The 57671-nt window shown below is 45.1% G+C and carries 52 protein-coding genes and 1 other RNA gene (2 of these 53 running past the window's edge); 14 read left to right on the plus strand and 39 right to left on the minus strand.

Annotated features, from left to right (window positions below; translation table 11 throughout):
* The 16 genes from lpxC to rsmI form a co-directional block, all read right to left on the minus strand.
* Window positions 1–195, minus strand: the 5' end (the start) of a protein-coding gene (lpxC, locus tag ACED59_RS09680) for a UDP-3-O-acyl-N-acetylglucosamine deacetylase (RefSeq protein ID WP_009848388.1). 723 nt of this gene lie to the left of the window's left edge; the window shows 195 of its 918 coding nt (coding positions 1–195); its start codon is at window positions 193–195; its stop codon lies beyond the left edge, outside the window.
* 96 nt (window positions 196–291) lie between these two features.
* A complete protein-coding gene (gene ftsZ / locus ACED59_RS09685; protein WP_012603216.1) occupies window positions 292–1521 on the minus strand; it encodes a cell division protein FtsZ in 1230 nt (409 codons plus the stop codon).
* Window positions 1522–1552: 31 nt separating this feature from the next.
* Complete coding sequence (gene ftsA, locus ACED59_RS09690; RefSeq protein WP_004729844.1) at window positions 1553–2821, minus strand: cell division protein FtsA; 1269 nt, start codon at window positions 2819–2821, stop codon at window positions 1553–1555.
* A complete protein-coding gene (locus ACED59_RS09695; RefSeq protein WP_009848959.1) occupies window positions 2814–3593 on the minus strand; it encodes a cell division protein FtsQ/DivIB in 780 nt (259 codons plus the stop codon). Before ACED59_RS09695 ends, ftsA begins: the two co-directional genes overlap by 8 nt.
* 191 nt (window positions 3594–3784) lie before the next feature.
* Window positions 3785–5245, minus strand: coding sequence for a UDP-N-acetylmuramate--L-alanine ligase (murC, locus tag ACED59_RS09700; protein ID WP_017098308.1), 1461 nt, complete (start codon window positions 5243–5245; stop codon window positions 3785–3787).
* Between the two features lie 13 nt (window positions 5246–5258).
* Complete coding sequence (murG, locus tag ACED59_RS09705; protein ID WP_017098307.1) at window positions 5259–6320, minus strand: undecaprenyldiphospho-muramoylpentapeptide beta-N-acetylglucosaminyltransferase; 1062 nt, start codon at window positions 6318–6320, stop codon at window positions 5259–5261.
* 12 nt (window positions 6321–6332) lie between these two features.
* The gene (gene ftsW, locus ACED59_RS09710; protein WP_009848956.1) at window positions 6333–7529 is read right to left on the minus strand and encodes a cell division protein FtsW; all 1197 of its coding nucleotides are present in this window, start codon (window positions 7527–7529) and stop codon (window positions 6333–6335) included.
* A gap of 22 nt (window positions 7530–7551) precedes the next feature.
* The gene (gene murD, locus ACED59_RS09715; RefSeq protein ID WP_017098306.1) at window positions 7552–8868 is read right to left on the minus strand and encodes a UDP-N-acetylmuramoyl-L-alanine--D-glutamate ligase; all 1317 of its coding nucleotides are present in this window, start codon (window positions 8866–8868) and stop codon (window positions 7552–7554) included.
* A gap of 58 nt (window positions 8869–8926) precedes the next feature.
* On the minus strand, window positions 8927–10009 hold the full coding sequence (mraY, locus tag ACED59_RS09720; RefSeq protein ID WP_371704903.1) for a phospho-N-acetylmuramoyl-pentapeptide-transferase: 1083 nt from the start codon (window positions 10007–10009) through the stop codon (window positions 8927–8929).
* Window positions 10006–11379, minus strand: a complete 1374-nt coding sequence (gene murF / locus ACED59_RS09725; RefSeq protein ID WP_017098305.1) for a UDP-N-acetylmuramoyl-tripeptide--D-alanyl-D-alanine ligase — start codon at window positions 11377–11379, stop codon at window positions 10006–10008. The genes mraY and murF overlap by 4 nt, the downstream gene beginning before the upstream one ends.
* Complete coding sequence (murE, locus tag ACED59_RS09730) at window positions 11379–12863, minus strand: UDP-N-acetylmuramoyl-L-alanyl-D-glutamate--2,6-diaminopimelate ligase (RefSeq protein WP_017098304.1); 1485 nt, start codon at window positions 12861–12863, stop codon at window positions 11379–11381. Before murE ends, murF begins: the two co-directional genes overlap by 1 nt.
* A gap of 18 nt (window positions 12864–12881) precedes the next feature.
* Entirely contained in the window at window positions 12882–14639 is a 1758-nt protein-coding gene (locus tag ACED59_RS09735; RefSeq protein WP_371704904.1) for a penicillin-binding transpeptidase domain-containing protein, read from the minus strand.
* Complete coding sequence (ftsL, locus tag ACED59_RS09740) at window positions 14636–14953, minus strand: cell division protein FtsL (protein ID WP_017098303.1); 318 nt, start codon at window positions 14951–14953, stop codon at window positions 14636–14638. The genes ACED59_RS09735 and ftsL overlap by 4 nt, the downstream gene beginning before the upstream one ends.
* Before the next feature lie 3 nt (window positions 14954–14956).
* Complete coding sequence (rsmH, locus tag ACED59_RS09745; RefSeq protein WP_009848949.1) at window positions 14957–15907, minus strand: 16S rRNA (cytosine(1402)-N(4))-methyltransferase RsmH; 951 nt, start codon at window positions 15905–15907, stop codon at window positions 14957–14959.
* 228 nt (window positions 15908–16135) lie between these two features.
* An RNA gene (rnpB, locus tag ACED59_RS09750) (RNase P RNA component class A) lies at window positions 16136–16575 on the minus strand.
* A gap of 176 nt (window positions 16576–16751) precedes the next feature.
* Window positions 16752–17618, minus strand: a complete 867-nt coding sequence (rsmI, locus tag ACED59_RS09755; protein WP_009848948.1) for a 16S rRNA (cytidine(1402)-2'-O)-methyltransferase — start codon at window positions 17616–17618, stop codon at window positions 16752–16754.
* Window positions 17619–17679: 61 nt separating this feature from the next.
* Here rsmI and ACED59_RS09760 point away from each other — a divergent pair, with 61 nt between their 5' ends.
* The 4 genes from ACED59_RS09760 to ACED59_RS09775 are packed head-to-tail and all read left to right on the plus strand — an operon-like array spanning window position 17680 to window position 21097.
* On the plus strand, window positions 17680–19497 hold the full coding sequence (locus ACED59_RS09760) for a penicillin-binding protein activator (RefSeq protein WP_017098302.1): 1818 nt from the start codon (window positions 17680–17682) through the stop codon (window positions 19495–19497).
* Window positions 19484–19882 (plus strand): YraN family protein, encoded by a 399-nt coding sequence (locus ACED59_RS09765; RefSeq protein ID WP_017098301.1) that lies wholly within the window; start codon window positions 19484–19486, stop codon window positions 19880–19882. The genes ACED59_RS09760 and ACED59_RS09765 overlap by 14 nt, the downstream gene beginning before the upstream one ends.
* A 2-nt stretch (window positions 19883–19884) precedes the next feature.
* Complete coding sequence (locus tag ACED59_RS09770; RefSeq protein WP_004729817.1) at window positions 19885–20475, plus strand: phosphoheptose isomerase; 591 nt, start codon at window positions 19885–19887, stop codon at window positions 20473–20475.
* Window positions 20476–20491: 16 nt separating this feature from the next.
* Window positions 20492–21097 carry a BON domain-containing protein gene (locus tag ACED59_RS09775; protein WP_017098300.1) on the plus strand — a complete coding sequence of 202 codons (606 nt, stop codon included), beginning with the start codon at window positions 20492–20494 and terminating at the stop codon, window positions 21095–21097.
* A 168-nt stretch (window positions 21098–21265) separates the two neighbouring features.
* Here ACED59_RS09775 and sspB read toward each other — a convergent pair whose 3' ends face one another.
* The 8 genes from sspB to zapE form a co-directional block, all read right to left on the minus strand.
* Window positions 21266–21760: a ClpXP protease specificity-enhancing factor gene (gene sspB, locus ACED59_RS09780; RefSeq protein WP_012603204.1), complete on the minus strand. Its 495-nt coding sequence runs from the start codon at window positions 21758–21760 to the stop codon at window positions 21266–21268.
* Between the two features lie 6 nt (window positions 21761–21766).
* Window positions 21767–22402 (minus strand): stringent starvation protein SspA, encoded by a 636-nt coding sequence (gene sspA, locus ACED59_RS09785; RefSeq protein WP_009848943.1) that lies wholly within the window; start codon window positions 22400–22402, stop codon window positions 21767–21769.
* A gap of 97 nt (window positions 22403–22499) precedes the next feature.
* The gene (locus ACED59_RS09790; RefSeq protein WP_371704905.1) at window positions 22500–23237 is read right to left on the minus strand and encodes a cytochrome c1; all 738 of its coding nucleotides are present in this window, start codon (window positions 23235–23237) and stop codon (window positions 22500–22502) included.
* Window positions 23234–24499 (minus strand): cytochrome bc complex cytochrome b subunit, encoded by a 1266-nt coding sequence (locus ACED59_RS09795; protein ID WP_017098299.1) that lies wholly within the window; start codon window positions 24497–24499, stop codon window positions 23234–23236. The genes ACED59_RS09790 and ACED59_RS09795 overlap by 4 nt, the downstream gene beginning before the upstream one ends.
* A complete protein-coding gene (gene petA, locus ACED59_RS09800; RefSeq protein WP_010434692.1) occupies window positions 24499–25089 on the minus strand; it encodes a ubiquinol-cytochrome c reductase iron-sulfur subunit in 591 nt (196 codons plus the stop codon). The genes ACED59_RS09795 and petA overlap by 1 nt, the downstream gene beginning before the upstream one ends.
* 330 nt (window positions 25090–25419) lie before the next feature.
* Window positions 25420–25812: a 30S ribosomal protein S9 gene (gene rpsI, locus ACED59_RS09805; protein WP_004740758.1), complete on the minus strand. Its 393-nt coding sequence runs from the start codon at window positions 25810–25812 to the stop codon at window positions 25420–25422.
* Window positions 25813–25825: 13 nt separating this feature from the next.
* On the minus strand, window positions 25826–26254 hold the full coding sequence (gene rplM / locus ACED59_RS09810; protein WP_010434689.1) for a 50S ribosomal protein L13: 429 nt from the start codon (window positions 26252–26254) through the stop codon (window positions 25826–25828).
* 247 nt (window positions 26255–26501) lie between these two features.
* The gene (zapE, locus tag ACED59_RS09815; protein WP_017098298.1) at window positions 26502–27605 is read right to left on the minus strand and encodes a cell division protein ZapE; all 1104 of its coding nucleotides are present in this window, start codon (window positions 27603–27605) and stop codon (window positions 26502–26504) included.
* Window positions 27606–27824: 219 nt separating this feature from the next.
* Between zapE and zapG the strand changes: the two genes are divergently transcribed.
* From zapG to degS, 3 genes are all read left to right on the plus strand, one after another.
* Window positions 27825–28280 carry a Z-ring associated protein ZapG gene (gene zapG / locus ACED59_RS09820; RefSeq protein WP_009848969.1) on the plus strand — a complete coding sequence of 152 codons (456 nt, stop codon included), beginning with the start codon at window positions 27825–27827 and terminating at the stop codon, window positions 28278–28280.
* Between the two features lie 126 nt (window positions 28281–28406).
* A complete protein-coding gene (locus ACED59_RS09825; RefSeq protein ID WP_029223986.1) occupies window positions 28407–29762 on the plus strand; it encodes a DegQ family serine endoprotease in 1356 nt (451 codons plus the stop codon).
* 158 nt (window positions 29763–29920) lie between these two features.
* Entirely contained in the window at window positions 29921–30985 is a 1065-nt protein-coding gene (degS, locus tag ACED59_RS09830) for an outer membrane-stress sensor serine endopeptidase DegS (protein ID WP_029223985.1), read from the plus strand.
* Window positions 30986–31122: 137 nt separating this feature from the next.
* On the opposite strand, the gene parC is transcribed toward degS, so the two are convergent.
* The 6 genes from parC to nudF all read right to left on the minus strand — a co-directional run bounded on the left by parC (window position 31123) and on the right by nudF (window position 38068).
* Window positions 31123–33381 (minus strand): DNA topoisomerase IV subunit A, encoded by a 2259-nt coding sequence (gene parC, locus ACED59_RS09835; protein ID WP_012603199.1) that lies wholly within the window; start codon window positions 33379–33381, stop codon window positions 31123–31125.
* Between the two features lie 3 nt (window positions 33382–33384).
* On the minus strand, window positions 33385–35265 hold the full coding sequence (parE, locus tag ACED59_RS09840; protein ID WP_012603198.1) for a DNA topoisomerase IV subunit B: 1881 nt from the start codon (window positions 35263–35265) through the stop codon (window positions 33385–33387).
* A gap of 239 nt (window positions 35266–35504) precedes the next feature.
* The gene (gene yqiA, locus ACED59_RS09845; RefSeq protein WP_017098295.1) at window positions 35505–36110 is read right to left on the minus strand and encodes an esterase YqiA; all 606 of its coding nucleotides are present in this window, start codon (window positions 36108–36110) and stop codon (window positions 35505–35507) included.
* Window positions 36110–36934 (minus strand): 3',5'-cyclic-AMP phosphodiesterase, encoded by an 825-nt coding sequence (gene cpdA, locus ACED59_RS09850; protein WP_009848963.1) that lies wholly within the window; start codon window positions 36932–36934, stop codon window positions 36110–36112. The genes yqiA and cpdA overlap by 1 nt, the downstream gene beginning before the upstream one ends.
* Before the next feature lie 59 nt (window positions 36935–36993).
* Window positions 36994–37434: a DUF1249 family protein gene (locus tag ACED59_RS09855; RefSeq protein ID WP_009848962.1), complete on the minus strand. Its 441-nt coding sequence runs from the start codon at window positions 37432–37434 to the stop codon at window positions 36994–36996.
* A gap of 4 nt (window positions 37435–37438) precedes the next feature.
* Window positions 37439–38068, minus strand: a complete 630-nt coding sequence (nudF, locus tag ACED59_RS09860) for an ADP-ribose diphosphatase (RefSeq protein ID WP_017098294.1) — start codon at window positions 38066–38068, stop codon at window positions 37439–37441.
* 226 nt (window positions 38069–38294) lie between these two features.
* On the opposite strand from nudF, the gene tolC reads away from it, so the two are divergent.
* A complete protein-coding gene (tolC, locus tag ACED59_RS09865) occupies window positions 38295–39605 on the plus strand; it encodes an outer membrane channel protein TolC (RefSeq protein WP_017098293.1) in 1311 nt (436 codons plus the stop codon).
* Between the two features lie 167 nt (window positions 39606–39772).
* Here tolC and hldE read toward each other — a convergent pair whose 3' ends face one another.
* The 3 genes from hldE to ACED59_RS09880 all read right to left on the minus strand — a co-directional run bounded on the left by hldE (window position 39773) and on the right by ACED59_RS09880 (window position 45739).
* Window positions 39773–41203 (minus strand): bifunctional D-glycero-beta-D-manno-heptose-7-phosphate kinase/D-glycero-beta-D-manno-heptose 1-phosphate adenylyltransferase HldE, encoded by a 1431-nt coding sequence (gene hldE, locus ACED59_RS09870; protein ID WP_009848977.1) that lies wholly within the window; start codon window positions 41201–41203, stop codon window positions 39773–39775.
* Window positions 41204–41379: 176 nt separating this feature from the next.
* The gene (gene glnE / locus ACED59_RS09875; RefSeq protein ID WP_017098292.1) at window positions 41380–44229 is read right to left on the minus strand and encodes a bifunctional [glutamate--ammonia ligase]-adenylyl-L-tyrosine phosphorylase/[glutamate--ammonia-ligase] adenylyltransferase; all 2850 of its coding nucleotides are present in this window, start codon (window positions 44227–44229) and stop codon (window positions 41380–41382) included.
* 253 nt (window positions 44230–44482) lie between these two features.
* Complete coding sequence (locus tag ACED59_RS09880; RefSeq protein ID WP_017098291.1) at window positions 44483–45739, minus strand: methyl-accepting chemotaxis protein; 1257 nt, start codon at window positions 45737–45739, stop codon at window positions 44483–44485.
* A gap of 97 nt (window positions 45740–45836) precedes the next feature.
* Here ACED59_RS09880 and ACED59_RS09885 point away from each other — a divergent pair, with 97 nt between their 5' ends.
* Entirely contained in the window at window positions 45837–46586 is a 750-nt protein-coding gene (locus tag ACED59_RS09885; RefSeq protein ID WP_017098290.1) for a potassium channel family protein, read from the plus strand.
* Between the two features lie 39 nt (window positions 46587–46625).
* Here ACED59_RS09885 and ACED59_RS09890 read toward each other — a convergent pair whose 3' ends face one another.
* On the minus strand, window positions 46626–48143 hold the full coding sequence (locus tag ACED59_RS09890) for an inorganic triphosphatase (protein ID WP_009848973.1): 1518 nt from the start codon (window positions 48141–48143) through the stop codon (window positions 46626–46628).
* Between the two features lie 207 nt (window positions 48144–48350).
* On the opposite strand from ACED59_RS09890, the gene ACED59_RS09895 reads away from it, so the two are divergent.
* The 3 genes from ACED59_RS09895 (at window position 48351) to ACED59_RS09905 (ending at window position 51239) form a co-directional block, all read left to right on the plus strand.
* A complete protein-coding gene (locus ACED59_RS09895) occupies window positions 48351–49031 on the plus strand; it encodes a TIGR00153 family protein (protein ID WP_029223984.1) in 681 nt (226 codons plus the stop codon).
* Between the two features lie 128 nt (window positions 49032–49159).
* Window positions 49160–50422, plus strand: a complete 1263-nt coding sequence (locus ACED59_RS09900) for an inorganic phosphate transporter (RefSeq protein ID WP_012603189.1) — start codon at window positions 49160–49162, stop codon at window positions 50420–50422.
* Window positions 50423–50627: 205 nt separating this feature from the next.
* On the plus strand, window positions 50628–51239 hold the full coding sequence (locus ACED59_RS09905) for a TIGR04211 family SH3 domain-containing protein (protein ID WP_017098289.1): 612 nt from the start codon (window positions 50628–50630) through the stop codon (window positions 51237–51239).
* 132 nt (window positions 51240–51371) lie between these two features.
* Here the strand turns inward: ACED59_RS09905 and ACED59_RS09910 are convergent, their stop codons facing one another.
* Window positions 51372–52313 carry a general secretion pathway protein GspB gene (locus tag ACED59_RS09910; protein ID WP_371704906.1) on the minus strand — a complete coding sequence of 314 codons (942 nt, stop codon included), beginning with the start codon at window positions 52311–52313 and terminating at the stop codon, window positions 51372–51374.
* On the minus strand, window positions 52313–54001 hold the full coding sequence (locus tag ACED59_RS09915; protein ID WP_017098287.1) for an ExeA family protein: 1689 nt from the start codon (window positions 53999–54001) through the stop codon (window positions 52313–52315). Before ACED59_RS09915 ends, ACED59_RS09910 begins: the two co-directional genes overlap by 1 nt.
* Before the next feature lie 36 nt (window positions 54002–54037).
* Here ACED59_RS09915 and ACED59_RS09920 point away from each other — a divergent pair, with 36 nt between their 5' ends.
* Window positions 54038–55354 carry a multifunctional CCA addition/repair protein gene (locus ACED59_RS09920; RefSeq protein WP_371704907.1) on the plus strand — a complete coding sequence of 439 codons (1317 nt, stop codon included), beginning with the start codon at window positions 54038–54040 and terminating at the stop codon, window positions 55352–55354.
* Window positions 55355–55454: 100 nt separating this feature from the next.
* Here ACED59_RS09920 and ACED59_RS09925 read toward each other — a convergent pair whose 3' ends face one another.
* From ACED59_RS09925 to folB, 3 genes are read right to left on the minus strand one after another with little or no spacing between them, the layout of a single operon-like run.
* Entirely contained in the window at window positions 55455–56258 is an 804-nt protein-coding gene (locus ACED59_RS09925) for an undecaprenyl-diphosphate phosphatase (protein ID WP_004735967.1), read from the minus strand.
* Window positions 56259–56273: 15 nt separating this feature from the next.
* Window positions 56274–56756, minus strand: coding sequence for a 2-amino-4-hydroxy-6-hydroxymethyldihydropteridine diphosphokinase (folK, locus tag ACED59_RS09930; RefSeq protein ID WP_012603184.1), 483 nt, complete (start codon window positions 56754–56756; stop codon window positions 56274–56276).
* Complete coding sequence (gene folB / locus ACED59_RS09935) at window positions 56753–57112, minus strand: dihydroneopterin aldolase (protein WP_004735969.1); 360 nt, start codon at window positions 57110–57112, stop codon at window positions 56753–56755. The genes folK and folB overlap by 4 nt, the downstream gene beginning before the upstream one ends.
* Before the next feature lie 138 nt (window positions 57113–57250).
* Here folB and plsY point away from each other — a divergent pair, with 138 nt between their 5' ends.
* Window positions 57251–57671: the 5' portion of a glycerol-3-phosphate 1-O-acyltransferase PlsY gene (gene plsY / locus ACED59_RS09940; RefSeq protein WP_009847793.1), read on the plus strand. Its footprint extends 176 nt past the window's final position; the window shows 421 of its 597 coding nt (coding positions 1–421); it begins with the start codon at window positions 57251–57253; its stop codon lies off the right edge, out of view.

The raw sequence follows: 57671 nt of genomic DNA on the forward strand, positions 1-57671 counted from the left end.
AGCAGTACATAACATAGTGTCACGAACTGACGCTGGATCAGCTGGGAAATCTACAGGTGGATTTACATCTGTACGACGATAAACAATACCTGTATTTGCAGCTGCCGGGCGAAGAGTAAGTGTGACTTTACGACCAGAGTGGAGACCCACACCAGTTGTTTTCACAATTTCTTTCAGAGTACGTTGTCTGATCATCTGCTTGCCTCGTTATCAGTGCTACAAATCACGGTCAGTATTTACCGACCGCGAATTTTACCATTAATTCGACGATAGTCAAACTTTGGGTATTTGTTAATCAGCCTGACGTCGTAAGAATGCCGGAATATCTAAGTATCCACTCTCTTTCTCAGCTTTAGGTGCTGCACTTTGGCTAGCGCCTGTACCTGAAGAAACAGGTGACGTTGTTGGCTGCGGCTTAACTTGAGGTTTTACCTCAGTTTTTTCTTGCAATGGTTGTGCCACTTTATCTTCCACTTTTGGTGCAGTTTGAGCCGCGACCTGTGGTTGAGGAGTTGGTGCAACCTTAGCTTTACCACCAGCAACTAGTGTAATGTCTGGTTTTTTCTCTGTGCCGATACCTGTTGCTACAACAGTTACACGGATTTCATCCGTCATATCAGGGTCTAGAGATGTACCAATCACAACTGTTGCGTTATCAGATGCGAATGCCTTAACTGTATTACCTACTGTTTCGAATTCATCTAAGCGCATATCTAGGCCCGCTGTGATGTTCACAAGAACGCCACGAGCGCCAGCTAGGTCGATATCTTCTAGTAGTGGGCTAGAAATTGCCGTTTCAGCAGCTTCTTCAGCACGGTCTTCACCTTTTGCGATACCGCTACCCATCATTGCATGACCCATCTCTGACATCACGGTGCGAACATCCGCGAAATCGACGTTAATCATACCAGGGCGAGTAATTAGCTCGGCGATACCTTGTACAGCATTTTTAAGTACATCATTTGCACTTGCGAAAGCTTCTAGCAGAGTGACGCCGCGGCCAAGTACCTTAAGTAGCTTTTCATTTGGAATCGTAATTAAAGAATCCACATGCTTAGAAAGCTCTTCGATGCCTTGCTCAGCAAACGCTAAACGCTTTTTGCCTTCGAAGCTAAATGGCTTAGTTACAACAGCAACCGTTAGCACACCCAGCTCTTTCGCAACTTCAGCAATAACTGGAGCAGCACCTGTACCCGTACCACCGCCCATACCAGCTGCGATAAATACCATATCGGCGCCAGTTAGAACTTCTTTAATTCTTTCTCGATCTTCGAGAGCTGCATCACGGCCTACTTGTGGGTTTGCACCAGCGCCCAAACCTTTAGTGATATCACCACCAATTTGGATCACGCTGCTAACGCTTGTTTTACGAAGTGCTTGTGCATCAGTGTTAACACTGATGAATTCTACACCTTCGATTGATTCACGCACCATGTGCTCAACAGCGTTACCGCCACCGCCACCAACTCCAACGACTTTAATTACTGCATCGTCAGACATTTCCATCATCGGTTCAAACATGTGTTATCTCCGTTTTTTCCTGCAACTCAGGTTAAAACTCTTTTTGTATCCAATTTCGCAATTTACCAAATAAACCAGACATAGAAGGTGCTGAACGCTTAGGTTCGCTGTAATCACCTTCATCGCTGATCTGACAATCTCTTGCGTAATGAAGTAAACCAACCGCCGTAGAATGATACGGCTCTTTAACATAGTCGGTTAAACCACTAACTTCTAACGGCTTACCAACTCGAACTTGATTGCGGAAAACACGTTCCGCACACTCTACCAATCCGTCAATTTGTGCCGCTCCACCAGTGAGAACGACGCCAGCTGCAAGGTGGTGTTTAATACCTTCATCTCGTAGCTGTAATTGAACCGTATCAATAGTTTGGTTAACGAGCCCCATAAGTTCAGTGTAACGTGGTTCAATCACTTCCGACAAAGTTTGTCTTTGCAAACTTCTCGATGGACGGCCACCTACACTAGGGACGTTAACAGAATCATCCTTGCTTACGAGTTCACTCAGAGCGCAACCATGGTTTACTTTTATCTCTTCAGCATCGCTCACTGGCGTGCCGAAAGCGAAGGCAATATCACTGGTTACTGCATTTCCTGCGTAGGAAAAGACTTCTGTGTGTCGCAGTGCGCCGCCAGTCCAAATGGAAATATCCATCGTACCAGCACCAATATCAACAACACAGACTCCAAGCTCTCTCTCGTCGTCAGTAATTACCGCATTACTTGAGGCAAGTCCTGAAAACACGATTTGTTCTACAGTGAGACCACATCGTTCAACAGCTTTAATAATATTTCTCGCCATGTCGCTATGGCAAGAAATTAGGTGAACACTGACTTCCATTCGAACACCAGATAAACCAAGTGGGTTCTTAATCCCTTCTTGATAATCAATGGTAAATTCCTGTGGGATCACGTGCAGAATTCTCTGCTCATCACCTATTTTAATTGATTTAGCGGTATGGATCGCTCGATCCATATCGTCTTGAGACACTTCTTCATCAGAGATAGTGCCCATGCCTTTTTCAATTCGGCTTGCGATATGTTTACCCGATAGCGAGATAAATACATTGCTGATTTGGCATTCCGCCATCAACTCTGCTTGATCAATAGCTCGCTGAACCGACTTAACTACCGACTCTAGGTCGTTTACACCACCTTTATCCATACCTCTGGATGGGCTTTGCCCAGAACCAATGATATTGATTTGACCATCAGGCAATATTTCACCAACTAGAGCTGATATGGTCGCAGTGCCTATATCAAGACCAACGATTATGTTGTCATCTGCGGTCTTAGTCATCTGTACTCTCTTCTAACTCTTGCTCTGGAAACCAGCCTACAGCGGCTCCCGTATCGTACCTGAGGTCGATGTAGCTCACTTGATTCGCCTTACTACCTAATTCGTTGTAAAGCGAAATAAAGCGCTCAACACGCTCATCTAAAAAATCTTTACCTAATTCTAAACGAATACCGTTGTCTAGAATGATTTGCCAGGCGCGACGCTCATTGAGAACGAGCGAGGTAACGGTTAACCCTAGGCTGTTAATTAAAGGCGTTATCTGTCGCCACTTTTCAATCACTTGTTGGCTAGTGCCATCTGGACCGTAAAGTTTAACTCTATCACCCTTCAAAAGGCCAATATCACCATTAAACACCTGACCATCTTCATTCAACAACATATTGCCATTCCAGATAGCTGTCGCATGATACTCAGTCAAAAATACTTTTATTGTGTCTGGCCACTGCTTACGAATCGAGACAACAGAAACCCAAGGCAACGCTTCTAAACTGTGTTGCAACACGCCAATATCTTGAGACATGAATGTTCCAATATGCTCTAGCTCGCTAAAGGCATGTTGAACATCACCAGCGGTTACATAAGTTAAGTCGCCTTGCAGTACTATTTTAGAGAGAGGCAATCGCTGATCGTCCCACATCCAAGTCAGTGTGGTATAGAAAAGAAATCCAATGAATAGCAATACCATGACAAAAAAAGACCCGCCTAAGGCGTGTTTCTTAAGCGACGGTAAACTGAATAGGTGGCGGTTTTCGCTAAAAGTACTTTCTACCAAAGCCCGCATTCCCTGTCGTTGGTTCGCAATTCTATTCCCTATCTTCGTAATAGAGGTAAAAGCACTTACTTTAACCTATGAATTATACTGAGCAAAACTAAACTATCAAACGTTGATAATAAGATTTTTGGTCAATTTTAGGTCAATCGCAAGAAGTGAGCGATTGACCACAGTCTGTAGACAGTATTCTGTTACGCGTTCTGCATCTTATTAATGTCTAATTGCAATGATTCCAACTGCTTCGCTACACGGCCAACGTCGCCCGCACCCTGCGTTAAAACAAGGTCACCGCCTTGAATTACGTTAGCTAAAGCCGATGGCAGTGCGTTGATATCGGCAACAAAGATTGGATCTATCCTACCACGCCCGCGAATAGTTCGACTTAATGAACGCCCGTCAGCCCCTGCAATAGGTTTCTCACCTGCAGAATAAACATCTAACAGAATTAGGACATCAACTTGTTCAAGAACGTTCGCAAAATCATCATACAGATCGCGAGTACGGCTATAACGGTGCGGTTGAAAGATCATAACAAGACGTTTATCAGTCCAGCCACTTCGTGCAGCTTGAATCGTCACGTCAACTTCGGTTGGGTGATGACCGTAATCATCAACCAGCATTGCAACGCCTTTGCCTGTTTCATACTCACCTAGGTGATCGAACCGACGACCCGTGCCTTCGGTTCCCGCCATCGCTTTTAGAATCGCTTCATCGCTGATGTCATCTTCTGTTGCAACAGCAATCGCAGCGGATGCATTCAATGCATTGTGACGACCCGGAATGTTTAGCGTGATATCAAGGTTAGCTTTACCTTCACGTACCACCGTGAATTTGCCTTGCTGACCTTCTTGTACGTAGTTTTCAATACGGATATCAGCATCTTCTGAGAAGCCGTAAGTAATCACTTGGCGGCTAACCTGAGGAATAAGCTCACGCACTACAGGATCATCAACACACATCACAGCCTGACCGTAGAATGGTAGGTTGTGTAAGAAATCAATAAACGTCTGCTTCAGCGTTTCAAAATCGCCGCCGTAAGTGTCCATATGATCCGCTTCAATGTTAGTGACGATACTAACCATTGGTTGCAGATGTAAGAATGACGCATCACTTTCATCAGCTTCAGCGATAAGAATACGGCTTGAACCTAAACGTGCGTTAGTACCTGCACTTTTCACCAAACCACCGTTTACGAAGGTTGGATCTAGGCCTGCTTCCGAGTAAATCTGTGTCACTAGCGCAGTCGTGGTTGTTTTACCGTGCGTACCTGCCACAGCAATACCGTGACGAAAACGCATTAGCTCAGCCAGCATTTCAGCACGACGAACGATCGGTGTGCGCGCTTCACGAGCTGCAATAATTTCTGGGTTTTCTTCGTTGATAGCGGTTGAAACCACCACCACACTTGCGTCGGCAACGTTACTCGCTTGGTGACCAACGTAAACAGTAGCCCCCTTGCTAACTAAGCGTTCTGTCACTGGGTTTTGAGCAATATCAGAACCTGTGATCTGGTAGCCTTCATTAAGCAAGACTTCAGCAATCCCGCTCATTCCGGCACCACCAATACCAATGAAGTGGATAGATTTAACACGGCGCATCTCTGGCACCATTGCACGGATTTGCGCTAAGTCTTGGGTATGTTCAATCGTCATCAATTCAATCTCATTATTTTGCTAAAGCTTTAATCGCTTCAGCGACAGTCACATCAGCATCAAGCTTGGCGGCTTGACGAGCTTTTGTTGCCATCATTTTTAATTCATTTCTATCAAGCTGCGCGATAGTGTTCGCGAGCTTATCAGCCGTCAGTTGAGGCTGTTCAATCATTAACGCTGCGCCACATTCGACTAAATGATCGGCATTCAACGCTTGTTGTCTGTCTTTGTGCATAAACGGAACGAAAATAGAACCTACACCAGCAGCAGACACTTCAGATACGGTTAATGCACCAGAGCGACACACTAATAGATCTGCCCACTCATAAGCTTGCGCCACATCATCAATAAATTCAGTCACTTGAACATTATCTACAGAATGTGATTTGTATTGTTCAATAACTTGCTGTTGATTGTTCTTACCCGCTTGATGCACCACAGTGAAGCCTTCACCAAGCTGCGCCATCGTTACTGGCAAGGTATCGTTCAGGATTTTTGCGCCCTGGCTACCGCCCATAACCAAGATGCGGATGTCACCATCACGCTCAGCCATGCGTTGCTCGGGGTCAGCTAAGGCAACAACATCTTCGCGTACCGGGTTACCCACCACTTCTGCGGTAGGAAACGCACCAGGAAAAGCTTGGAAAACCTTTTTAGCAATCTTAGACAGCCATTGGTTGGTTAAACCTGCCACTGCATTTTGTTCATGCAGAACCACTGGAATACCAGATAACCAAGCCGCGATACCACCCGGGCCACTGACGTAACCACCCATGCCAAGCACCACATCAGGCTGCCATGCTTTAATATGTCGTCTGGCTTGAAGTATGGCATTAATGATCTGGAACGGCGCTTTAATTAATTTACTAACGCCTTGACCACGCAAGCCTTTCACTTTGATGAAGTCGATCTCAATGCCATGCTTTGGCACTAAATCTGCTTCCATTCTGTCTGCGGTTCCTAACCAGCGAATTTCCCAACCTTGTTGTTGAAGCTTTTTCGCCACCGCTAACCCAGGGAAAACGTGACCGCCAGTACCACCAGCCATCACTAAAAGTTTTTTGTTTTTTTTCATAACGTTAGATTCTTATTCTACTAATTCGTTTTGATTGTCGGCTTGTTCTTTTTGTTGCACTCGGCATTCATGATCGATACGCAGCAGCATAGAAACCGCTACTGACATCACGATAAGGCTTGAACCACCGTAACTGATCAGCGGTAAGGTTAGCCCCTTGGTCGGAACAATACCTGAAGCGGCACCTACATTAACAAGCGTCTGAAAAGCAAACCAAATACCAATGCCAAACGCCAGATAACCGCTGAACACTTGGTCGTTTTCGAAAGCTTTTTTGCCAATAAAAATAGCTTTAAAAACCAAACTAAAGATCAACATCAATACCAAGGTTACGCCAACAAAACCCAACTCTTCTGCCAGTACAGCAAAAACAAAATCGGTGTGTGCTTCAGGTAGGTACTCGAGTTTTTGAATTGAATTACCAAGCCCTTGTCCCATCCAATCACCACGACCGAACGCCATCAATGATTGAGTTAGCTGATAACCACTACCAAACGGGTCACTCCAAGGTTCCCAGAATGACGTAACACGTCGAACACGATAAGGCTCAATAACAATCAATCCCACAACGGCAGCAATACCTGCCACCATTAAGGCTATAAATTGTGACAGCTTAGCACCTGCGATAAATAACATGCCAAACAAGGTAACCAACATTACGACAACGGTACCCAAATCGGGTTGGCCAAGTAGCAACACCGCAAAGGCACCGAACACCATGATCGGTTTACCAAAACCACCGAAGAAGGTTTTTCTCACTTCATCCTGTTTACGAACCAAGTAGCCCGCCATAAAGATAAACAGAGATAACTTAGCGACTTCAGCAGGTTGTAAGTTAAACAGCCCGAGAGGAATCCAACGTGAGGCACCGTTAACCGACTTACCGACGGCTAACACCACCACTAGCAAAAAGAAGGATAAGCCCAATAGGTACATACTGTATTGAAACCAGCGTTTCATCGGGATTTGTAATATTACGCTGGATACACCTAACGCTAACACCAGGAAAATGGCGTGGCGGAACATGAAGTGAAACGGCTGATCGGTTAAACGAGCACTGATTGGGAACGAAGCCGACGTTACCATTACCAAGCCCGTCAGCATCAGTCCAAGAGCAATCCATACCAACTGACGATCGTAGAGCGCCTCTGGTGTGGCACGGTTAAGCCATTGCCAAATAGATTGATTAATCTCTTTCACTCTTTGCACTGAATGTTAGTCCTTCAACACGTTAGGCATACTCATGAGCAAGTTCAGTGAACGCATCACCTCTCGCCATGAAGTTATTAAATTGATCGAAGCTTGCACATGCAGGAGACAACATCACCATGTCTCCAGCCACCAGCTGTGGTGAGATGGATTCGATTATCTGCTGCATGGTATCGAACTTTTGTGCCGATGGGTGTAGAGACGTGAATTGATCTGCATCCTCACCGAAACAACACAGTTGAACTCGGTCTAGTTGCGCCAACACGGATTTAAGCTCGCTAAAGTCAGCACCTTTGCCCACACCTCCGACTAAGAGATACAAAGTACCTTGGTATTCTAATCCCGACAGAGCCGCCAATGTACTGGCTACGTTGGTCGCTTTCGAGTCGTTAACCCATTTGATTTCGCGTTTGTCAGCCACTACTTGGCAGCGATGCGTTAAACCGTTGTAGGCTTTCAGAGCTTCAAGGCTTTTGCTGTAATCAATACCAACTTGCTTAAGCAGTGCTAAAGAGACTAACGCATTCGCCACGTTATGACGTCCAACCAATGTTAAATCTTGGGTAGCAAGTACTGGCTTACCGTTATCCACTAGCCATTCGGTACCATCGACCATTGATACACCAAACTCTTGGTCATCAAGTCCAAATGTCACCAATGACATCGTTTGATCAGGATAAGTCTCTTTGTCTTCGCGGTTTACGATCGCACACTGAGCGTTATTAAAAATTCTCAATTTAGCGTCACGGTAATCGGCCATGCCTTGATAGCGATCCATATGATCTTCTGACAGGTTCAAAAAGGCCGCTGCTGCAAGGTTTAGACTGAACGTTGTCTCTAGCTGAAAGCTTGAAAGCTCAAGGACATATAAATCGGCATCAAGCTCAAGAAGATCCAAGGCAGGAATACCGATGTTGCCACCAACGCCAACGTTAAGACCAGCAGCTTTAGCAAGCACACCCGTTAGATCGGTCACCGTACTCTTGCCATTGGAGCCTGTTATTGCCACGACGGGTTTGTCTACCGCCCAACCAAAAAGTTCAATATCGCCAACAACCGGAATACCCGCTTGAATAACATCTTGTATTTCAGGGGTCGCTAAGGCGATACCTGGGTTAGCAACCACTAAATCAGCTTCCGCTAACCATTGGCTATTCCAACTTCCAGAATGCAGCTCTACCGATTCAGGCAAAGATTCTTTTCCTGGTGGTAGCTCTCGCGTATCAATTACCTTCACATGCGTATGAGGTTGATATTTTACGAGATGTTTAACGACAGAGAGCCCGGTAATACCGAGCCCCACAACCACTACATTTTGAATATTTTGCCAATGTTCCATTTAAACAAGATGCTCTTAATAGTTTTAAAGAGCCTCTCATTAAGAGGCTCAGATAGGATTAACGAACTTTCAGCGTTGCTAAACCAACCAGTACTAATACCATCGAGATGATCCAAAAACGCACGATGACACGTGGCTCCGGCCAACCTTTCAGTTCATAGTGGTGGTGAATTGGTGCCATGCGGAAAATACGCTGACCGCGCAATTTGTAAGAGCCAACTTGCAGTATCACTGACAAAGTCTCCATTACAAACACACCGCCCATGATAACCAATACCAACTCTTGGCGAACTAACACAGCGATCACACCCAGAGCACCACCAAGCGCTAGCGAGCCAACATCGCCCATGAATACTTGTGCAGGATAAGTGTTGAACCATAGAAAACCAAGTCCAGCACCTACGATAGCAGTACATACCACAACCAGCTCGGAGGTGTATGGGATGTATGGAATGTGTAAGTATGACGCAAAGTTAACGTTACCGGTCGCCCAAGCAATTACAGCAAAACCAGCCGCAACCATAACCGTTGGCATAATGGCCAAGCCGTCTAGGCCGTCTGTTAGGTTTACCGCGTTACTGGTTCCCACAATAACAAAGTAAGTTGGTACGATATACAGTAAACCAAGTTGTGGCATCACATCTTTAAAGAAAGGAACAACCAATTGAGTTGCTGCAGTATCGTGCCCGTGAGCATACAGAGCAAACGCCACGACTAACGCAATTGCTGATTGCCAGAAGTACTTCCAGCGAGCGATCAAACCATCGGTGTTCTTACGAACGACTTTACGGTAGTCATCAACAAAGCCAACCGCGCCATAACCAGCAAGTACAACTAATACAGCCCAAACATAAGGATTCGAGAGATCAGCCCACATCAATACCGTAATAATGATCGCAGCAAGGATCATCACACCGCCCATGGTTGGCGTGCCACGTTTGCTGAAATGAGATTCAGGGCCGTCATTACGAACAACTTGGCCAATTTGTAGCATTTGCAGACGCTCAATTAAACGAGGTCCCATCCACAGTGACAGACATAACGCCGTCAAAATACTCGCGATTGCACGAAACGATAAGTATTCGAACAAACGGAAAAAAGAAAAGTGTGGCTGTAGTAGCTCTGCAAGCCAAATTATCATGAAAAGTTCTCCTTTAAAGCAGCGGCTATTTTACTCATTCCTGCACTATTCGCGCCTTTTACCAATAAGGTATGTGACACGCTTTCTGGCAAGCTTAGGTGCTGCTCTATGTGCGCGATCATCGCTTGATGCGTTGTAAAGTGGGTACCATTACAGACCTCACTAATCACCTTGGTATCATCACCGTAAGTAAGTACATGCTCAAAAGCGAATGGGGCAGCATATTCACCGACTTGACGGTGAAGTGCAAGGCTTTCATCGCCTAATTCAGCCATATTACCTAAAATTAACCAACGCTGACCTTTGAAGCTCGAGAGTAGCTTCGCTGCCGCCTTCATTGCTGGCACGCTGGCGTTGTAACTGTCATCTATGAGTTTGATATTCTGACTTAATTGTTGAACCTCAACTCGCCCTTTGACAGAGATCAGATTCGCTAAACCATTTTTCACCTCATCAAGCGAGGCTCCAAATTGGATGCTCAACGCTGCAGCAGCTAATGCATTCGCTACGTTATGTTGACCGATGATACCAAGCTCAACAAATATGGACCCTTGCGGTGTCTGCATATCAAAGCACGCTTCACCTTGCTCATTAATGAGAATATTCTTAGCAAAATAATCCGCCTTGCTGTCGCTTTCTGAAAATGTCAGCACGCTTTTATCTGCAAGCACGTCATTCCAAAAGTCACCACCGTTGCTCTCTAGATTAACAATAGCAGTATCATCAGCAGCAAGCCCCTGAAAGATTTCACCTTTCGCTTGTTTCACACCATTGATAGACCCAAAGCCTTCTAAGTGCGCTGCAGCTACGTTATTAACTAACGCCACCTGTGGTTTCACAAGCTGCGTGGTATAGGCAATTTCACCAATGTGGTTCGCGCCCAGTTCTATCACGGCATAGTCGTCATTTGCTTCACTGCGCAGCAAGGTTAATGGCACTCCAATATCATTATTGAAGTTACCTGCGGTAAACAACACCTTGCCACGTTGCTGCAGAATGCTTGCCACCATCTCTTTAACCGTCGTTTTACCACAACTGCCTGTAATCGCCATGGTTGGCACGTCACACTGTTTGTGGATCCAAGCACTTAGCTGACCTAAAGCAAGTTTAGTGTCTTCAACAACCACCTGAGTAATATTTAGGTCAAGTTTTCGTTCGACTAACAACGCGCTCGCATTAGCTTCTACCGCTTGATGACAAAAGTCATGCGCATCAAAACGCTCGCCAACAAGAGCAACAAACAGTGCGCCCTCTTCAACGGTTCGAGTGTCAGTAGAAACCGCATTAATAACACTATTGCTCGACTTGCCAGCCTCAATCAGCTGACCGCTCACCGCTGAACAAATCTGCTCGAGTGATACATCAATCATTATGAAATACCTAAAAGTTGTAGCGCAGACTCTCGATCTGAGTAATGGATCGTTTCGTCTTTCAATACTTGGTAATCCTCATGGCCTTTACCAGCCAAAAGAATAATGTCATTACTGCCAGCCTGTTCTAGGGCAAACTTAACCGCTTGATAGCGGTCGTGCTCGACGAATGCAGATTCAGGTTCGCTTAAACCAGCTAGCATGTCTTTAACAATCAGTGCAGGCTCTTCGCTGCGAGGGTTGTCATCTGAAATAATAATTTTGTCGGCAAACTGCTCTGCTGTAACTGCCATCATTGGGCGCTTACCAGTGTCGCGATCGCCACCACAACCGAAGATAGCCCACAGCTTTCCAGAGCAGTGTACACGCAATGCTGCCAATGCTTTTTCTAGCGCATCGGGCGTATGCGCGTAATCGACAACGACTTTTGCTTTGCTCGGAACTTGAAACAGTTCCATACGACCAATAACAGGTTGAAGCTGAGACGCGGTGTCGACCAAGGTTTGCTTGTCGATACCCAATGAAAGCAAAGTCGCGAAAGCAACCAGTACGTTTGATGCGTTGAACTGACCAATCAATGGAACCGAAAGATCACCTTGCCCCCAGCTACCATCGAAAGAGAGCTTAATCCCAGTTTCTGCATAGGCGACATCAGATGCCCACACCGACTGTTGGTAATCAGACAACGGAAGCAATGAAACAGCTATTGCATTGGACAAATCTGCCATCCACGCTTTGCCGACTTCATCATCCACATTGATCACTGCATGTTTGCATTTGTGTTGAGTAAACAGGCTTTTCTTAGCCAATGCGTACTCTTCCATCGTGCCGTGGTAATCAAGGTGATCACGACTCAGGTTAGTGAACACACCAACCTCAAAATCCAACGCTTTTACTCGGCCTTGGACCAAACCATGAGAAGAGATTTCCATCGCGGTATAAACTGCACTTTCCTCAGCCAACTCGCTCAGTGTGCGTTGTATTTCAATCGCGCTGCCTGTGGTATTAGCCGCTGTTTTTAGGTTATCTAAGAAGCCATTACCCGTGGTGCCCATTACCGCCGAACGCTGGCCGACCAAATCAAGCCACTGAGCAATCAATTGGGTGATGGTGGTTTTGCCATTGGTGCCGGTCACACCAATCAACTTAGTCGCTTGAGAAGAATAAACTCGGCCAGCCAGTTCAGAGAGAATTGAATTTAGCTCAGATACATAAACAACAGGAACAGCATTTAACCACTCAACCAAGCCATGAGCTTTGTCATCACTCGCTTGTGCAACGACAGCTTTCGCACCTTGAGCGACGGCTTTGTCGATAAAGCGACGACCATCAATGGCATGTCCAACAATGGCAACAAAAATATCGCCTTCCTTGATTGCACGGCTATCCAACTCCAATTGCTCAACAGCAATCGCATCTAGCTCAAGTGAACTAAAGTCCCCCCAAGGAGAAAGTAAAGATGACAGCGTGAGGCTATTACTCATATTGAATCCTGATTGGCTCTATTCTTGAAACTTGTTTTCATCAGCAGGGACATTGAGTATTTGCAGTGCACCCTTCATGATTTCAGAAAAAACGGGGGCAGCAACTGAACCACCATAGTAAAGGTCACCTTGCGGCTCATTGACTACGACAACCAGAGCTACTCTTGGATCGCTGACTGGAGCAAAACCCGACGTTATAGCAATATACTCATCACTATAGCCACCCGCAGCAGCTTTACGAGATGTACCCGTTTTTGCCGCAACTCGATAACCCGGAACAGCGGCTCTGGTTGCAGTTCCGCCCTTTTGAGTCACGCCTTCTAACATTTGCAATACCATCTCTGCATTTTCACGTTTGATGATCTGCTTTGAGAAACCTTGGTCGTTGCTTTTAATGATATGAATCGGTTCATACATGCCTTTGTTGGCTAACGTTGCGTAAGCATGAGCCAACTGAAGCGGGGTCACAGATAAGCCATAACCAAAGGATAGCGTCGCGATTTCGAACTTGGACCAACGGCGACGGTTAGGAAAAATACCACTCGTTTCACCCACGAGATTTAGCCCAGACATTTCGCCTAAACCAACCGAACTGTACATACCAAGTAACGCTTCAAGCGGCATATCAAGCGCTAATTTCGCAACGCCGATGTTACTTGATTTTTTAAGGATCAAGGCTAAATCAGCCTTGCCCACTTTAGAGGTATCACGTACTCGGCTACCTCCAATTTGCATGATGCCATTACCCGTATCAATAATAGATTTCGCATCAGCTGTACCATTTTCTAATGCGGCGAGCACCACAAAAGGTTTCACTGTTGAGCCGGGCTCCATAGCATCGGTCAGCACGCGGTTTCGCATTTTAAAGCTTTGTAAATCAGAGCGGTTGTTCGGGTTGTAAGACGGTGCATTGACCATGGCTAACACAGCGCCCGTTTTCACATCGAGTAATACTGCAGAGCCTGAGGTCGCTTTATGATCGGCCACCGCTTGCTTAATCGCTCGATAGGCTATCGCCTGCAATCGTTGATCGATGGTGAGTTCTAGTGGTTTGCCTTCTTCGCGTTCTTCTAACGCAATGTTTTCGACAACGCGTCCGTAGCGGTCTTTACGAATCGTTCGCTTGCCTGCTTCGCCCGTAAGCCATTTATCGTAACTGCGTTCAACCCCTTCCAGGCCGTGCCCATCAATTCCGGTCACACCGATAAGGTGTGCACTGACTTCACCTGCAGGGTAGTAACGTCGAGATTCCGCTTTTAGGCCCACACCCACCAGCTTAAGTTCACGGATATACTTAGCCATCGCAGGGCTAACTTGTCTTTGTAGATAAATAAATCGACGGGATTTATTGCTAGAGATCTTATCGATCATCGATTGTCGCTGTAGGCCAAGTACATCGGCTAACGCATACCAACGATCAATCTGGGCCATACCATTTTTATCGAAAATCGTTTTTGGGTCGGCCCATACAGCCTCAACGGGAACACTCACAGCAAGCGGCTCGCCATTGCGGTCAGAGATAATACCGCGAGCAGAAGGAATAGCCTTAACACGCACTGAGCGAAGATCGCCCTGACGAATTAAGTTATCGGGTTCAATGATTTGGATGTAAGCCACACGGCCAACGAGTGCAGCAAAGGCTAGAAACACGAAAGCAATAACAACGTTGAAACGCCATTTAATAAGAATTGGATCCGAATCCTTTTCGCTCTTCACTCGCTCTTTCGTTGATTCATTAACGGTTTTTGCGGGTGTTTTTTCCTTTTTACCGGTCATTTCAGTGTGATCACAACTTCTTTGTCGGAGTCTGGACGTTTCATGTCTAGCTCTCTTTTTGCCGATGCTTGAACGCGGCTGTGTTCTGCTAGCGCCGTCTCTTCAAGCATTAAATTTCGCCACTCATCATCAAGTTGTTCCCGCTCCACCAATGCCATGTCTTTTTGCGTAATCGCCTGACGTGATACATGTGTCGTAAGAACGACCCCCATCGCACTCGCAAAGATGCAGATAAGAAGCCCCAATGGGACTTTACCCACGGAGAGCAAATCAAAAAAGATTATCTTGGCTAAGTTGGGTTTGGAGGTCTTCATTGACTATAGCTTTTCTGCGATTCGTAGTACTGAACTACGCGAACGAGTATTCTCATCCACTTCATCTTTAGAAGGCTTGATTGCTTTACCAATTGGTTTCAGATCGGCACTGCCTAGCGCTTTGATCTGCTCTTCAGTTAGTGGCAGGCCATGTGGTACTTGCGGTCCTTGGCTCTCTTTACGTATAAAGCGCTTCACCATACGGTCTTCAAGCGAGTGGAAACTGATAACAGAGATACGACCTTGAGGAGCAAGGATGCTTGCCGCGCCTTTCAGTGCGGTATCGATCTCTTCTAGTTCACTGTTAATGTAGATACGGAATGCTTGGAAAGCACGTGTTGCTGGGTGTTTTTTCTCTTTGAAGCTTTTTGGAGCGACATCAGAGATAAGCTTAGCCAGTTGACCAGTGCGCGTTAGCGGTTCGTTCTCTTCATTCTCTTGATAAGCAATGATGCCTTTCGCGATACGACGAGCGTGTTTGTCTTCACCGAACTCACGAATAACCCATGTGATGTCATCAAGATCAGCTTCAACCAACCACTGAGAAACAGGAATGCCGGTTGTTGGATCCATACGCATATCAAGCGGGCCATCTTTCATAAAGCTAAAGCCACGTTCAGCATCATCCAGCTGTGGTGAAGAGACACCTAAATCCAGCAATACGCCATCCACTTGACCGACTAAGTCATAACGCTCTGCATATTCAGCCATACCTGAGAACGGGCCGTGAATAATCGTAAAACGAGGGTCATCAATCTTTTGTGCTTCGGCAATCGCTTGTGGATCGCGGTCGATACTAAAGAGTCTTCCATTCTCGCCCAGTTTAGACAGGATTGTACGGCTGTGACCACCACGGCCAAAAGTACCATCGATATAGGTACCGTCAGGTTTGATCGCAAGTCCGTCAATAGATTCGTTAAGCAATACTGAAATATGTTTGAATGCTTCTGTCATAGTCTTCTCAGTGAATGGATTGAGCCATTAGTTCGGCAATAATATGTTCTATTAACGTTTTAGTTTACTGATTTCACGCCGTATCTCCACCATATTGTGTATAGGCTTTGGGAATTTTTGACCCAAGCTCATATCAAGATGATGGATTCTAAGGAAATCTAAATAATTAACGTCAATATAAAGCAAAAAACCCATCACTACCGTTAAGTAATGATGGGTTCTTTATATAGGTGGAGTTGACACATACGCCGGGTTCTGTTCCGCTTGCGCGGCGGTAACCATTCGTCTAGGCCTGCAATCGCTCACAGGCTCAAGCAATCTACCCGCCCCCATACGCGAGCAGCGCAATGCGAGGGCCTATTTGATCTTGCTCCGGGTGGAGTTTACCTTGCTACGAACTGTTACCAGTCGCACGGTGCGCTCTTACCGCACCCTTTCAGCCTTACCTGTGCCTCTTCCGAAGAAATGAGGCCATCGGCGGTCTTCTCTCTGCTGCACTTGTCGTGGGCTCGCGCCCCCCAGACGTTATCTGGCACCCTGCTCTATGGAGCCCGGACGTTCCTCCCCTCTACCAGTCTCCCGAAGGACTTCAACGTCAGTTTCCCGAAGGACCTCAACGTCAGTCTCCCGAAGGACATCAGCAAAGCAGCGATTACCCGTTCAACTCCGAGGGCGGATTGTATAGAGATTAGTGTGCAGTGTCTAGCGAGATCACAAATATGCTGCAAACCATTAAGCAAGTGCACGAATTTCACACAATCCAAGCGCAAAAAAAGGAGCGACGGTATTACCATCACTCCTCACAAGCTTTTCAATACAGGTTAGCTACTCTATTAAAAGGTATCTAGTTGTCTAGATGCTCTAGGCCCCATTTGTATAAAGCGTTCTTTTTCAGATTGTAGATTTCTGCCGTCATCGCTGCTGCTTTTTTAAGTGGCAGTTCTTTGGTTAGAATACCCAGCGTGCGAGTCGCTTCGTCTGGCAACTCTGTGCTCGCTTCTTCACGGTGACCGTGAATTAGCAATACCATCTCACCGCGTTTACGGTTTGCGTCTTCTTCAATCCACTCAATAAGTTCACCAAGTGGCAGACCTTGGATGGTTTCGAAGGTTTTGGTTAGCTCACGCGCCAACACAACCTCACGGTCAGGGCCTAAGATCTCTAGCATGTCTTGTAGAGAATCAGTAATACGGTGCGGAGATTCGTAGAAGATACACGTGCGTTCTGCTTTTGCTATCTCTAAGAACTTGTCTTTACGACCTTTGCTCTTTGGCGGTAAGAAACCTTCAAAGCTGAAACGATCAGACGGCAAACCAGACGCACTTAGTGCGGTAATCACAGCACAAGCACCAGGAAGTGGCACAACTCTCACACCCGCTTGACGACATTGTGAGACAAGATGGTAACCTGGATCACTGATTAAAGGAGTACCCGCATCAGAGACTAATGCGATAGACTGACCTTCTAATAACCTTTCGACTAGAACTTGTGCTTTAGTTTGTTCATTATGATCATGTAAAGCGAACGTTCTGGTTGATATATTGAAGTGAGCAAGCAGCTTACCCGTGTGGCGTGTGTCTTCGGCTGCAATAACATCGACACTTGATAAAATTTCAATTGCTCTTTGAGTGATATCTCCCAAATTTCCGATTGGGGTTGGCACAATATAGAGAGTTGGGCTCTCTGTGAGCAAGGTTTTGTTATCTGTCATTTGTTTACCATCACTTCAACGATTAATATAGATACAAATTTATACGGAATTTAAAGAACTCATGGCAACGATGAACCATAAGAGACTCAGTGTACCACGCTTACTCACTCCAATTGCATTAGCAATTACATTGGCGGCTTGTTCTTCAGGTCCTCAAGCACCAACGCGTGTTGATATTACACTAGATCCAGCGCAATCAACTGAAAGTTACATGATGCAGGCGGATAGTAGCAAAGGAAGTCTACAAAACGACTGGTTAATCATGGCGCTTAAGGCTTCTGTGCAAGCTGGAAAAACCGATCAAGCGACTCTGCTGATCAAACGCTTAGCCAAACAAGAGCTGAGTGAAGTTCAACAAGCAGAATGGCAACTAGCTCGCGCTCAACTGCTGGTGAATAACTCGCAACCACAGCAAGCGTACAGCCAACTGAACTTTCAACCTTGGTGGAAGCTTCCGAACGAGCAATGGAAAGATTATCACGAGCTACGCGCCAACATTTCTGAAATACAGAATGAGTATTTCGAAGCGAGCCGTGAGTTAGTCCTTTATTCTGAATATCTGGACGCTAGCGACGAAAGCCAACAGCAAACGGCCGACCGTATTTGGCAGAACCTGAATAGCTACTCTCAATACGAGATTCTAGAACTGAAAACATCGCCGACAGAAGATGTGCTTTCAGGTTGGTTGCAACTGGCTATCTACATGAAGACGCTGAATTCGAACCTTCCAAACCTACAGGAAACCCTGACTGATTGGTTGGCAGAGAATCCTCAGCACCCTGCGGCTACTTACACACCTCAAGCGATCACCGACATATTAGCGTTAGAAATCAGCAAACCAACCAGCACTGCGCTACTGCTGCCGCTAACAGGTAAGTACGGTAAGCAAGCACAACTTGTGCGTGATGGTTTCATCTTTGCGATGATGAATGACAAAGAGCGTGAAGAAGATGCAACGTTGACCGTAATGGATACCAACGTACAAAGTGCCGCTGAAATTAAAGCGAAACTGGAAGAGAATAACGTTGATTTCATCGTTGGCCCTCTGATTAAGAGCAATATCACTAAGCTTCAACAAGCGCAGAAAAACCACGAAAACTCGATTCCAGCATTAGCTCTTAATATTCCAACTCAGCTAGAACCAGATACTAATATTTGTTATCTCGCTTTATCGCCAGAACAAGAAGTCGCTCAGGCTGCGAAACACCTTTTTGCACAAGGCTATAAGTACCCACTTATTCTTGCACCCAAAGGACGCTTAGGTGACCGCGTTAAGCAAGCATTTAACGAAGAGTGGCAGAAATACAGCAACAACGACGTTGCAATCAGCTTCTTCTCTGACAAACGCCAACTGCAGCGTAATGTGAATCAGATTTTCGGTTTACAAGAGAGCCAACAACGTATCGCTCAAATGGATGGGCTACTTAACTTAGACCTAGAAACAGAGCCACGCAGTCGTCGTGATATCGATTCTGTCTACATTGTCGCTAAGAACTCAGAGCTAACACTCATCAAACCCTTCATTGAAGTTGCAATTAACCCTGATGCTAGCCAACCTGCACTGTTTTCAAATTCACGCAGCAACAGCGGTGACAAGCAATATGAAGACCTAACGGGTGTCTTCTACAGCGATATCCCGCTATTGGTCGAGAACAAAAACGAGCTTAACAAAGCGCTTAATGACCTATGGCCTTCACACTCGAACAGCCAAAAGCGTCTACAAGCTCTAGGAATGGATGCATACTATCTAATGGATGCACTACCACAGATGAAAGCCGTACAAGATTACAGCATTACAGGTGAAACCGGCGTATTAACCATCGACAACAACTGTGTTGTTCAACGTGAAATCAGCTGGGCAGAGCATGGGGCTTTTTAGCCGTAAGTTCCTATCCAAGCCAACAATCACCCACAAACAAGTGGGTGATAAATACGAGACCGTGGCAAAGAATTATTTAGTTCGCCACGGTTTATCGTTAATTGAACAAAACTTCATAGCAAAGTGTGGCGAGATTGATCTTATAATGCGCCATAACAATACGGTTGTGTTTACTGAGGTAAAATACCGCAAGCAAACACGCTACGGACATGCCGCTGAAATGGTGACAGCCAAAAAGTCACAAAAGCTACTCAAAACAGCCAATGTTTGGCTTATGCAGCAAGGCTTGTCGGTACACTCTACAGATTACAGGTTTGATATCATTGCCATCGAAGGGCCGAATGACACTATCGACTGGATTCAAAACGCGATTACCCAAGGATAAACATGCTAGACAGCATCAAAGAAAGTTTTACAGAAAGTATTCAAATCCAAATTGCGGCGGCAGAAGCTCTGCCAGACGCAATCACGCATGCCGCTCAAGCAATGGTTGCAACCCTGCTTAACGGAAACAAGATTCTTTGTTGTGGTAACGGTGGTTCGGCATCGAATGCTCAGCAATTTGTCTCTTGCCTACTTAATCGCTTTGAAACCGAGCGTCCTAGCCTTCCAGCAATGGCTCTCACTGCTGATAACACCACACTAACGGCGGTGGCAAACGACTACCACTACGAAGAGATCTTCTCTAAGCAAGTGCGCGCGTTTGGTCAAACTGGCGATATTTTACTGGCTATATCTACTAGTGGTAACAGTAAAAATATCATCAAAGCAATGGAAGCTGCGGTAACACGTGATATGACAATCATCGCCTTTACTGGTAAAGATGGTGGTGAAATGGCTGGCCTGCTTGGTGAGCACGATGTAGAAATTCGTATTCCCTCACACCGTACAGCACGTATCCACGAAGTACACATGGTGACACTACACTGCTTATGTGACCTAATCGATCAAGTACTCTTCCCAGCTCACGAAGAGTGATATACGGAGCATCACGATGAAATCATTAACTTCTATGAAGCTGCTTAAGCTGATTAGTGTTTCGCTACTTACACTGTCGTTATCTGGTTGTGCTGGTCTTTTCATTGCTGGTGCAGCAACTACTGCAAATCTAGTCACCGATACACGAACCACCAAAGAGATTTGGAGCGACAATAATATCGAATTTGAAGTTGCAGCTATGACTAATAAACCGCCATTTCGCGGCAATGTCAGTATCACAGCAAGCTCTTACCGTGGTTCAGTAGTTCTGATGGGGCAAGCAACGACAGATGCTGAACGTCGTGCTTTTGAAAGCCAAGCTAAAGCAGTAACGGGGGTTGAAAGTATACACAACCAGATCCGAGTGAAAGAGCCACTGTCTGTTAGTGCTATCAGCAAAGACAGTTGGATTACCACTAAAGTGAAGTCTGCCCTACTTGCCAAGTCTGAGCTTAACGGTATCAAAGTCAAAGTCATTACTGAAGATTCAGAAGTATTTCTGCTTGGATTAGTTTCTCGAGAACACGCTGATATCGCGACAGAAGTTGCGCGTAATATCTCTGGTGTGAAGCAGGTGATTCGAGCGTTTGAATATGGTGAAGATGACAATTCGGTAAACTAACGCCCTCTGAATTTACTTAGCCAACTTAGCTGCTTATTAGCTGGTTGGTTGGTTGGCTGGTAAAGCCTAACGAAATGAGTCTAGCAACTAAAAATCAGTTAGCACAAAAAGAAAAAGCAGCGATAAATCGCTGCTTTTTTTGTATTTGGAGTTATTTAAAAAATAACGCTATTTGATAACACGAAGGCTTGGGCGACCTTTCGCTGGACGAGATGGCTCAGGTTCTGAGTCAGACTCTTCAGCATCTACGTCTGCTGTTGCAACACTCAAAGATGGGCCTTTTTCTGGTTCTTCAAAAGGACTTTCTTCAATTCCTTCTTCAAACGCTTCCATGTAAGCCTCTTCAGGTTCAAACATGGTACCAGCACCATTCTCACGAGCATAAATTGCTTGTACTGCGTATAGCGGAACGATCACAGAGTGTGGACGACCACTAAAGCGAGCACTAAACGTCACAGCTTCGTTACCCAGTTCAAGTTGTCCAACCGCACGAGGCGCGATGTTCAGAATGATCTGACCATCTTGAACAAACTCGTCTGGAACTCTCACACCCGGCAATGTTGCTTCAACAACCAAGTGTGGAGTCAGTTCGTTATCAACCAGCCATTCATAAAATGCACGAAGCATGTATGGTCGGCGTGGAGTCATATTTGAAATATCCATAAACGCTTAGCGAACGAGTCGCATCTCGCGCTCAGCTTCCGTTAGAGAAGCTAGGAATGAATCACGTTCGAATACGCGGTTCATGTAAATCTTAAGTTCTTTAGAACCAGGACCAATCAGTTCGATACCAAGCTCAGGTAAACGCCATAGTAGCGGAGCTAGGTAACAATCAATTAGGCTAAACTCTTCGCTCATGAAGTATTCATACTCAGCGAAGATAGGAGCAAGAGTTAATAGGTCGTTGCGTAATTTCACGCGAGCTGCTTCAGATTCTTCAGCGTTGCCTTTAACGATCTTCTCTGCAACTGAATACCAGTTACGCTCAATTCGGTACATCATTAGACGACTGTTACCACGAGCAACCGGGTATACAGGCATCAATGGTGGATGAGGGAAACGCTCATCTAGGTATTCCATGATGATCTTAGAGTCATATAGAGCAAGCTCACGATCAACAAGAGTAGGTACTGATTTGTACGGGTTCAGTTCAACAAGCTCTGCTGGTAGATTTTTTTCATCAACCAACTCAACTTCAACACTTACGCCTTTTTCAGCAAGAACAATGCGCACCTGATGGCTATACATATCAGAAGCACTTGAGAAAAGAGTCATTACAGAACGTTTATTGGCAGCTACAGCCATGGAGCCCTCCAGTACACTTTAAATAAAAACAATGGAGGCCTAAAGCCTCCATTGAACATTAACATAATTTGGGAATTAGCACGGTATTATAGCACAATTAGTGCACATCACGCCAATACTCTTTCTTCAGCAAAATCACGATGATAGTGAAGATTACTAAGAAGGCCATTACCCACCAACCCATAGCATGACGCTCAAGTTGAACAGGGTCGCCCGAGTAAACCAAAAAGTTAACAAGGTCACGAACTGCTTCGTCATACTCACCAGCACTTAATTCGCCAGAACCATCCGTTTCAGTGCCAACAACAACCTTAACTTCCTCACCATCGACCATGTGAGTATCGTAGATTGGCGTTGGGATACCTTGTAGCTCTTCAAGAACATGCGGCATACCAACACTTGGGAAAACCAGGTTGTTCACACCAAATGGACGAGACGGATCTTCATAGAAAGTACGAAGGTACGTGTATAGCCAATCTGCGCCACGAACACGAGCAACCAATGTTAGATCTGGTGGTGGAGCACCAAACCAACTAGCAGCTTGCTCAGAAGGCATAGCGTTAACAATCAAGCTACCAATTTTCACTTCAGGATCGAAGATCAGGTTTTCCTTCATTAGGTCTAAAGGAATCTCCAAATCATTCGCAACACGTTCATAACGTTGGTACTGCGTTGAGTGACAAGCGAAACAGTAGTTCATGAACATCTTAGCGCCATTTTGCAATGAAGCTTTGTCTGTTAAATCATTGTTTGCTTTGTCTAATGGTACGCCTGCACCCGCTGCCATCGCTAGTGACGGCAACATAGCAAATAAAATTACAATCCACTTTTTCATTTGAATGTCACCCTTTCTGGTAATGGTTTCGTCGCTTCATTTTTACTGTAGAACCACAGCATAACGAAGAACATGAAGTAACCTAAGCTAAAGATTTGAGCTAATAGCGTGTATGTAGGCGTTGCTGGAAGCGCACCAAGTACACCAAGCGCAATAAAGCTTATTGTGAATTGGATGATGTTAATCAAATGCAGTTTGCTACGGTAACGGTAAGAACGCACTTTACAACGGTCGAACCATGGCAGTAGGAATAGCACAACAATTGAAGCGCCCATTGCAACTACACCTAACAGCTTATCTGGAACAGCACGAAGTACAGCGTAGAACGGCGTGAAGTACCAAACTGGAGCAATATGCTCAGGTGTTTTCAGCGGGTTTGCAGCTTCAAAGTTAGGCGGCTCAAGGAAGTACCCACCCATTTCTGGGTTAAAGAACAGCACGTAACAGAACAAGAATAGGAAACCAGCAACACCAACCATATCTTTTACCGTCCCGTATGGGTGGAAAGGAATAGAGTCAATGATGTCGTATTTCTTAGTGTAATCCTTGTGGAATGGGAACTGAGTTTTGTAGTCGTCGCCCATTGTGCCTTTAGGAAGCTTAGTTTCGATACCGTCTGGGTTGTTCGAACCCACTTCGTGCAGCGCCAGTACGTGAAGTACGATAAGCAGCAGAAGTACAATTGGCAGAGCAATAACGTGCAGTGCGAAGAAACGGTTCAGCGTTGCACCAGAGATGATGTAGTCACCACGGATCCAAAGCGTTAGGTCATCACCTATAACAGGGATCGCACCAAACAGAGAAATGATTACCTGAGCACCCCAGTAAGACATTTGACCCCATGGTAGTAGGTAGCCCATGAAAGCCTCAGCCATAAGCACTAAGAAGATCAACATACCGAAGATCCAAAGTAACTCACGAGGCTTTTGGTAAGAACCGTAGATTAGACCACGGAACATATGCAGGTAGATCACAACGAAGAATGCCGATGCACCTGTTGAGTGCATGTAACGCAGTAGCCAACCGTATTCCACATCACGCATGATGTATTCAACAGAAGCAAATGCACCCTCACCAGACGGTACATAGTTCATCGTCAGCCAAATACCCGTAAGGATTTGGTTAACCAGTACTAACATTGCTAAAGAACCAAAAAGGTACCAAAAGTTAAAGTTCTTAGGCATTGGGTATTCAGATAAATGCTTCTTGTAAGCATTCATCGCGGGTAGACGTTTCTCTACCCAATCAAGCAATCCTTGCATTACGCGTCTCCCTCGTCCACACCGATCATGATCTTAGTGTCACTCAAATACATATGCTTTGGTACAACAAGATTCAATGGAGCAGGTACGCCTTGGAATACTCGACCTGCCATATCAAACTTTGAACCATGGCAAGGACAGAAGAAACCAGACTTAACACCCTGAACTTGTTCTGCAAAAGAATCTGGCAGGTAAGTTGGAGAACAACCTAAGTGCGTACAGAAACCAACAGCAACGAAGAATTCCGGCTTAATTGAACGAAACTCGTTCTGCGCGTATTCTGGTTGTTGTTCAGCTTCAGATTGAGGGTCACGAAGTTGACCACCGATCGCTTTTAGATTCTCTAGCACCGATTCAGCACGGCGTACAACCCATACAGGCTTACCTTGCCACTCGACACGAACCATTTGTCCCGGCTCTAACTTACTGACTTCCACTTCCACCGGTGCGCCTGCAGCTTTCGCCTTGGCACTCGGATTCCATGATTTAATAAAAGGCACGGCTACAGCAGCTGCTCCTAAACCACCAACAACGGCTGTTGTTGCGGTTAAGAAACGCCTGCGACCGTTATTTAAAGGCGCGTTGCTCATCCAAACATTCTCCCATTTGCTCCTTATGGATTGAAATAATTCCGAATAAAGAGCATGGCTAACAAAATATGTATTTAGTTCTATTTATTGACGGCAAATGATAAATAAAACCCTACTTTTTGACAAGATAAAGCTACCTTTTTGTAACAATCATGAGGCAAAGCGCACATTGGGTTACAAAAGCTTTCAAAATATAAGAATTTGGAAATAAAACGAGGGAGGGAAAGCGTTTAGAGGGGGCATAAAAACAAAAAGCCCGGCATATAGCCGAGCTTTGAACCACAATTCCAGTCGAAAAACTGGGAGCGTGTACTTTTTCGTAAAGAAAAATTAACGCTTAGAGAATTGAGGTTTACGACGTGCTTTACGTAGACCAACTTTCTTACGTTCAACGCAACGAGCGTCACGCGTAACATAGCCAGCTGCACGTAGAGCAGGACGTAGAGTTTCATCGTATTCCATAAGAGCACGAGTGATACCGTGGCGGATTGCGCCAGCTTGACCTGAAATACCACCACCAGAAACAGTGATGTAAAGGTCAAGTTTCTCAGTTAGTTCAACTAGCTCAAGAGGTTGTTTAACAACCATACGAGAAGTTGGACGACCGAAGTAAACATCAAGGCTGCGCTTGTTGATTACGATCTCACCAGAGCCTGGTTTGATGAAAACACGAGCTGCTGAGCTTTTGCGACGACCAGTGCCGTAGTATTGATTCTCTGCCATTGTCTTAATCCCCTTAGATGTCTAGTACTTGTGGCTGTTGAGCAACATGGTTGTGCTCAGTACCAGCGTACACTTTAAGCTTACGGTACATCGCGCGGCCTAGTGGACCACGTGGAAGCATACCTTTAACTGCTAGTTCAAGAACCATTTCTGGTTTCTTAGCAATTAGCTTTTCAAAAGTGATAGTTTTAAGACCACCTGGGAACTCAGAGTGACGGTAGTAAACCTTACCCTTAGCTTTGTTACCAGTTACAGCAACTTTCTCAGCGTTAACAACGATGATGTAATCACCAGTGTCTACGTGAGGAGTGTATTCTGCTTTGTGCTTGCCGCGTAGGCGAGAAGCGATTTCACTTGCTAGACGGCCAAGAGTTTTGCCTTCAGCGTCTACAACATACCAGTCGCGTTTTACAGTTTCTGGTTTAGCAACGAAAGTTTTCATGCTAATAATTACCTATTTAAAAAATTTACACTTAAGGAATACTCGCGTATTCCCACTGTCTAAGAGTTACCATTCATCACCCCTTCGAGTGTTGGAAAACTCTTGGCATAACGTGATTTTACTCATCGCTAGAGGCCCGCAGTAACGGTAGGTCGCAGGATTATAGAGAAGAGCGAAGAAAAAATCACCTCTTTTTGAACAAAATCACGATTTTTTTAATTCTCTTTCTTATTCGAGATAATCAAAGCTAACTTAAGTGTTCTCTTGCCAAATACTCATGGCTCTGCATTTCAATTAAACGCGACTGACAACGTTTAAACTCAAACTCTAGTTGACCATGGGTGTATAGCTTTTCTAACTCCACTTCCGCTGAAATAATCAGTTTCACATTGCGCTCATAGAACTCATCAACTAACGCAATAAAGCGTCTAGCAGCGTCATCGGAAGTCGCGCCCATTTGCAACACATCAGCCAATAGAACCGTGTGATAAACCCGAGACAACTCAATATAATCGTTCTGGCTACGAGCCGACTGACAAAGCTGAGCAAAAGTACCATGCAGCACACCATCACTCGCTTCGACCACATCTAATTGACGGTGATTAACCTCTATCTGCTTAAGCTTCTCTTTATCTTCACCAACAAGCTGCGCGTAATATGTTTCGAGGTTAATGTTCGCTTGGCTATCCAGTGGGTAATGGTAGATCTCAGCCTGCTCTAAGGTTCTCAGACGATAATCAATTCCGCTATCAACATTAAGAATATGACAGTTATCTTGAATGAGCTTAATAGCGGGTAAGAAACGCGCTCGCTGTAACCCGTTGCGATACAGATCCGCAGGTGGAATATTAGAGGTCGCAACCAAGATAACGTTTCGAGCGAATAACTCTTGGAACAAAGTTCCTAAGATCATGGCATCGGTAATGTCTGAAACAAAGAATTCATCAAAACAGATAATATCCGCTTCTTCTTTCAACTTATCTGCGACTAAAGGCAACGGGTCGCTAACATTACCTAGCGCCCTTAGCTCATCATGGACTCGATACATAAAACGGTGAAAGTGAACGCGCATTTTTTTTGTGGTCGGCAAGGCATCGTAGAACGTATCCATTAAATAGGTTTTACCGCGCCCGACGCCGCCCCAAAAATAGAGGCCTTTTGGTGGCAGTGGCAGTTCTGGCTTTTTGCCCATTAACTTTTGGAATCGAGTCAGTTGAGGAATAGGGGCATTCATGTAATCTTGGAATTGATGAAAGAGTTCATCTAAAGATTTAACGGCTTGCTCTTGTGCTGGATCTCTTTGAAATCCATGTTCTTTTATATCTTGTTCGTATTTTTTAATGGGATTCATGACGACATTTCCACAATGAAAGCGATATCAGACAGCAAATAAAAATGAGCCCAAACAGTATGAGACATGTCGCTATGCGGTGAATAATGCAGCATCAAACTGCTAACTAGCGCACACGCATTTCTCTTTATACTGCGGCTTTCTCATAGTACCATGGAGCTGTATCACGTGTAACTAAGCAGTAACAAACATGTTAAAAAACAATAATAAGGAGCTGTTATGCCTTGGATGTATGCCGTTGCCGGTTTACTAGTCGGAGTTATTTTAGGGGTCGCTATTTCTCGTCTCATGACACCTGAATACAAAAAACAAAAGAACGTACAGAAAGAATTAGATAGCGCAAAGTTTGCCCTGGAACAGCAGCGACAAGAGCTAGCTGACCACTTTGCGAAATCAGCAGAAATGTTGGACACCTTAGGTAAGGACTATACAAAGCTTTACCAACACATGGAAAAAACAAGCTCAGAGCTACTCCCTAACCTGCCAGAGCAAGACAACCCATTTGTGAAAACAGCCGCTGCTCATTCGGATAAGCCACAAGATAAGTCTTCAGTTAAAGAGTCGACGCTTGAAGAACAACCGAAAGATTACGCTAATGGCGCAACGGGTTTATTTACCGAGCAGAAGAAAGAAATCATGGATGCTCCAGATGTCGTTACAGCAAAAGCATCGTAAACATTTAACACTTCTGTGAACTTTACAAAGGTTTTTGAGTCATAACTTTCACTCAGGTCATTTGAAACTTCTCATACTTATTAAACGTATAAGAGGGTTAAGACCTTAACTAGAGAGGAGTTTATGATGAAAAAACCTTTGCTTGCTTTATCAGTACTGACTTTAAGCTTAAGTTCAATCATCACCCCCATTCAAGCTACAGCCGCACTTCCATTAAGTGTGGGTAATGAACAATTACCAAGCCTTGCTCCTATGCTTGAACAAGTAACCCCCGCTGTGGTTAGTATTGCCGTAGAAGGCAAACAGGTACAACGTCAGCAAATCCCTGAACAATTTCAATTCTTTTTTGGTCCAGAACAAACACGAGAGCGTCCATTTCGCGGGCTAGGCTCTGGTGTCATCATTGATGCCAAGAAAGGCCATATTGTCACCAATTACCATGTCATCAATGGTGCCGACAATATCAAAGTAAAACTGCATGATGGTCGAGAATACGATGCAGAACTCATCGGCGGCGACCAGATGTCTGATATCGCGCTATTAAAACTCGAAACAGCCAAAAACCTTACCCAGATAAAAGTCGCAGATTCCGACAAATTGAGAGTCGGCGATTTCAGTGTGGCTATCGGCAACCCATTTGGGCTTGGTCAAACCGTAACATCCGGTATCGTTTCAGCGTTAGGACGTAGCGGTCTCAATCTAGAGAACTTCGAAAACTTCATTCAAACCGATGCCGCGATTAACAGTGGTAACTCTGGAGGTGCGTTAGTGAATCTTAACGGTGAACTGATTGGTATCAACACGGCCATCCTAGGACCTAACGGAGGCAATGTCGGTATCGGCTTTGCCATTCCATCCAATATGATGACAAACCTGACTGAACAGATTCTCGATTTCGGTGAAGTAAAACGTGGCATGCTTGGTGTCCAAGGTGGAGAGGTCACCTCGGAATTGGCTGAAGCGCTTGGTTATGAGTCCAGCAAAGGTGCTTTTGTTAGCCAAATTGTACCCGACAGTGCTGCAGACAAAGCCGGATTGAAAGCGGGCGATGTCATTATCTCCATTAACGGTAAGCGTATTGATACTTTTAGTGAGTTAAGAGCCAAAGTAGCCACCTTAGGTGCAGGTAAACAGATCGAGTTAGGCGTGGTTCGTGACGGTAAGAATAAGACCTTTGACGTCACGCTTGGTGAATCCACAAATAGTAAGACACAAGCTGAAAAGCTCCATGAAGGACTTGCCGGTGCAGAGCTCACCAACACAACCGACAGCGATTCAGCGACAGGCGTCAAGGTATCAAGTGTCGCTCAAGGTTCGCCAGCAGAAGCTTATCAGCTTCTTAAAGATGACATCATCATCGGGGTAAACCGCCAACCAGTTAAGAACCTTGCTGAATTTAGAAAGATTCTTGAAAAACAACCTGGCGTATTGGCACTTAATATCCAGCGAGACGATAGGACTATCTATCTAGTTATTCGATAGCCATACGTCAGCGTAATTACAGGGAGACTGAGTAAGTTTGCTTTAAACTTACTCAGTCTCCCTTTTCTTTAGATCAATCAAAATGCTATGCTTCACTGATAATCAAGTCAGTCATCCATTGACGGATGCTTCATACCTTACTTGTTGAAGAGGGAAACATGCTGTCCTTTCTATTTCGTTCTATTTCCCTTGGACTCGTTTCAGCGGCGCTTATTCTTCTCGCATTCCCGAGTTTAAGGCCGGCGATTGTTGCAGACGTCACGAACCCTCAAGTCGATAATATTGGCTCTCTTCAGGTCTCATTTAACCAAGCGGTGCGACGAGCTGCACCCGCTGTGGTCAATATTTATAGTCGTAAATACGCAGAAAGCGATCGCAACAAGCTACTAACTCAAGGATTAGGTTCAGGGGTGATTGTTAGTGAAAAAGGCTACATCATTACCAACTTCCATGTTGTTGCTCAAGCTGACCAAATAGTCGTGGCACTTCAAGACGGACGAGTAGCTGCCGCACAACTTGTCGGCTCAGACAAACGCACCGATATTGCGATACTCCGAGTCAGCGGTGACAACTTACCTGTTATTCCACTGAACCCGAATTACAAAGCAAATGTCGGCGACGTGGTGCTGGCTATCGGTAACCCATACAACCTAGGGCAAACGACAACCTTTGGCATTATCTCTGCAACAGGTCGTTCTTCGATCAGTGCAGATGGTCACCAAGCCTTTATCCAGACTGATGCCGCAATCAATGAAGGTAACTCAGGTGGTGCACTGGTTAACTCACAAGGTGAGCTCGTCGGAATCAACACGGCTTCTTTCCAACAAGCTACCGACATGGAAACCTACGGGATCTCATTTGCAATCCCCTACTCACTTGCTAATAAAATCATGGAGAAGATCATCGCCGATGGTCGTGTCATTCGTGGTTATATTGGTATCGACGGACAAGACATCAATTCGGTGACATCACGCTTGCTCGGTACTAAGAACATCGGTGGCATTGTTGTTTTAGGCATTGACCCGGATGGCCCTGCAGCCGATGCCGGCTTTGAAGCACAAGATATCATTATCAGCATCAACAACACCCAAATTAGCGGACGACAGAGCGTAATGGACATAGTTACTGACCTTCGCCCGGGTACTATCATTGATGTTGGTGTATTGCGAAAAGGTGAAAACAAGACACTCAAGGTCACCATTACCGAAGACACACGCCTGTAGTCTTTATTTAGTTTGATTGCTAATAGCGAGCAACTCAAACCGCCAATTACAGAGACAAAAAGTATAGATACAAAAAACCCAGCTCTTAAGCTGGGTTTTCTTTTATCAATCAAAGCTAATGATAAACTCAATCAAAACTAAGCGTCACTAGGTTCATCGATATCGATACGAGTCACACGCTGCAAACCTCTTGGGAGCAGACCACCACGACGACCACGCTCACCACGGAAGTTTTCAAGATCCGCAGGTTTCAAGCCAAGTTTACGTTTGCCCGCGTAAATAGTCAGCGTTGCATTCTCTGGAATAGCCATCAGATGCGATACAAACTCTTCTCGCTCTTTTGCTTTCGCAGAAGGGATGTTGATGATCTTGTTGCCTTTACCTTTGCTCAGCTGAGGTAGGTCTTTAATAGGGAACAACAACATACGGCCTTGGTTAGTAATCGCCAGAATCTGGTTACTGTCCAGATCTGCAATAGGGCTTGGCAACATCACTTCAGAAGCTTGTGGCAAGTTAACTAACGCTTTACCGCTCTTGTTCTTTGACAGCAGATCGCTACCCTTACAAACAAAGCCATAACCTGCATCAGAACCGACTAACCATAATTGTTCATTCTCTCCCATCACCACTTGGCGAATCGAAGTACCAGGGCTGACGTTCAGGCGGCCTGTAATTGGCTCACCTTGGCTACGTGCCGACGGTAATGAATGAGATTCAAGGGAGTAGCTTCGGCCATCACTGCCAAGGAACACCGCTTGTTGGTTACTCTTACCCTTAGCACTCGCTAAGAACTTATCACCAGATTTGTAGTTCAAGCCTTCAGCATCAACTTCATGCCCTTTAGCATGACGAATCCAACCTTTCTCAGACAACACAACCGTGATTGGTTCGCTTGGTACTAAGTCACGTTCTGTTAGCGCTTTCGCTTCAGCACGCTCAATCAGAGGTGAACGACGATCATCGCCGTATTTATCTGCATCTGCTTGGATTTCTTTCTTGATCAACGTATTCAAGCGACGCTCTGAACCGAGTAGCTTTTCAAGCTTTTCGCGTTCAGCTTCAAGCTCTTCTTGTTCCGCTCGGATTTTAAACTCTTCTAACTTAGCTAAGTTACGAAGTTTGATATCAAGAATCGCATTGGCTTGAATTTCAGAAATGTTGAAACGGCTCATCAATACAGGACATGGTTCGTCTTCTGTACGAATGATTTCAATCACTTCATCGATATTAAGATAGGCAGCAAGCAAACCTTCTAAAATGTGCAAACGTGCTAGTACTTTATCTAAACGGTACTGCAAACGACGGCGAACGGTCGTGCGACGGAACTCAATCCACTCTTTCAGAATTTGAACTAGGCCTTTAACTTGAGGACGATTGTCTAAACCAATCATGTTCAAGTTAACGCGGAAGTTTTTCTCTAGATCCGTCGAAGCGAATAGGTGACTCATCAATTGGTCACAGTCGATACGGTTTGAACGAGGAACGACAACGATGCGAGTTGGGTTCTCGTGATCCGATTCATCACGCAAGTCGTCAACCATTGGCAGCTTCTTAGCGCGCATCTGGTTAGCAATTTGCTCAAGTAATTTCGCACCTGACACTTGATGAGGTAAAGCCGTGATAACAATATCAGAGCCTTCCTTGTGCCAAACCGCGCGCATCTTGATACTGCCACGTCCTGTACGGTAGATCTTTTCGATGTCCGACTTCGGCGAAATAATCTCAGCCTCTGTCGGGTAATCAGGGCCTTGAATGAAACCCATCACATCTGGAAGTTCAGCTTTCGGCGTATCAATCAAGTGAATCGCTGCGTTCGCCACTTCACGGACATTGTGAGGCGGGATGTCAGTCGCCATACCTACCGCGATACCAGTAATACCGTTAAGTAAGATGTGAGGCAGACGTGCAGGCAACATTTGAGGCTCTTTCATGGTGCCATCAAAGTTTGGTTGCCAATCAACGGTGCCTTGACCTAGTTCACCTAGCAGAACCTCAGCAAACTTAGACAATTTCGCTTCGGTATAACGCATTGCAGCGAACGATTTCGGGTCGTCCGGAGCACCCCAGTTACCTTGACCATCTACCAATGGGTAGCGGTAGGAGAAAGGCTGCGCCATCAATACCATCGCTTCGTAACAAGCAGAGTCACCGTGTGGGTGATACTTACCTAATACGTCACCAACGGTACGTGCTGATTTTTTGTATTTCGATGCAGCTGATAAGCCCAGCTCAGACATCGCGTAGATAATACGACGCTGTACTGGCTTCAAGCCATCACCGATATACGGTAATGCACGATCCATGATCACGTACATTGAGTAATTTAAGTAGGCATCTTCGGTGAACTTGCGCATTGGCAGCTGTTCAACGCCATCATATGTAATTTCGTTAGACATCCATTATACCTCGGCCATATCACCGTTAGTCTGTAGCCATGTACGGCGATCATCTGCACGTTTTTTACCAAGCAGCATGTCCATCATCTCGTTGGTCGCTTCGTTGTCATCAATCGTTAATTGAACAAGGCGACGGGTGTTTGGATCCATGGTGGTTTCACGCAACTGAAGTGGGTTCATTTCACCCAGACCTTTGAATCGTTGCACGTTGATCTTGGCTTTCTTCTGCGATAGTCGCTCAAGCACACCGTCTTTCTCTGCGTCATCGAGTGCGTAGAACACTTCTTTACCGCAATCGATACGATACAGAGGGGGCATTGCCACATAGATATGACCCGCTTCAACCAATGCATGGAAATGGCGAGTAAATAGTGCACATAGCAGTGTCGCGATATGAAGACCATCCGAGTCCGCATCGGCAAGGATACAGATCTTACCGTAACGCAGGCCTGACAAGTCATCGTTATCGGGATCGATACCCAGAGCAACCGAAATATCATGTACTTCCTGTGAAGCCAATACTTGGTCCGCTGACACTTCCCATGTATTTAGGATCTTACCTCGAAGTGGCATCACCGCTTGGAACTCACGATCACGAGCTTGTTTAGCAGAACCACCCGCCGAGTCCCCTTCCACGAAGAAGATTTCGGTACGGCTTAAGTCTTGAACCGAACAGTCCGTTAGCTTACCCGGCAGTGCTGGGCCTGACGCGATTTTCTTACGCACAACCTTTTTGCTTGCGCGCATACGGCGGTGAGCATTCGCAATACAAGCTTCTGCTAACTGTTCTGCCAATTGTGGCTTTTCGTTCAACCACAAGCTAAACGCATCTTTTACCACACCAGAAACAAACGCAGCGGTTTGACGAGAAGACAAGCGCTCTTTTGTTTGACCAGCAAACTGCGGATCTTGCATCTTCACCGAGAGTACGTACGAACAGCGATCGAAAATATCGTCGCCCGTTAGCTTAACCCCACGTGGTAGCAAGTTGCGGAATTCACAGAACTCACGCATTGCATCAAGCAGACCTTGGCGAAGACCGTTTACGTGTGTACCACCTTGTTTAGTCGGTACTAAGTTCACGTAACTTTCGGTGATCATATCACCGCCTTCTGGCTGCCAAATGATCGCCCAGTTTGCCATTTCTGTTTCAGCTACGAATTCGCCAACATACGGTTCTTCAGGAAGTAAGGTGTAACCTTTCACGCCTTCGGCAAGGTAGTCTTTTAGGCCATCTTCATAGAACCATTTATGTTCTTCACCGCCAACCTTGTCGACAAAGGTAATTTCTAAACCTGGGCAAAGAACTGCTTTTGCACGTAGGTTGTTAATTAGACGAAGTGTCGAAAATTTAGAGCTATCGAAATATTTTGGATCTGGCCAAAAATGTACCGTCGTACCTGTATTGCGATGACCACAAGTACCTGTCACAGTAAGATCCGTTACGGCATGACCACCTTCAAGGGCAATTTCATGTACCTGACCGTCACGGCGAACCGTCACTTCAACACGTTTTGACAACGCGTTTACCACCGAGATACCTACCCCGTGCAAACCACCTGAAAACTTGTAGTTATTGTTCGAGAACTTACCGCCAGAGTGGAGCTTAGTTAAAATCAGCTCAACACCTGAGATCCCTTTTTCAGGGTGGATATCAACAGGCATACCACGGCCATCATCCGTCACTTCTAACGATTGGTCAGCATGCAACACGACTTTAATCTTCTTAGCGTGTCCCGCTAGTGCTTCATCAACCGAGTTATCAATGACTTCTTGGGCAAGGTGGTTTGGTCTTTCTGTCTCGGTATACATTCCCGGGCGATGTCGCACGGGGTCGAGACCTTCAAGTACCTCAAGGTCTTTTGCATTATATTGTTCAGTCATAATACGGAGTTTACTCAAAAAGTTTGCGTCAGTTCGCTGGCTCTAGTTTGACTAAAGCGAAATCATTACTATGAACCGTCATAGTAGAGCGAACGAGCGAAGTATTGGGGAATATAGTCTGGAAGCTGAGTAATGATGTCAAGCTAGTTCAAAAACTAAGGCATCAAACTATGATATTTCACCACTGATAGATGAAATAACAGTCAAACAAGAGAAAATTACTTGATTGGTGAAACAGATTAAAGATTTAGAAAGGTGATGATTTGCTGGGGATAGCGTTCAAAATTGACAAAGCTATGATCCCCCCCCTCTTCTACTGTCTGTACTGCACCTTGGTACTTCTCTACCGCTTGTCGGTAATCCAGAACTTCGTCTTCCGTTTGCTGAAGTAACCAGAAGTCACTCGGCTGAGCGATAGCCGGAACCTCTAACGCCTTCAGTTCATTGATATGTTTTGTTTCCAGAACATATCGCTCTTCTGTATATGGATTTACTTGTTCACCTAAATAGTCAGCAAGAAGCTCATACGGCTTAACGGCTGGGTTCACAACCACAGCTTTAAAGCCATAGTGAGTATTCAGCCATGTTGAAAGATAGCCACCCAAAGAACTACCTACCAACGCTATCTGATATTGCTCTTTATATTGCTCCACCAATTGCTGCAAATAAATGGCCGCTTGCTGAGGAAAACTCGGCAGTTGAGGTGTCATCACCTTGATATCAGGACGATGCTCCGCGCAATAGTCAGCCATCACCGTTGCTTTGTGAGAACGTGATGAACTGTTAAAACCGTGAATATAGAGAAGCAGTGGCGGCTTAGCGGCTTGCTGTTCAGAATCAAACATCAATAACCTGCCGCTTCAAAATCAGGTAAGAATTGTCCATGAGGTAAACGGCGAACTTGCGTGCTTACTGATCCATCTTGATGCAATTCAATCTCTCTCCAACCAGGCGACAAAGTATCAACCGCAAAGTCATCTGAATTAGGTTTGAATTGCACACAAGTCGACGGTGTTGCCATGACTTGTACACCATGATGATCTCGATTCATGTCTTGATGAACGTGACCACACAGTACGGCTTTCACATTGGTGTGCTGTTGAACCACTTCCCAAAATTGATCAGCATCTTTCAGATTATGTTGATCCAGCCATGCACTGCCAACCAATAGTGGATGGTGGTGCAGCAGAACCAAGGTATTACGTTCGGGAAATTCGGTTAGCTTTTGTTCTAGTAGATCAAGCTGTTGATCACTGAGACGTCCGTGAGGCACGCCAACCACTTGCGAGTCCAGCATCACCATCTGCCAATTATTACCTAGCAAGACATGCTCAACGCACTGTATTTGTGGTGATGGTAAAACACTGCCCATATTCGGTTTGAAGTCATGATTCCCTGGCAACCAGTAACACGGTTTATCCAAAGGTTGAATTCCTGACTCAAATTTTTGGTACGACTCAGCACTGTGATCTTGAGAAATATCACCGGTTGCTAAAATCGCTTGATAGTCAAAGCCCTGACTAACAATGGCATCGACTACAGCACGAAAGCTATCTTGAGTGTTGATGCTTAATAAGCTGCCATTGCTCGGCGCAAATAAATGCGTGTCCGTTAGCTGTACAAGCTTAATACTGCTCTCATCAAATTTTGAAGTGTGTGATAATTCCAAAATAACAAATCCAGATACGTTACTGTTTAGACTTTAAAAGTGTTTTTAAATAGGCTCAATTAAAAAGAAACTGGAGTTCGGCTGATACCCGTTTTTAAACAAAACGTTAACCATTCCCCAAGAAATTTGTTCAATTGAAATTTCTCATCCTTTTGCAGAAGTTTTGTGTTGGGATAGTCATATTTTGCTTTGACTCGCGAAAAATCCCCGCTAGCGCACACTTCTGCAACTCGAGCGTCGTGATATAGCCTGACAGACATTTTTGGCAAAGGAAACACTGGCATCGCGTCACTCTGACATATATCTATTAATGTGGTGTATTTTGTGACCTCATTCACTGTCAATTGATACACCATATTAACGGCTTGGTAACAGCGAACGTCACCAACCTCATGCTCAACCGGTAACAGAGCATTAAGTTTGGCATAGTTAGTCTCGTAAACTCGCATCAATTCAGCCAGATCGACATGATACGGTTTTTTGACTGCTATATTTGGCATGACGTTAATCTATCCACTCTGACTGTAATTCTTGGTAGTTCAATTGTAGCCACTGCAGCGCGATTATCGTGGCGCCATTTTCAAACACACCGTCTTTTACTAATTGATAAGCGGCTTCGCGACTCATCACTTGTACTCGAATATCTTCACCTTCGTAATCCAATCCGTGAACCCCTTTTGCTGTCGTGGCGTCAACACAACCAACAAAGACGTCGAGCTTTTCTGAGCAACCTCCGGATGAAGGATAATACGAAGTAATAGGCAATACAGATCCGACGTCGACCCCCGCTTCTTCCATCGCCTCACGACAAGCAACATCTTGTGGTGATTCGTCGGTATCAATAATCCCTGCAACAATTTCGTATTGCCACGGGTTCTCATGCTCTAGAGCACCGACACGGATCTGTTCGACGATCACGACTTCGTCACGTACAGGATCATAAGGTAGCAAAGCGGCAGCATGTCCACGCTCAAACATCTCACGCTCGATTGGTTGGCTCCAGCCGCCCTCAAACAGTCTATGTTTAAATGTGTACTTAACCATTTTGAAAAAACCACGAAACAGCGTCTCTTTTGAGACTATTTCCACATCTTGCGGAGTAAACTCATGTCGTTGATTGTCATACTGTTGCATTTGATACCTCACTAAGTGATCTTATAGTTTACTCATTGTCCGAGTTAACTACCAAGGATAAGGTTCAACTTTTAGTATAAAACTTATAATTAAAGTTAAGTTTTAAAAAATAAATATTGCACAAGTGGACAGTTAACTGTAAAAAAGTGCAAAGTTTCGAGTAAATTACCACCAAACTGGGTTAAACTCTTTTAAAGAAAATTCCATTAAAGGCAGGAATAGGAAAATGAAAAAACTGCTTCCACTATTTATCAGTGCAGCAATTGGCAGCCTGAGTTCGTCAGCTTTCGCTGATACGCTAGCTGAGGTTTACGACCAAGCAAAACAGAACGATCCTCAACTTCTTCGTTCAGCAGCGCAGCGCGATGCCGCTTTTGAAGCAGTAACGTCAAACCGTAGTGATTTGCTACCACAAATTGACTTGAGAGCTAACTACGACATCAACCGTGGTGAGCGAAGTGATGTAAATAATGACAGCAATCAATGGGGAGCTGGAATTTACTTTTCTCAGGAGCTGTACAAGCGCTCCTCTTGGATCACGCTAGATACAGCAGAGAAAAAAGCTCGCCAAGCTGATTCTTCATACGCAGCAGAGCAACAAGCTCTGATCCTTCGTGTTGCTACCGCTTACTTCGAAGTACTTCGTGCTCAAGATAGCCTAGAGTTTGTTCGTGCAGAAAAAGCCGCAGTTGCTCGTCAACTGGAACAAACTAAGCAGCGCTTTGAAGTTGGCCTTTCTGCCATCACCGATGTGCATGATGCGCAAGCTCAGTACGATGGTGTTTTGGCTGATGAAGTTTTAGCAGAGAACACTCTGATTAATAACTACGAAGGTCTACGTGAAATCACAGGTCAAGAGCACTCTAACCTAAACATCTTAGATACAGACCGCTTCTCAGCAAGCAAGTCTTCTGAATCTGCTGTTGCACTGGTTGAGCAAGCTCAAGAGAAAAACCTGAAGCTATTGGCATCACGTATTGATCAAGACATCGCTAAAGATAACATCACGCTAGCAAGCTCAGGTCATCTACCTAGCCTAACGTTGGACGGTAGCTACTCTCTTGCCGATCAATCAAGCAGCCCTAGTGATTACGACCAAGATAACCTAAACGTCGGCTTAAATTTAGTTGTGCCTCTATACACAGGTGGTAGTACAACTTCTTTGACTAAACAGGCTGAATACAACTACGTTGCAGCAAGTGAAGATCTTGAAGCGACTTACCGTAGCGTTGTGAAAGACGTTCGTGCATTCAACAACAACATCAGTGCTTCAATTGGTGCGCTACGCGCTTACGAACAGTCTGTTGTTTCTGCTCAGTCGGCTCTAGAAGCTACAGAAGCAGGTTTTGATGTAGGTACTCGTACTATCGTTGACGTACTAGATTCAACTCGTCGTCTATACGATGCCAACAAGAACCTTTCAGATGCTCGTTACAACTACATCCTAAGTGTACTTCAGCTTCGTCAAGCTGTTGGTACGCTAAGCGAACAAGACATTGTTGATGTAAACGCAGGTCTAAAAGTCGCAAGTAAGTAATGCTTAAATCCTAGTTAAATACTCTCACCAGAGTATTTAATAAAGTGACTAGATTACCGTTACAAAAATGCCGCTCAATGAGCGGCATTTTTATTATCTATTGAAAGCTAATTCTCAGCCTAACCCAAAGGTTAAGCCTTGAGACAAGAAAGTTAGAAGACTAAGAGTTAGCCTCGACCACCTTTAATCGCTTTAATGATTTCAGTCGTAGAGCAACCATCTTCAAAGTTAAGTACTTTAACTTCACCGCCAGCCGCAATCACTTCCGCGCCACCAGCAATCTCTTCAGGTTTGTAATCACCACCTTTCACAAGAATGCTTGGAAGAACTTCAGAGATCAAACGTTGCGGTGTATCTTCAGAAAACGGAACAACCCAATCAACCGCACCTAAACCAGCCAGTACCGCCATACGACGATCAGTTGGGTTCACAGGACGACCTGGACCTTTTAAGCGTTTCACTGATTCATCCGTATTCACAGCAACGATCAAACGATCACCTAACTCAGCAGCATGGTTCATGTAAGAGACATGTCCCGCATGCAGGATATCAAAGCAGCCATTAGTCATAACGACTTTCTCACCTTTCGCACGAGCACGTTTCACAGCTTCAACTAGGGCAGCTTCAGAGATCACACCGTAGTCAGTATCTTGGCTACCATGAATCGCTTCCGCTAACTCAATCGTAGACAACGTCGATGTACCTAGCTTGCCGACTACCACGCCAGCTGCAGCGTTTGCTAATGCACACGCTTCATCAAGTGGCTTACCTGCAGCAACTGAAGCTGCTAATACTGAAATAACCGTATCACCAGCACCAGTAACGTCATACACTTCTTTTGCTTGAGTCGGTAAGTGGAATGGTTCTACGCCTTTGCGGAGCAATGTCATGCCATGCTCACTGCGAGTCACTAACAAGGCTTCAAAATCAAACTCTTCGATTAACGCGAGCCCTTTTTCGATCATTTCATCTTCAGACTTAACCTTACCGGCAACCAGCTCAAACTCCGCCATGTTTGGCGTAAGTAATGTCGCACCACGGTAGCGTTCAAAATCTGCACCTTTAGGATCGATAAACACCGGAACGTTCGCTGCGCGCGCTTTTTGAATAAAGCTCTGCACATGCTCCAAAGCACCTTTCGCATAATCAGATAAGATTACCGAGCGTACATTAGGCAGTGCTTGCTCCATGCGAGATAAAACAAGCTCAGGATCCGTGTTCTCAAATTTGTCTTCAAAATCAAGACGGATCAATTGCTGTCCACGGCTCATGACACGCAATTTTGTGATGGTCGGGTAATCGTCCAACTCAACAAAATCACACTTAACCTTTAATGCACCCAAGGTATTTTTCAACACCTCAGCTGGCTCATCTTTTCCAGTTAAACCAACGATATGAGCATGACCACCAAGAGAGGCAATATTCATTGCTACGTTGGCAGCACCACCAGGGCGCTCTTCGTTATTTTCTACTTTAACAACGGGCACAGGTGCTTCTGGTGAAATACGGCCAGTAGGGCCATACCAGTAACGGTCAAGCATTACATCACCGACAACAAGAACGCCTGATTGGCTGTAGTCAGGTAGAATTGGTTTCATTGTGGATCTCCAAAAATCGAATCTGGCTAGAGTCTAGCACACTGATTACAGTGGCTAAACCATAGAAAAATGAGTGAAAGCCTAACTCGATAGATACTCTAGTAGCTAATAAGCAGCTAAGAAGTCGATAAGCGATCACTAAATGATAATGACGTAACCGTTAAGAAATAGTTCCGTTACGCTTCCATCCATTGCTTCCATGCCTGAACAACATGTTCCCTTTCCATTTTAAATTTATCAATCGCCACGTCCGCATCAAGGTTGAGTAGGTTTCGGTGATGGATTTCATCTCTTAATGTTGTATAGGCATTAGTTAATGCCATGCCTTGCTGTTCGTCCATGATCCCTTGTGACAACAGACTTTCAAAGATTCGTACATTGTCACACCAACGAGTCAACTTAGGTTTTTCATTACTGTATCGAAGTACTAAATATTGCGCCAAGAACTCAATATCAGTAATACCGCCCGCATCTTGTTTTAGCATGAATCGATCGGCTTTTTTTCCTCCGAGGTGCCCGCGCATTTTTTCACGCATATCGACAACGGATTTTTTAAGTACAGCTTCATCTCGAGTCAAACACAAAATCTCATGGCGAGTCTTGTTAAATGCCGAAGCCAATAAGTCATCACCATAAATCATACGAGCGCGAGTCAAAGCTTGGTGCTCCCAAGTCCACGCGTCATTATGCTGATACTCATCAAAGGCATCGGTTGGACTCACTAATAGACCAGAGACACCTGAAGGGCGCAAGCGAGTGTCGACCTCGTACAAAATACCAGAAGCAGTTCTGGTCGAGAAAATATGAATAATGCGCTGTGCCAACCTCAGATAAAACTGGCGTCCGTCGATCTCTTTCTTACCATCAGTATAGATGTGTACTGGGCAATCGTGCATGAACACAATATCAAGATCGGAGTTGTAACCCAGCTCCCAGCCACCAACTTTGCCATAACCAACCACCGCAAAACCGCGCCCTTCTCGATCTTTCACATGAGTGGGCTCACCGAACTTAGCCGACACTTGCAGCCATGCTTGATTAATACCCGCCTCAACAATCGCTTCCGCTAAATAGGTAAGGTGATCACTGACCTTCATTACAGGCAAAGCGCCCGCAATATCCGCGGCAGCAATTCTCAGAATACAAGTCTGCTTAAACTGACGCAGACCTTCCATCTGCTGCTCCATATCATCTTCAGGAATACGAGCAAGATAATCACGTAACTCTGTTTTGTAGGACTCTAATGGTACTGGATTATAGAGTTGTTGAGGGTCGATAAGTTCATCTAAAAGAATAGGATAACGACCAAGCTGCTCCGAAATCATCGGGCTCGCTGTACATAAGCGAACGAGTTGAGTGAGGGCAGCGGGGTGCTCATCCAATAGCTCAAGATACGTGGTGCGCGTAACAATTTTTTGCAGCAGGTGCAGCACTCGAGACAAACCAAATTCAGCATCCTTGGCGGTATAGAGCGCTTGAAACACTTTGGGCATTAATCGATTGAGTACTTCACGTCCACGAGGGCCAAGGGTTTTCTTAGCCAAATCAGCTTTGAATTGGATAATGGTTTTCGCCGCTTGCTGCGGGTTAGCAATCGCGATGTCATGCTCTAGAACCTGCTCAATCACATCTTGCTTATGAGCCATATCCCACAACTCACTAAAGTGACTCGCGATTGGGTTAGCATCATCTTCATCAACCCCAATTAGGTCTTCGAATACTGTGTGAACATTCGCCATATGAGCACGGGTCGCATCAATCAAACCGTCCCAATCTGCAAACTGCATGGCGACAGCAAGTTGCAACTGTTCGAAATCGCCATCAGGTAATGTTTGAGTTTGCTTGTCGGCCATCGCTTGTAATAGGTTCTCAAGGCGGCGTAAAAACAGGTATGCCTCACGTAAGTGACCGACCTCTTCTGCTTCTAATAAATGAAGAGATTCAATCGCACTTAACGTCTCCAACAAACCTCGACCACGAAGGCTCGGTTCACGTCCACCACGAATCAGTTGAAAGACTTGAGCAATAAACTCGACTTCACGAATACCACCAGAGCCAAGCTTAATGTTGTTTGATAAGCCGCGACGTCGCACTTCGCTACTGATCATCGACTTCATTCGACGCAAAGATTGAATGGCACTGAAATCAATATAACGACGAAAAACAAACGGACGCAGCATCTGGCGGAGCTCTTGGTATTCAGGGTACATTTCGCTGCCCATCACACGCGCCTTAACCATTGCGTAGCGTTCCCAGTCACGGCCTTGTTCTTGGTAATAGTCTTCAAGAGCAGCATAGCTCATGACCAAAGGGCCGCTCTCCCCGAATGGACGCAAGCGCATGTCGACTCGATAACAGAATCCGTCAAAGGTTTGCTGATCAAGCGCCTTGATAATACGTTGCCCCAAACGCGTGAAGAACTGCGCGTTGGCGATACTTCTTCTTGCTCCTTGGGTTTCACCATTCTCAGGGTAAGTAAAAATTAGATCGATATCGGAAGAGAAATTCAGCTCACCGCCACCTAACTTGCCCATACCTATGATCAACATAGGCTGCGCTTCACCTTGCTCGTTACAAGGTGTGCCCCACTCTTTACAACAAATATCGTACTGCCATTGATAGGTCTCGAAGATCATCGCCTCTGCTAGCATCGACAAATGATTTAAGCTCTGTTCTAGATCCCATGAGCCCATAAAGTCACGCCAAGCAATGTAGGTCATCTCACGATTACGGAATTGACGCAGTACACGTTGACCGCTCATTTCATCAACACAACCTGAAAGTAACTCGGCCAAACGCTTACGATACCCTTCCGCACGCTCTTGGCATCTCAGCACCTCTGGCAAGGTGCTGGATAAAATCGAGTCACGCTGTAAACAATCACCCACAAAACAGCTCAAGCCTAATACACGCTTGAGATCGGCAATCAGCGACTCAGGCCAAATGTTAATGGCGTCACTTTGATGCTCTAATAATTGCTCAAAAGCAGACTGGGAATGAGTGACGAGTAGAGAAGGCAATGGCATGTTTCTTCCTTGTGTAAGCTGCGCACCGAACAATTGGTTTGTCGGTTCGGTTCTTCAATAACGAGTTCTAAAAACTAATGATTAGTTATACCAAAGTTCTGCCAATAAAAAACGCCCACATTAGCAATGTGGGCGTTTTATCAGTGAACTTATCAAGCAAAGCCTTTATCTCTAATAACAAGTCTCCGTGGCCAAACCTCTAGGAATAGACCTTTAGATCTTACAAACTAGAGCTCAGAGCGAAAGCTGGGGATTAAACCTTAAACTGCTTAATCTTACCGTCTAGCTCTTGTGCGTTGCTTTCCATGATCTCAGAAGTCTCGAGAAGCTCACCCACCACCACTACGGAGGCTTCAACAAGCTCACGAACATTGGTCAGGTTGACACTCATCTCTTCCGCGACACTAGTTTGTTGGCCCGCAGCAGTCGCGATCTGGAAGTTCATATCATTAATCTGGTTTACCTGACTTACGATGCCATCAAGCTCAGAACCAGCGTTAGTCACTAGGTCTACGCCTTCAGCGGCTTCAACAACACTCTTTTCCATCAGCTCTACTGCCGAGTTAGCACTGCTTTGTAGATGGCTAATCATATCTTGAATTTCTACTGTCGCTTGCTGAGTACGTTGCGCAAGGTTACGAACCTCATCGGCAACAACCGCAAAACCACGTCCCGCTTCACCTGCACGCGCGGCTTCAATCGCTGCGTTCAAAGCCAATAGATTGGTTTGCTCTGAAATGCCTTGGATAGTACCAACCACACTGCCAATCGAGTCTACGCGCTCTTCTACTTGGTTTACCGCTGCTGCAGAGGCTGCGATGTCAGAAGAAAGCTCACTCATCTTAGAAACAGAACCTTGAACGAACTTCTGACCTGTTAGTGCTTGACCTGATGCTTGCTCAGTAAGAGAAGAAGCACTTTGCGCGTGCTCAGCCACGGTTTGCACAGTAGACGTCATCTCGCTCATTGCTGTCGCTAGTTGGTCGATTTCGTTAAATTCTTCCTGAGCTGAATCTTTGGTTTCGGACATGCTGATGGTCATCACTTCCGTCAGGGCAAACAACTCATCAGAAGAGGCCACCTGAGTTTTGATCATGTCATTCAACTGGACTCGAGTTTTTTCGAGTTCTCGTGCCACATCACCGTATTCATCTTTACAGTCCATTTCAATCGGCACTGATAGGTTCTTATCGGCCATCGTTTTAATGGCGTCATTGAGGTATTGAGTTTGGCGAAGCATAACGCGCGCTGCCGCCAATAGAAGAACCACAAACACAATGATCATCAAGGCTGTTTGCCAAGCCACTTGAACTAGGTAAGTCTCGTAATGCTGCTGTGCAACTTGTGCATTGTTGGTGACTGCAAGTAATGAATCGTAAAACGCACTTGCGTCCCATAGCTGCTTCGAAATAATCAAGATAGTGCTGAAAACCATCAGCATGATCATTTTTGGAACGAGACGGATGTCCGAGATAATCCTTTCCCACGGCTTGAATGACAGTTTAGTCATTGTCAGTTCTCCATTAACTCTTATATATTGATGGCTTCTATATCCGCGAGATGGCTATATCAGTCAAAGTTCGCGATTTATTTTGAGCCTCGTATGAATGTTAAATAGTATCAAAGACACCACTAAGCCGATGAGCTTATTATCACTGATTCTCTCTTTCTTAGCGTTATTTGTGATCTCAGGCTTATTGTTTGCACCGATTGATAAAGAATCGAAACAAGTTCTTATCGGCCTGGACTTTATAATCTGTAGCGTTTTTCTTTTTCAGCTCACTATTGATCTATTCAGATCACAAAATAAGAAAGAATATCTAAAAGTACACTGGATCGATTTCTTGGCAAGCATCCCTATGGTCGAGCCACTTCGATTCGCTCGCATTTTTCAGATCTTGCGCGTGATTCTCGTTCTTCGGTCAGGAAAACGTGTTTTCAGAGAGCTGTTTCGCAATCGAAAAGAAACGACACTCGCCTCGATTATTCTGCTGCTGGTTATTCTCCTGACCATAGGTGCAGGAACAATACTGCTGCTAGAGCACAAGGATCCCAATGCCAACATTACCACTGGCCAAGATGCTTTATGGTGGGCTTTCGTAACGATTAGTACCGTGGGGTACGGCGATCATTATCCAGTGACGAGCTCAGGCAAGTTAGTCGCTTCTCTGGTGATCATTTGTGGTGTGGGTGTTTTTGGTATGATTTCAGGGTTGATTACTTCTTTGATCACCTCTCCAACTCGCCATGACAATCAACGAGCTGAAAACAAAGAGAAGCACCTTGAGAAGATCATTGAGCAACAACAGAAAATTCTCGAACGACTAGAAAAGCTGGAACAACAAACAAAAAAATAGGGCCGAAGCCCTATTTTCAATTTCATGTTGTTATGAAACTCAGTCTTGCCAATACGGCTCAACTTCTACACTTATTTGGCGTGTCTGTTCCATCGCATGCAGAATAGACACCTCTTGACGAGCTAACCAACGCTCTAGCTGAACCTTCTCATCGCCTTCTAACTTCTCAGTCAAAGGCTCTAATGTTTTAAGTGCCAGCAAATCGTCAATACCTTGCACCATATCGGCCCATGGCAAGCGGAAACTGTTTCGTTCATCGTCATCATACAAACTCGCGAAACCAACACCAGAATATAGGTTTCTCATCAAACGATATTGCTGTTCAATATACGCTTGGCTAGTCATCACTCGCTCTGGCGGGAAAGCTTCCATCAAGTCGGCCCATGTGCGATCGAGTTGCTTAACCGAAAACCATTCGATACCACGTGCCATTTGTTCACGTGCTTTTTCGTCTAAGAATGGTTGCCAGCCACGAGACAAGATCCAGCGACTCAGATCTAGCAACAAACCAGTGTAACGAGCAGAGCTCAACAGGGTAAGCAGTTCTTCGCGATCGGGAAGTTGCTCTTGCATCTCTTTAAGTTCAGCGACCAAAAACTTACGCGCATCCAATTTACGCAGTACGTGGCCTTTATCTTCGAGCAAATCTTCGAAGTGGTCATAGCTTTTTAGCCAGTCGAGTTCTTGCTCAAGCCACTTAAGCTCTTGGCGTAAAATAGCACTCGCGCGTCTTGGGACAATGCCACCATAGATGGTGAAGGTTTGACGAATAAAACTCAGCGAGTGACTGATCTCATGTAACGCTTCAATGGATTGGCGCTCGGTGAAGATCTGCTCGTGATAATGCCAATGAGCGAGAGCATGCTCTAAAGATTGAATGAAACACGATTCAACAGTATCACTTTTAGCAGTATCAACTAAGGTCAAAGGAGTGACTTCATCTCCTTGATAACCTTGAGCAAGGCGGTAACCCTTAGCGGCTTTGCTTAGATTACCTAAACGCATGCCACCTTGTTCACAGAATTGACGAGACAGTGTAAACAGAGCATCTGTTTGACCGGACTTAAGTTCCAATTCGACTTCACAAATCGGTTCTTGCAGTTCGCCTGATTCAACAAAACCTTGATCGAATGCGACCTCGACTTGACTGCCATCAGGCATACCAATCAACCACTGCTCACGTGTGAAGTTGGTAGAAAATAGAGGAGTCAACTCAGCTTCCAGCGTTTCGATGTCTTTGCCCGCTGGCCAGATGTCCTCTGGATGTAGGGCTAGCTTAGGTTCATTGCTGTCATGTTCTGCATTGTATTCAGGCCTTTGATGCAGGCCTGCAACCACACGACCAGCCGTCTTTACGGTTTGTACAAATACGTCATCAAAGCGTCGAATGCGCAAGCCAGTATCGTGCTTACGTAACCAGTTATCGGGGGTGTCAAAGTAGATGTTACCTAGCTCACGACAACTGTGCTGAAGTACTTTAGTTTCAGCAATTTTATTGCGTAAAGTCTCTGAAAAATCAGGAGAAACAAAAAACTTCAGTTCTATCTCGGTTTCCATAGTTATACCTTTCTGTGAAGATAGGGACAGGATATTGCCAATTTGAAAACTCAGCAAGTCAGAAATATCGCCCTTATGATGATCTAAAACAGTTTTAATGAGACATTGATTAGGTTAACATGCGCGACTTTGTAGCCATCGCTTAACATTTCACCATGAATATGGTGTATGTTGTTTTAAGGTTATTATTTATTAGGTTGGATGACCATGCCAGTAAATACAATTATGGGGTTATTTGCAAAGTCCCCAATTAAACCTTTGCAGCGTCACGTAGTATGCGTGAACGAATGTTGTTCTCACCTAGTTAATTTCTTTGAAGTTTCTTCAAAAGGTGACTGGGAGAAAGCATCAGAAATTCGAGCTCAAATTTCTCACCTTGAGAAAGAAGCTGACGTACTAAAACGTGAAATTCGCCTTAAACTTCCTCGCGGTTTGTTTATGCCAGTTGATCGCACCGATATGTTGGAGCTATTAACTCAACAAGACAAACTAGCAAACCTAGCGAAAGACATTGCTGGCCGTGTATATGGTCGTCAACTTGTCATTCCTGCTCCTATGCAAGAAAACTTCATCGCTTACGTTAAACGTTGTCTAGATGCAGCGAACCAAGCACAAAACGTAATCAATGAACTAGACGAATTACTTGAAACGGGCTTTAAAGGCCGTGAAGTAACACTCGTTGCTGAAATGATTCATCAATTAGATGTAATTGAAGATGACACGGACGCGATGCAGATCGAACTACGCCAACAACTAATGGCGATTGAAGATGGTCTGAATCCAGTTGATATCATGTTCTTATACAAAATTCTTGAATGGGTTGGTGGTATTGCAGATCAAGCACAGCGTGTAGGCGCTCGTCTTGAAGTAATGCTTTCTCGATCTTAAATCATACGTTAACTATATAACGAAGAGCATTTTTTGAACAAACCACTTATGCGCTGAGTATTTCTCTCGCTGAGCGGTTTTTTGCGTCTAAATTTGTTCCGCTTGTTATCAAACAACTAGGTATTACGATGGATATCCTTGCTAACTACGGCACTGTCCTGATTATTGTTGCAGCAGCTTTCGGTTTCTTGATGGCTATTGGTATTGGTGCAAATGACGTTGCGAACGCAATGGGCACTTCAGTAGGCTCTAAAGCTCTAACCGTTAAACAAGCGATCATTATCGCAATGATCTTTGAATTCGCAGGTGCTTACCTTGCGGGCGGCGAAGTAACAGACACGATCCGTAAAGGTGTTATCGAAACATCTCTGTTTGCAGATCAACCTGACGTACTTGTGTACGGTATGATGTCTGCACTACTAGCTGCTGGTACATGGCTACTTCTAGCTTCATACATGGGCTGGCCAGTATCAACGACTCACTCAATCATCGGTGCAATCATCGGTTTTGCTTGTGTGTCTGTGGGTACTGAAGCTGTAGATTGGAACAGTGTCCAAGGCATTGTGGGAAGTTGGATTGTCACACCATTGATTTCCGGTATCTTCGCCTATCTCATATTTGTCAGTGCCCAACGACTGATATTCGATACAGAAAACCCGCTATTCAATGCGAAGCGTTTTGTACCGGTATACATGTTCATTACTACAATGGTCATTGCACTTGTAACGATCAAGAAAGGTCTTAAGCACGTAGGCCTTCATCTAACCGGTACTGAAGCATGGTTATGGGCTGCAGGTGTTTCTGCTGTCGTCATGATTGGCGGTTACTTATACATTCAGAAGAAGTTTGCTAACCGCGAAGAAGACCACGGTTTTACTGGCGTAGAAGGTATCTTCAGCGTACTAATGGTTATCACAGCTTGTGCAATGGCATTCGCACACGGTTCAAACGATGTTGCCAACGCGATTGGTCCACTATCAGCGGTTGTTTCAACGGTTGAGCACATGGGCGAAATCTCAGGCAAGAGCACTATCGCATGGTGGATTCTTCCACTAGGTGGTATTGGTATCGTTGTTGGTCTTGCAACAATGGGTCATAAAGTAATGGCAACCGTTGGTACTGGTATTACAGAACTAACTCCTAGCCGTGGCTTTGCAGCTCAACTAGCGACCGCGTGTACGGTTGTACTTGCTTCTGGTACTGGCCTTCCGATTTCAACCACGCAAACATTGGTTGGTGCGGTATTAGGTGTAGGCTTTGCTCGTGGTATCGCAGCTCTAAACTTAGGCGTTGTGCGTAACATCGTAGCTTCTTGGATTGTGACGTTACCTGCAGGTGCTCTACTTGCTGTTGTATTCTTCTACGCAATTCAGGCTATGTTTACTATGTAATAGCCCTGACACTAGTCAATATTAGCGTCAGAAAACGGTGAGCTTCAGTAAAGATATGTAAATACCATGTCATTATTGACTCAAACGCACAGAAAGGGAGGCTTTGCCTCCCTTCTTTGTTGCACCATATAAAAAAACTAAATATTATTTGCTCATTGAGGCTGACTCATACGCCTACTCAATTTGAATCGTTAAAGGATTTACTGTGAAAAAACTGATTAGCTTAGTTTTGTTCGCAATGCTTGCGGCTCCAGCTGCCTTTGCTCAAGACCGTTATATTGCTGACAAACTATTTACTTATATGCACTCTGGCCCAAACAATACTTTCCGTATCATAGGTAGTATTGATGCCGGCGAGAAAATCACCTACCTGCAAACTAACAAGAGCACGGGTTACACTCAGGTTCAAGATAGCCGAGGACGTAAAGGTTGGGTTGAGAGTAAGTTCGTAAGCACAAAAGAAAGTATGGCGCTGCGCATGCCTAAGCTAGAGAAAGAACTCTCTGAAGTAAAAGGCAAGCTGGCAAATGCTCGTCAAAGTGCTGACAGCGAAAAAGCAGGTCTCGCAAGCTCTCTAGACTCTCGTAACAAGCAGATTGCTGAACTAGAGCAGAACTACAGTGAGATTAGCCAACAGCTAACGAGCTCTCAAACTGAGAACCGTCAACTACGCGCTAAGCTAGATACTCAAAAAGATGACTTACTATTGAAGTACTTCATGTACGGTGGTGGTGTTGCTGGTATTGGTCTACTTCTTGGGCTTGTTCTGCCACACATCATGCCTCGTCGTAGAAAGTCACCAAACGGCTGGGCGTAAGCCTCGCCTTTGCTACAGTAGGTTCAGTATCGAATATCAAAAAGGAGCACCGAGGTGCTCCTTTTTATTTGTATGGATTTATCATTCAAGTCACAGCGCTAACATCAATCACAGTAAGTAATATCGATAGTACTAACCTTTCCACTCATACAAAGCTGGGATTTCTATTTTCTGCTGATTGAATTCAATGATTACCGATTGTGGTTTAATCTCAAGCAACTGAATACCCCGCTCGATCCATTCCCCTTGAGCAACTTCATGTCCATTCACTTTTACCCAACGCTTAGTTTCGCTACTCGAGTACATGTGAGTTTGTAAGTCTAACTTAGGTAATACACCAGACAATCTATTGCCATGTTTTTCTAAACCGATGACCTGAGAATCCATACTCCCCACAGGTCTAGAATCCATCGGTTCAGGTGAAACCGACTGCTCTCCCATCATTGATTCAAGCTTCAACGCTAAATCGGGTGGCAATTCGGTGAGGTCTAACCCTTTCAGTAAATCACGGTCCGATTGCAGCGTGACATTATCATTATTCGTTCCAGGTTGAACTGACGGTTCAATAGATAATGGTTCAAAATTCGTTGCTGCTTGATTACTATTTTCTAAATTTGCCACGATCGCTTTTGAATCACTAGCGATATTACCGATGTCGGTGCCCATCTTTGCATGTATCTCTTGACGCGGTAGTGCTTTCAAAAGCTGGATTACCGGTGCCGAGCGAACAGAAAATAATGCTTTATCATCTGCATCCACTGACACTGCATCCACACTGGCAATGCCAGAACCGGCAATTTGAGGCTCAAAGTCTGATTGAAGCTTTGATTCAGGCAGAGCTCCGGAGGCAACGGGGCTAGCCGAGCCTTGCTGCTGTTGATTATACGACTGATAAACCAAAACGCCGCCCACCAATAAAGAAGGCACCAAGACAAGGATCAGTCCCATTGTTAACGATGAACCTCGTTTGTTGCTAATCCCTTTAGCAGAACTAGGCACGTGATGGTTTTGGTAACCTTTAAAGCTAGGTTTATTATTAGAAGACTGTTTAAGCTCGTGCATAATACGTGACATTAGCTTTCGCCTCCTTCTAATGACATCAACTTAGGCGAGTCGAGTTGAGCTAATCTCTGCAACCTTGCTAAGGTGCGCTTACCTGCGATGCCATCAACAGACATGCCCTGCCAAGTTTGAAACGCTTCGATTTTCATTTTCAATTCATAGTCAAATACATCACTGCCCGATACGTCTTCACCCAAGACTTCTGAAAGCAATAGATCAAGTAAAGCAACCGCCTCACCTTGATAGCCCTCTTTCAGTGTCTCTCTTAGCGGCTGTTTCCAAATCGCGACATAATCACCTTGCCAAATTTGCTTTAAGGTCCGCTTAGGCATCACCAATAGCTTTTCGTTGACTAGGAGCTCAACAGACTCCTCAGACGCGCCATAAAGTACAGCAAACACAGGTTCTTGACCTAATTCCAGATTAAGAACCACGGGAACTCCAAGTTCAATCAAATATTCTAAATTGGCTTGATGTTGCTCACATACAAATACACTTTGTTGTTCACTCAAACATAGCCAATCACGAAGCGAAGATTCATACCCCCAAAGCGTGTATAGGTCCCTAATTGCAAGCGTTTGATTATTCCCTTGCTTTAAGTGATTCTGAACATCTTGTGGTAGTGCAAACTTAGAAGTCTTGAGATCTTGAACCGGTATAGATTTATCATCCAATATCGGTGTTTCAGCCACAAATGATCGTTGAGTATTCGCCGCTACTTCCATTTTCACTTCACTGGAAGTATCTGCAGGCATCCATGAACTAATATAGGTTGGGGCGAAGTTAAAGGTCGCGATTGCAAGGCCGACACTTAATGTGGCAATCCCCGCGTATTGGAGTAATTTTGGGGCTACATGAGTAGCACGAATTTTCTCGACGTGATACACATCAGCCTGAAAGGCCATGATCTGCTGGCAAGCTCGGTTAACCGTTTCATTACTCGGTGATTTATCACCATCATGGAAAGCCAATTGCAGCGCTTTATCACACACCAAGTTAATGAGCCTCGGAATACCATGGGTATATTGGGAGATAAGCTTGATTGAACGATTCGAAAACAACATCTGCTCACCACCAGCCGTTTCCAAACGAAACGCGATGTACTTACCCGTTTCTTCGATATTAAGAGGTAATAAGTGATAGCGACCTGTAATGCGTTGCGCGAGTTGACGTAGCTGTGTGGTTTGTAAGTGTTGCTGTAATTCAGGTTGTCCAACCAACAGCACCTTTAATAGCTTACGACTGTCGGTTTCTAAATTGGTCAGAAGGCGTAGCTGCTCCAACACATCAGCAGCAAGGTGTTGGGCCTCATCTATCACCAATAAGGTTTGAATGCCTTCAGCATGGCTATCAAGCAGGAAGTGATGAATTGCCTGACTCAGCTGTTTCAACGACGCTTGTTCAGGGTATTCGACCTCAAACTCATCGCAAATAGCTTCAAGTAGATCTGAATTGGAAAACGTAGGGTTGAGTATAAGGCCAGCTTGAGTCTGATTATCGAGTGATGACAACATCGCTTTGGCGACCGTTGTTTTTCCAGTACCCACTTCACCAGTAAGCATCGCGAAGCCCCCTCCTTCGCCTAAACCGGCTTGTAGGTTCTGCATCGCTTCTTGGTGACGCTGACTCAAAAACAAATAGCGAGAATTTGGTACAATCGAAAATGGCATCTCAACGAAGCCAAAATATTCCTTATACATGTGCTGCCCTATAATTACGATTAATGGAAAGTACCATTGCTTGCAGTAAAGTCCAGCAGTGATAAAACATTTCGAGGTGATAAGTTGCAAATATACGATAGCCTACCAAAAGACAATGGGCTACAGCGCTATCTAGTCGGTGGAGCGGTACGCGATAAGCTGCTCAATATTGATTGTTATGATAGAGATTGGGTCGTGGTAGGAAGTACCCCTCAAGAAATGGAAAGCCTTGGCTTTACTGCTGTCGGAAAAGATTTCCCTGTATTCTTACACCCAAAAACCAAAGAAGAGCACGCACTGGCTCGCACCGAAAGAAAGTCAGGTTCGGGTTATACAGGTTTCGAGTGTTACTTTGCACCAGATGTGAGTTTGGAAGAAGACCTCATGCGCCGCGATCTAACGATCAACGCCATCGCTCAAGATGATAAAGGTGAGCTTTACGATCCTTACCATGGCCAAAAAGATCTCTCTGATCGTATCCTAAGACACGTCTCGGACGCTTTTGTTGAAGATCCTCTTCGTGTGCTGCGTGTAGCTCGCTTCGCCGCCAAACTCCATCATCTCAACTTTACGGTTGCACCTGAAACCATGGTGATGATGAGTGAAATAGTGCAATCTGGAGAACTGGCACACCTCACTGCTGAACGAGTTTGGCAGGAGTGGCATAAATCTCTTAGTACTCCGCACCCTGAAGTGTTCCTTTCTGTACTGAAAGAGTGCGGTGCATTGGCTGTTGTGTTGCCTGAAATTGACGCTCTGTTTGGTGTGCCTCAACCTGAAAAATGGCACCCTGAGATCGACACGGGCATTCACACTCTGATGGTTGCTCAGCAAGCTGCGCTACTAAGTTCATCGTTACCAGTACGTTTTGCAGCTCAAGTGCATGACTTAGGTAAAGGCGTCACGCCAGAAAGTGAGTGGCCAAGCCACAAGATGCATTGCCATACAGGCTTAAAAATCATTAAGAAGCTGTGTGAAAGAGTCAGAGTGCCCAATGAATTCAGAGACCTCGCGTTGTTAGTGTGCGAGCAGCATTCCAATATCCATCGTGCAGGCGAGCTAAAGCCAACCACCTTCCTCAAGGTTCTCAACAAGTTCGATGTTTGGCGTAAGCCAGATAGACTCGACGATATACTGCTTTGCTGCCAGGCCGATCACGCAGGCCGAAAAGGATTAGAAAATCAGCCGTATCCTCAAAAAGCGCGTTTTGAAGTGGCTTACCAAGCAGCACTTCAAGTCGAAGTTAAAGCGATTATTGCCGATGGTTTTCAAGGTAAAGACATTCGAGAAGAACAAGAAAAACGCAGAGCTGCTGCGATTGAGCGCGCGTTATCAGAACTCTCTGATAATTAATCGTAATAACACTGGTTACCATGCATTAAAAAACCCGCGACTAAGCGGGTTTTTCCGTTTCAATCTGTAGGACGAAACATTTGTCTTCGTAAGTCGAGCGCTACTGCATCATCAAGAAAGCAAATAGACCAAAACCTAAAATCAGGCGGTAGATAACAAACGGCGTCATACCCATACGAGAGATAAGCTTCAAGAAGAAGTGAATACAGATATAAGCACTGATGAAAGAAACCACGATTCCCGTTAGCAAAGTACCAACATGGATTGGATCACCACTGGTCACTAACTTCAGGCCCAAATAACCACCAGCCAGAGTGATGATTGGGATAGACATCAAGAAAGAGAATCGAGCCGCCGCTTCACGTGTGAAACCAAGGTAAAGTGCTGCGGTAATCGTCGCGCCAGAACGAGACGTACCTGGGATGATCGCCATTGCTTGAGCAAGGCCAATAAACAGCGCCTTTTTCCAACCCGCTTGGTATTCGTCATCACGCAGGCTTGAGTTCTTATCCACCCACCATAGCAACAGACCAAAGATAATCGTGGTCGTTGCAATCACCCACGCACTGCGCAAGTAAAGCTCAACAATATCTTTCATCAACAAACCAAAGATACACGCAGGAATCGTCGCGAGAATGATCATCCACGCGAGCTTTGCTTCTTTACTGCGATCGCCTTTAAAAACTGAACCAAAAAATGCGCTCAACAGAGAGACCACTTCTTTGCGGAAATAGATAACGACGGCAGCCAGAGTACCGACATGGACCGCCACATCAAAAGCCAAACCTTGATCTTCCCAACCTAAAACAGCCGAAGGAAGGATTAAGTGTGCAGAACTGGAAATAGGTAAAAACTCAGTAAAGCCTTGCACCAACGCCAACATAAACGCTTCAAAATAACTCATTACTTACCTTAAAAATTATAGTGTTATATCAACGACAGAGAGCGTATCTAATTGCTGCATCTTCTGCCATATCTCACTGACGGTTCTTCCATCTTGCGGGATCACTCTCGCAGGACAAAGATCATAAAGTGGTTGTGTTACAAAAGGATATTTATAGATATCACTGCGTGGTAATTCTGGATCGCTCTCTGATACCACCTCTCCAAACAGCACAATATCAAGATCGAGCTTTCGATCTTGAAGCTTATGGGCATCTTGAGGGCGACCCCATTTAAACTCAATTTCACGCAGGTGCTGTGAAAATTCAGTCAATGAGAGTGATGTATCGATCTCAACCACAAAGTTATAAAACGAGTGGCTTTTAAACCCCACAGGCTCACAGTGATAGATCTTAGAGCATTTAAGGTTAGTCCCTAATGATTGAAGCTCTGTCCATGCCACCCTTGCATGCTTGTCGCGGTCTATGTTCGTGCCAACACCAACATAGGCTATTGTCATGCTTGGCCTCGTTCGATGATCACACCCACGGCTTTTGCTTGTGGTACTGCGCCAGGCTTCGCTAAACGGATTTTAATCCAAGGCACTGAGAACTGAGTCATAATCAATTCAGCGACTTCTTCTGCCACACGCTCAACCAATAGGAATCGGCCATTCGCAATGTGGTCAAGTACGGCAGTGCTGACTGTCGAGTAATCCAAAGCATCGACAACATCATCACTCTTACCTGCTGGGCGATTGTCATGAGCCATTTCAATATCAAGCACAAGTTTTTGTTTAATCTCTTGTTCCCAATCGTAAACACCGATCGTTGTAATTACTTCTAGCTGTTCAATGAAAACTTTATCCAGTGCCATGACTTGTCCTTTTAGAGGTCGGATACCCATACCGGGGAAAAAAACGTATTATTTGCGTAATTCCAGATATGATATCAATTACTCTTAGATTGAGCATTATTTTCCCATCGTTAGGCTTATAACTGTTTAAGGAAAAACATGACCCCATTGGCACTCATCATGATTATTGCTGCCTATTTACTAGGTTCAATCTCTAGTGCGGTCTTGATATGCCGAGTCTTAAGACTTCCTGACCCAAGAACTGTGGGGTCCAATAACCCCGGAGCCACCAATGTGCTTCGCGTGGGCGGTAAAGGCGCCGCGGCGGCCGTTCTGCTTTGTGACATGCTTAAAGGCACCATTCCTGTTTGGCTTGGCTACTACCTCAAGATCGATCCAATCATTTTAGGTGTTGTGGCGATCGCAGCCTGTCTTGGTCATATGTATCCAATATTTTTTCACTTTAAAGGTGGTAAAGGCGTCGCAACCGCACTCGGAGCTATCGCCCCAATTGGATTCGATCTAACGGGCATGATCATGGCGACCTGGTTGGTTGTGGCATTTTTGTTTCGTTATTCTT

Origin of the sequence: Vibrio sp. FF266 (assembly GCF_041439695.1) — a bacterium.
GTDB classification, from domain to species: Bacteria; Pseudomonadota; Gammaproteobacteria; order Enterobacterales; family Vibrionaceae; genus Vibrio; species Vibrio tasmaniensis_A.

Excerpts from the sequence above, each read along its gene's own strand:
- ftsZ (WP_012603216.1), bottom strand. The coding sequence starts at position 1,521 with ATGTTTGAACCGATGATGGAAATGTCTGACGATGCAGTAATTAAAGTC.
- ftsA (WP_004729844.1), bottom strand. The coding sequence starts at position 2,821 with ATGACTAAGACCGCAGATGACAACATAATCGTTGGTCTTGATATAGGC.
- murC (WP_017098308.1), bottom strand. The coding sequence starts at position 5,245 with ATGACGATTGAACATACCCAAGACTTAGCGCAAATCCGTGCAATGGTG.
- murG (WP_017098307.1), bottom strand. The coding sequence starts at position 6,320 with ATGAAAAAAAACAAAAAACTTTTAGTGATGGCTGGTGGTACTGGCGGT.
- murD (WP_017098306.1), bottom strand. The coding sequence starts at position 8,868 with ATGGAACATTGGCAAAATATTCAAAATGTAGTGGTTGTGGGGCTCGGT.
- mraY (WP_371704903.1), bottom strand. The coding sequence starts at position 10,009 with ATGATAATTTGGCTTGCAGAGCTACTACAGCCACACTTTTCTTTTTTC.
- murF (WP_017098305.1), bottom strand. The coding sequence starts at position 11,379 with ATGATTGATGTATCACTCGAGCAGATTTGTTCAGCGGTGAGCGGTCAG.
- murE (WP_017098304.1), bottom strand. The coding sequence starts at position 12,863 with ATGAGTAATAGCCTCACGCTGTCATCTTTACTTTCTCCTTGGGGGGAC.
- ACED59_RS09735 (WP_371704904.1), bottom strand. The coding sequence starts at position 14,639 with ATGACCGGTAAAAAGGAAAAAACACCCGCAAAAACCGTTAATGAATCA.
- ftsL (WP_017098303.1), bottom strand. The coding sequence starts at position 14,953 with ATGAAGACCTCCAAACCCAACTTAGCCAAGATAATCTTTTTTGATTTG.
- rsmH (WP_009848949.1), bottom strand. The coding sequence starts at position 15,907 with ATGACAGAAGCATTCAAACATATTTCAGTATTGCTTAACGAATCTATT.
- rsmI (WP_009848948.1), bottom strand. The coding sequence starts at position 17,618 with ATGACAGATAACAAAACCTTGCTCACAGAGAGCCCAACTCTCTATATT.
- ACED59_RS09760 (WP_017098302.1), top strand. The coding sequence starts at position 17,680 with ATGGCAACGATGAACCATAAGAGACTCAGTGTACCACGCTTACTCACT.
- ACED59_RS09765 (WP_017098301.1), top strand. The coding sequence starts at position 19,484 with ATGGGGCTTTTTAGCCGTAAGTTCCTATCCAAGCCAACAATCACCCAC.
- ACED59_RS09770 (WP_004729817.1), top strand. The coding sequence starts at position 19,885 with ATGCTAGACAGCATCAAAGAAAGTTTTACAGAAAGTATTCAAATCCAA.
- ACED59_RS09775 (WP_017098300.1), top strand. The coding sequence starts at position 20,492 with ATGAAATCATTAACTTCTATGAAGCTGCTTAAGCTGATTAGTGTTTCG.
- sspB (WP_012603204.1), bottom strand. The coding sequence starts at position 21,760 with ATGGATATTTCAAATATGACTCCACGCCGACCATACATGCTTCGTGCA.
- sspA (WP_009848943.1), bottom strand. The coding sequence starts at position 22,402 with ATGGCTGTAGCTGCCAATAAACGTTCTGTAATGACTCTTTTCTCAAGT.
- ACED59_RS09790 (WP_371704905.1), bottom strand. The coding sequence starts at position 23,237 with ATGAAAAAGTGGATTGTAATTTTATTTGCTATGTTGCCGTCACTAGCG.
- ACED59_RS09795 (WP_017098299.1), bottom strand. The coding sequence starts at position 24,499 with ATGCAAGGATTGCTTGATTGGGTAGAGAAACGTCTACCCGCGATGAAT.
- petA (WP_010434692.1), bottom strand. The coding sequence starts at position 25,089 with ATGAGCAACGCGCCTTTAAATAACGGTCGCAGGCGTTTCTTAACCGCA.
- rpsI (WP_004740758.1), bottom strand. The coding sequence starts at position 25,812 with ATGGCAGAGAATCAATACTACGGCACTGGTCGTCGCAAAAGCTCAGCA.
- rplM (WP_010434689.1), bottom strand. The coding sequence starts at position 26,254 with ATGAAAACTTTCGTTGCTAAACCAGAAACTGTAAAACGCGACTGGTAT.
- zapE (WP_017098298.1), bottom strand. The coding sequence starts at position 27,605 with ATGAATCCCATTAAAAAATACGAACAAGATATAAAAGAACATGGATTT.
- zapG (WP_009848969.1), top strand. The coding sequence starts at position 27,825 with ATGCCTTGGATGTATGCCGTTGCCGGTTTACTAGTCGGAGTTATTTTA.
- ACED59_RS09825 (WP_029223986.1), top strand. The coding sequence starts at position 28,407 with ATGAAAAAACCTTTGCTTGCTTTATCAGTACTGACTTTAAGCTTAAGT.
- degS (WP_029223985.1), top strand. The coding sequence starts at position 29,921 with ATGCTGTCCTTTCTATTTCGTTCTATTTCCCTTGGACTCGTTTCAGCG.
- parC (WP_012603199.1), bottom strand. The coding sequence starts at position 33,381 with ATGTCTAACGAAATTACATATGATGGCGTTGAACAGCTGCCAATGCGC.
- parE (WP_012603198.1), bottom strand. The coding sequence starts at position 35,265 with ATGACTGAACAATATAATGCAAAAGACCTTGAGGTACTTGAAGGTCTC.
- yqiA (WP_017098295.1), bottom strand. The coding sequence starts at position 36,110 with ATGTTTGATTCTGAACAGCAAGCCGCTAAGCCGCCACTGCTTCTCTAT.
- ACED59_RS09855 (WP_009848962.1), bottom strand. The coding sequence starts at position 37,434 with ATGCCAAATATAGCAGTCAAAAAACCGTATCATGTCGATCTGGCTGAA.
- nudF (WP_017098294.1), bottom strand. The coding sequence starts at position 38,068 with ATGCAACAGTATGACAATCAACGACATGAGTTTACTCCGCAAGATGTG.
- tolC (WP_017098293.1), top strand. The coding sequence starts at position 38,295 with ATGAAAAAACTGCTTCCACTATTTATCAGTGCAGCAATTGGCAGCCTG.
- hldE (WP_009848977.1), bottom strand. The coding sequence starts at position 41,203 with ATGAAACCAATTCTACCTGACTACAGCCAATCAGGCGTTCTTGTTGTC.
- glnE (WP_017098292.1), bottom strand. The coding sequence starts at position 44,229 with ATGCCATTGCCTTCTCTACTCGTCACTCATTCCCAGTCTGCTTTTGAG.
- ACED59_RS09880 (WP_017098291.1), bottom strand. The coding sequence starts at position 45,739 with ATGACTAAACTGTCATTCAAGCCGTGGGAAAGGATTATCTCGGACATC.
- ACED59_RS09885 (WP_017098290.1), top strand. The coding sequence starts at position 45,837 with ATGTTAAATAGTATCAAAGACACCACTAAGCCGATGAGCTTATTATCA.
- ACED59_RS09890 (WP_009848973.1), bottom strand. The coding sequence starts at position 48,143 with ATGGAAACCGAGATAGAACTGAAGTTTTTTGTTTCTCCTGATTTTTCA.
- ACED59_RS09895 (WP_029223984.1), top strand. The coding sequence starts at position 48,351 with ATGCCAGTAAATACAATTATGGGGTTATTTGCAAAGTCCCCAATTAAA.
- ACED59_RS09900 (WP_012603189.1), top strand. The coding sequence starts at position 49,160 with ATGGATATCCTTGCTAACTACGGCACTGTCCTGATTATTGTTGCAGCA.
- ACED59_RS09910 (WP_371704906.1), bottom strand. The coding sequence starts at position 52,313 with ATGTCACGTATTATGCACGAGCTTAAACAGTCTTCTAATAATAAACCT.
- ACED59_RS09915 (WP_017098287.1), bottom strand. The coding sequence starts at position 54,001 with ATGTATAAGGAATATTTTGGCTTCGTTGAGATGCCATTTTCGATTGTA.
- ACED59_RS09925 (WP_004735967.1), bottom strand. The coding sequence starts at position 56,258 with ATGAGTTATTTTGAAGCGTTTATGTTGGCGTTGGTGCAAGGCTTTACT.
- folK (WP_012603184.1), bottom strand. The coding sequence starts at position 56,756 with ATGACAATAGCCTATGTTGGTGTTGGCACGAACATAGACCGCGACAAG.
- folB (WP_004735969.1), bottom strand. The coding sequence starts at position 57,112 with ATGGCACTGGATAAAGTTTTCATTGAACAGCTAGAAGTAATTACAACG.